Source organism: Bacillus sp. RAR_M1_44, assembly GCF_020165935.1.
GTDB lineage: Bacteria > Bacillota > Bacilli > Bacillales > Bacillaceae > Bacillus > Bacillus altitudinis.
In genome coordinates this window covers 57,672-115,342 of record NZ_JAIUKX010000003.1, presented here as the reverse complement: position 1 = coordinate 115,342, position 57,671 = coordinate 57,672, and the positions used below count along the sequence as shown (strand labels likewise).

Genomic DNA, 57,671 nt, shown 5'->3' with positions numbered 1-57,671 from the left:
TAACAGCATTTGTGGTCGATTCGTTTATCGGTCAGCAAGAGGTTGTATTGAAATCACTTGGAGATTACCTACCAAACGTATTTGCGATATCAGGCGCAACAATCTTAGGTGACGGTCAGGTTGCACTCATCGTTGACTGTAATGCACTGATTAAGTAAAAAACAATAGAGGAGCGGTCTGAAATGAGTACAGATATCAAAACTGGCGAAAAGATGATTGTGTTTATCGTAAACAAAAAAGAATACGCCATTTCAGTATCAGAAGTAAAGTCCATTGAAAAATGGCAGCAGCCGACAAGAGTTCCTGGCGTTGCCCCTTATATATGCGGTGTCATTAATCTACGTGGTGTCGTGACACCTGTCATTGACCTTAGAGTGAGACTTGGATCAACTGACAACGAGATTACAGACGAAACAAGAATGATTATTGTACAAGTTGGTGACATTGAAGTCGGCTGGATTGTTGATGAAGCAAATGATGTCATTACTGTTCATCAGGAAGAGGTAGAATCTTCTACTGATACAGCTGAAAAAGAAGGACTGTCATGGGTGACAGGTATTATTAAGCATGATCAGCGTCTATTCAATATCATTCATGCTGGTGCGGTCCTCGACAAGAGCGTGCAAGATGCACCTGTTCATTAAGGGGGATGTGAAATGAGCATTTTCAATGAAATTAAAGATGAACAGCTAGATATATTAAGTGAGGTTGGGAATATCGGAGCAGGCCATGCAGCGTCTGCTCTTGCCAGCCTATTGAATCGCAAAATTGATATGGCTGTTCCTTTTGTCAAAGTTCTCTCGTTTGAAGATTTAATGGATTTCTTTGGTGGAGCAGACCTTCCAGTTGCCAGTATCTTTTTGCGAATGGAGGGTGATCTTACCGGTTCAATCTTTTTCATTATGCCGTTTGAACAAGCTGAACAATTTGTAAGAGAGCTTGTTCAGGACCCAGCATTTGATATTGATACGATTCATGAACACATGCTAGGAACATCAGCGCTTCATGAGTTAGGAAATATTTTAGCAGGCTCTTATTTATCAGCACTTGCCGATTTAACAAAACTGCAGCTTCACCCAAGTGTTCCAGATGTCACGCTCGACATGTTTGGGGCTGTCATTAGTGAAGGATTAATGCAGTTTAGCCCTCTCGGCGATCAGGCGATTGTGATTGATACATCGATTTTCGATGATCAAAATCAGCAAGAGCTGAAAGGAAATATGTTTCTATTACCAGACTTTGAATCGTTTGAAAAACTGTTCAAAGCATTAGGTAACCTATAATGAACGTGCAGATTCCGGCAGTTGTAAAGGTTGGTATAGCGGATGTTCAGCTTGTGAAAACACCGGACCGTATTCGGACATCCGGTCTCGGTTCTTGCGTAGGACTTGTCCTTTTTGACCAAGAAAAAAAATTGGCAGGACTTGTCCATGTCATGCTTCCAGACTCCTCTCTTTCAAAAGGAGCGGTAGAGAACTTGGCTAAGTATGCAGATACAGGTGTCAAGCATACAATTGATCTGCTCTTAAAAGAAGGAGCACGCAAACATGCGCTAAAAGCGAAGCTTGCTGGCGGCGCAGAAATGTTTAAATTTAAGTCAACCAATGATCTGATGAGAATTGGACCTAGAAATGTATCAGCTGTGAAAGAACATCTGTCTCTTCATCATATCCCGATCATTAGTGAGGACACGGGCGGAAACAATGGACGCACGATTGAATTCGATCCGCTTACAACAGAACTTGAGATCCGCACTGTGAAACAAGGCATTATGAAGATATAACTAAGGAAGTATAGGGGGAGAAAGATGCAATCCTTAAATTACGAAGATCAGGCGCTATGGGCTAGATGGAAAGAGTGGAAGGACCCAGCTGCTGGAGATGATCTTATGCGCCGCTATATGCCGCTCGTCACATATCATGTTGGAAGAATTTCCATCGGTCTCCCGAAGTCAGTGCACAAAGAAGACTTGATCAGTCTAGGGATGCTCGGTTTATATGATGCCCTTGAAAAATTTGACCCCGGAAGAGATCTGAAGTTTGATACATATGCATCCTTCAGAATTCGCGGGGCCATCATCGACGGTCTTCGTAAAGAGGACTGGCTGCCTCGTACATCAAGAGAAAAAACAAAAAAAGTAGAAGCGGCAATTGAAAAGCTTGAACAGCGATATTTACGAAATGTGACACCAACAGAGGTTGCTGAAGAACTCGGCATGAGTGAACAAGATGTGGTCACAACGATGAATGAAGGGTTCTTTGCGAATTTGCTCTCGATTGATGAGAAGCTGCATGATCAAGAAGACGGAGAAAACGTTCAAGTCATGATTCGCGACGAAAAGACTGTGACACCTGAAGAAAAAATGCTGAAAGATGAATTAATTGAACAGCTTGCCGAAAAAATGACAGAGCTTTCGGAAAAAGAAAAGCTTGTGATTAGTCTTTTCTATAAAGAGGAATTGACGTTAACGGAAATTGGTCAAGTGCTTAATTTATCGACCTCCCGCATTTCGCAAATTCATTCAAAGGCATTGTTCAAGCTTAAGCATCTGCTTGATAAAGCCATTCAATCTTAAAGAGTTAGTGAGTGAAAAAATATGCTATGGCTGATTAGCTTTATGCTTCATGCTGCACTTATTTATTTTGTGATCATTTTATACACGAGAATGAATTCGCTGAAGGCAACAGAACAAAAGCAGCGAGAGCTTTTAGAAGAAACGGAAAATACCCTGGCTGCATTTTTGATGGAAGTCAAAGAAGAGAATGAAAAACTATCAAAAGCTGCAGCCACTTCCCCTGATTTTTCTGCTGAAGAGCTGAAATCGGATCTTCAGACACCAAAGCAGCCACAACCACCAATTGAATCCCAGCAATCGGTAGAAAGTGAAGATCCAGTTCCAGAGCACCTGTCGGCTCTCCTTAGCGAAGTTGAGGTGCAGGAAGAGAAGGTAAACGAACCCGTTTCAAGTCTCGAAACAGAAGCTTCTGCGCCTTCTGAAAGTGAAATAGAAGAAACATTCGAGGATCAAGTAAAGGCCTTATATGATCAAGGGCTATCATTAGAAGAAATAGCGAAAGAATTAAAAACGGGCAAGACAGAAATCGAGCTTTTATTAAAATTTAGCGGAAAGCTGTAAAGGATTCTTGATTGTCAGTCCATCATGTGTTATATTATTTCTTGGTGTTAAATACACACGCTTAATGATTCGTATGAAGGTGCTGCCGTGGCGCAGTTTTATGTGAACATGACTTAAGCGGAGGAAAAAAAACCATTATATTAGGAGGCAACAACATGTCAGTTATTTCTATGAAACAATTGCTAGAAGCTGGTGTTCACTTCGGTCACCAAACACGCCGTTGGAACCCAAAAATGAAGCGTTACATCTTTACAGAGCGTAACGGTATCTACATCATCGATCTTCAAAAAACGGTGAAAAAAGTAGAGGAAGCTTACAACTTCACGAAAAACCTTGCTGCTGACGGAGGAAAAATCCTTTTCGTTGGTACGAAAAAGCAAGCACAAGATTCAGTGAAAGAAGAAGCAATCCGTTCTGGTATGTTCTATGTAAACCAACGCTGGCTTGGTGGAACTTTAACAAACTTTGAAACAATCCAAAAACGTATCAAGCGTTTAAAAGATATCGAAAAAATGCAAGAAAACGGTACGTTCGAAGTTCTTCCTAAGAAAGAAGTCGTTCAACTGAAAAAAGAATTAGAACGTCTTGAAAAATTCCTAGGCGGAATCAAAGACATGAAGGGTCTTCCAGATGCACTTTTCATTATCGACCCTCGTAAAGAGCGTATTGCAGTTGCAGAAGCTCGTAAATTGAATATCCCAATTATCGGTATCGTTGACACAAACTGTGATCCAGACGAAATTGATGTTGTGATCCCTGCAAACGATGATGCAATCCGTGCTGTAAAACTTCTAACTGCTAAAATGGCAGATGCGATTCTTGAGTCTAAACAAGGCGAAGAAGAAGCTGTTGTAGAAGAAACGACAGAAACTGAAACAACAACTGCGTAACCTATTCAAAAGGTGATAAGAGGGAACTGCCTTTTATCACCTTTTTTTCACCTAGTAATCCGTGTTTTAACATAGAAGGAGGAAATGTAAAATGGCAATTACTGCTCAATTAGTAAAAGAACTGCGTCAAAAAACTGGTGCAGGTATGATGGACTGTAAAAAAGCGTTAACAGAAACTGATGGTGACATCGACAAAGCAATCGATCTTCTAAGAGAAAAAGGGATCGCAAAAGCTGCGAAAAAAGCAGACCGTATTGCGGCAGAAGGATTAACTCTTATTAAAACTGACGGCAACACTGGCGTTATCCTAGAAGTGAACTCTGAGACTGATTTCGTTGCGAAAAACGAAGGATTCCAAAATCTTCTTAACGAACTTGCTGATCATTTACTTGCTGCGAAACCTGCAACAATTGAAGAAGCACATGCTTCTAAAATGGAAAATGGTTCAACAGTTGAAGAACATATTACTTCTGCAATTGCGAAAATCGGAGAAAAAATTACGCTGCGCCGTTTCTCAGTCATCACAAAAGAAGATAACGCTGCATTCGGTTCTTACTTACACATGGGCGGACGCATCGGTGTATTAGCGGTTCTTAACGGAACAACTGATGAAGAGCTTGCGAGAGACATCGCAATGCACGTTGCTGCTGTAAACCCTAAATACATTTCTCGTGACCAAGTGTCTGAAGAAGAAGCAAACCGTGAGCGTGAAGTATTAACACAACAAGCGCTTCAAGAAGGAAAGCCTGAAAATATCGTTGCTAAAATGGTAGAAGGCCGTCTAAACAAATTCTTCGAAGAAATTTGCTTACTTGACCAAGCATTCGTTAAAAACCCAGATGAAAAAGTGAAACAAGTTGTAGGTGCGAAAAACGCAACTGTTCAAACTTATGTTCGCTATGAAGTGGGCGAAGGTATCGAAAAGCGTCAAGACAACTTTGCTGAAGAAGTTATGAGCCAAGTGAAAAAATAATGTTTGAAAAGCTCTCTGGGGCTTTTTTAGGGAGCACAAGCACTGTGTTCCCTATTTTTTAGAGGATATTGATTTACAAAAGACGGTTTCTTACGCATAATAAGAGACGGTATAGTTTACACTTGGAGGTTATCATGAGCAAACCGAAATATAATCGCATTGTACTGAAGCTAAGTGGAGAAGCACTAGCTGGTGATGCTGGAAATGGAATTAACCCAACTGTCATTCAATCAATTGCAAAGCAAGTAAAAGAAATTGCAGAACTTGATGTTGAAGTTGCAGTCGTTGTAGGCGGAGGAAACCTTTGGCGTGGTAAGACAGGCAGTGACTTAGGAATGGACCGGGCAACAGCAGACTATATGGGGATGCTTGCAACAGTGATGAATTCATTGGCATTACAAGACAGCCTAGAAACGCTTGGCATTCAGTCTAGAGTACAAACCTCTATCGAAATGAGACAGGTTGCAGAGCCATACATAAGAAGAAAAGCGATCCGTCACCTTGAGAAGAAACGTGTCGTGATTTTTGCTGCAGGTACTGGTAACCCTTATTTCTCTACTGATACAACAGCAGCACTTCGTGCAGCTGAAATTGAAGCAGATGTCATTTTAATGGCGAAAAACAATGTAGACGGTGTCTACAGTGCTGATCCTCGTACAGATGCGGATGCAGTAAAATATGATAAGCTTTCATATCTTGATGTACTAAAAGAAGGGCTTGCTGTAATGGATTCTACTGCGTCCTCATTATGTATGGACAATGACATTCCATTAATCGTCTTCTCTATTATGGAAGAAGGAAATATTAAACGTGCCGTCAATGGCGAATCAATCGGAACGATCGTGAGGGGGAAATAACGTGTCAAAAGAAGTGTTGAACCAAACAAAAGAAAAAATGGAAAAAGCCGTTCAAGCATACGGACGTGAACTAGCAACTGTCCGTGCGGGCAGAGCTAATGCTTCCCTTTTAGACAAAGTAACAGTGGATTACTATGGTGCGCAAACACCACTAAACCAAATTGCGTCAATTACAGTGCCAGAAGCACGTATGCTGATTATCACACCTTACGATAAAACAGCGATCGGTGATATCGAAAAGGCGATCCAAAAGTCTGATCTTGGTATCACACCAACAAGTGACGGAAACGTGATCCGTATTGCGATCCCAGCACTAACAGAAGAAAGACGTAAAGAACTTGTAAAAGTTGTGAGAAAATACTCAGAAGAAGCAAAAGTAGCTGTTCGTAACGTTCGTCGTGATGCAAACGATGAATTGAAAAAGCTAGAGAAAAATGGGGAGATCACTGAAGATGAATTAAGATCATCTACAGAGGATGTTCAAAAATTGACAGATGAATATGTCGCTAAAATTGATGAAGTGACAAAAGATAAAGAAAAAGAAATCATGGAAGTTTAAGAAAAAACTATGTACAATAGATAATAGTGAAAAGACCCTCTTCATGTTTACAGGGGGTTTTTTTGTTAATACTGTTGAGGACTATATTATTAGCGGGAACGCAACCTTTTTGGGTGATGGAGGAATCTCATGCTCAATATACTCAAAAATTGGAAGAATCAGCAAACAGCAGCTTCCAACTTAGAAAGCCTGACAAAAGAAGACATATTAAATGGAGAAATTCCTGAACATATCGCCATTATCATGGATGGGAATGGAAGATGGGCGAAGAAACGTGCGCTTCCACGGGTAGCAGGACATCATGAAGGAATGAAAGTTGTCAAGCGCATGACCAAGCTTGCAAATGAGCTGAATGTCAAAGTGCTGACTTTGTATGCTTTCTCTACAGAAAATTGGAAACGTCCAAAACTAGAAGTAGACTTTTTAATGAAGCTTCCTGAAGAGTTTCTAAACATCTATCTGCCTGAACTCATCGAGGAAAATGTCCGTGTACGTTTAACAGGTGATCCAGACGGCCTCCCGCAGCATACGAAAAAAGCGGTAGAGAACGCAGTGAAGAGTACGGCGAATAATGACGGACTCATTTTAAATTTTGCGCTCAATTATGGAGGAAGGACAGAAATTATTTCTGCATGCAGACAAATTTCTGAAAAAGTCAAAGAAGGCAAGCTTCGAGCAGAAGACATCACAGAAGAGATGTTTTCAGCTTATTTAATGACAGAATCTCTTCAAGATCCGGATTTGCTTATTCGCACGAGTGGAGAAATTAGATTAAGCAACTTTATGCTTTGGCAAATTGCATACAGCGAGTTTGTCTTTACGGATGTGCTTTGGCCTGACTTTTCTGATGAGCATCTCATAGGCGCTATCGGAGAGTACCAGCGCCGCGGCCGGAGGTTCGGTGGAATTTAGAGGGTGGTGCAGATGAAACAAAGAATTTTGACGGGTGTTCTGGCAGCTGCAGTGTTTTTACTTGCAGTGATTTATGGACAAATGCCATTTACCCTGCTGATTTATTTAATGGGAAGTGTCGCTCTCTTTGAGCTTCTTAGAATGAAAAAGATTTCGATTTTCAGCTTTCCTGGCATTGTCAGCTTAATATTGCTTTGGCTTTTAATGGGCGGAGAAAATAGCTTCTTCCCGAACGTAGACGCATCAAAAATGCAGATTGCTTTATTTGCAGTCTTAATCCTTTTAACTTATACAGTTCTGAGCAAAAACTCTTTCACATTCGATGAGGTTGCTTTTGTTATATTAGCCACATTATATATTGGCGTTAGTTTCTATTATTTTATTCAAATTAGAGGCTTGTATGGCATGAGTGCGATCTTCTTCGCAGCGGTGATTATTTGGTCCACTGACTCAGGTGCCTATTTTATTGGGAAATCTATGGGGAAACGAAAGCTTTGGCCAGAGATCAGCCCAAACAAAACAGTAGAAGGATTTATCGGCGGAATCGTCACAGCGGTCGTGCTGTCACTTGTGTTCCAGGCGGTTACAGGATTTTTGCCATCATATCTGCTTGTTATGTTTATTACTCTTTTGCTCAGTATTTTTGGACAGCTTGGCGACCTTGTGGAATCTGCTTTAAAGCGTCATTACCATGTGAAGGATTCAGGGACAATACTCCCAGGTCATGGCGGAATTTTGGACAGGTTTGACAGCTTTTTATTCGTTCTGCCGTTTTTATATCTATTGCTGGCCACGTTTGCTAGCTAACCTCATAGAAACTAATTGAACGAGAGAAGGAGTGGCAATTTGAAATATATTTCGCTATTAGGCGCAACAGGATCAATTGGAGAACAAACATTAGATGTGATCAGGCAGCATCCAGACAAATTCAAGTTGAAAGCGATGACGTTTGGCAGAAATATAGACAAGGCCATCCCTATCATTGAACAATTTCAGCCTGAATTTGTTGGATGTGTAGACGAAGAGACCTATCGCACGTTAAAAGGTCATTCATTTCAATACGATGTCAAAATGGCTGCGGGTGATGAAGCGAACATCGAAGCAGCGACCTATGATGCAGTGGATGTTGTGGTCAATGCACTGGTAGGAAGTGTCGGACTTGTGCCGACATTAAAAGCCATTGAACAAAAAAAGACGATCGCACTTGCAAATAAGGAAACACTTGTGACAGCTGGTCATATAGTAAAAGAGTACGCCAAAAAGTATGACGTGCCTTTACTTCCTGTCGATAGTGAACACTCCGCTATTTTTCAATCCCTGCAAGGTGAACAAGCTAAAAACATTGAACGCTTAATCGTCACAGCTTCAGGCGGCAGTTTCCGAGATAAAAAACGCACGGAGCTTGAAGGTGTCACGGTTGAAGAAGCGCTGAATCATCCAAACTGGTCCATGGGCGCAAAAATCACGATTGATTCAGCGACCATGATGAATAAGGGGCTTGAGGTGATTGAGGCGCATTGGCTGTTTGATATCCCATACGATCAAATTGATGTGCTGTTACATAAAGAGAGCATCATCCATTCCATGGTGGAATTCCATGACAAAAGTGTCATGGCTCAGTTAGGTACACCTGACATGAGGGTTCCGATTCAATACGCGCTCACTTACCCTGATAGAGCGCCATTAAAAGAAGCGAAATCATTAAACCTTTGGGAGATTGGACAATTAAATTTCCAAAAAGCGGATTTTGACAGGTATCGCTGCTTACATTTTGCTTATGAATCAGGTAAAATAGGAGGGACAATGCCTACTGTGCTTAATGCAGCCAATGAAATTGCTGTTGATGCATTTCTAAAAGGCAAAGTAACGTTCCTGCAAATTGAAGAATTGATTGAAAAGGCACTGAACAGACATCATGTGATTTCAACGCCTAGTTTGCAAGATATCCATGAAGTGGACAAAGATACACGAGACTTTGTTCAATCAATCCTCGCATAAGGTGGTATGTTCGTGAATACAGTGATTGCGTTTATTATTATTTTTGGAACGCTCGTTTTTTTCCACGAGCTTGGCCATTTAATTATGGCGCAGCGCGCAGGCATTTTATGCCGCGAGTTCGCAATTGGTTTTGGACCGAAGATTTTCTCCTTTAAACGAAAAGAAACCGTCTATACCATCAGACTTCTGCCAATCGGCGGATTTGTTAAAATGGCTGGAGAAGATCCTGAAGTCATTGAAATTAAACCGGGTCATACAGTGGGGCTCTTATTCAATGAGCAAAATGAAGTAGAAAAAATCATTTTAAATGATAAAGAGAAATATCCTGATGCACTTGTCATTGAAGTTGAACAAATTGATTTAGATCATGCGATGAGAATTTCAGGATATGAGGCTGGAAATGAAGACATCCTTACTGGCTACAATGTAAGCCAAACAAGCTTCTATATTGCAGATGGTGAAGAAATTCAAATTGCACCATACAACCGTCAGTTTGGTTCAAAAACAGTATGGCAGCGCATTAAAGCCATTGCAGCTGGACCGATTATGAACTTTATCTTGGCATATGTGATTCTTGTGGCTTTAGGATTTATTCAAGGTGTAACCGTGGATGATCCTGTACTTGGTAAGCTGACAAAAGACGGCCGGGCAGCGCAAGCTGGGCTTATGCAGGGAGATCATATCGTTTCAATTAACGGGGATAAAATGAATTCTTGGACAGACGTTGTTCAAACGGTTCAAAAAAACCCAGATAAAAAAATGAATGTCGTCATTGACCGAGATGGCAAAGAAAGCACCATTCAAGTTGTACCGGAAGCTGTGAAGGCCGAAGGAAAAACCATTGGCCGTTTTGGCTCTTATCCGCCAACGGAAAATGGCTTTCTCAAAGTCATTTCATCCTCAGGCACTACAGTGATATCTACAGCAGGTCTCATCTTAACGAACTTGCAAAAGATTGTCACAGGACAATTTTCGTTAGATATGCTTGCAGGTCCTGTTGGAATATATGACATGACAGGAGAAGTAGCGAAACAAGGTGTGTTAACATTAATGCAGTTTGCTGCGTTTCTTAGTATCAACTTAGGGATCGTGAATTTATTACCGATTCCTGCATTAGACGGAGGAAGATTACTTTTCCTATTCGTTGAAGCCATTCGCGGCAAACCAATTAATCGTGAGAAAGAGGCACTTGTTGTCTTCATTGGTGTTGCGTTCCTCATGCTATTAATGCTAGTAGTGACATGGAATGACATCCAGCGATTATTTTTATAAAAACCATTCTCTCTTGTTTCTCATTCTGGGAAACAAGAGTTTTTGTGAGAAGTCCTATTTCTTAAATGAGGTGTAACGACATGAGACAATCCCTGACTTTCATTCCAACTCTTCGAGAGGTGCCGGCAGATGCTGAGGCAAAAAGTCATCAGCTGTTAGTAAGAGCTGGATTTATTAGACAAAACACGAGCGGTATCTATCATTATCTGCCGCTAGCACATAAAGTGATTCAGCACATTCAATCCATTGTTCGCAAGGAAATGGAAAAGGCGGGAGCAGCTGAGCTGTTAATGCCAGTGCTGCAGCAAGCAGAAATGTGGCAAGAGTCAGGAAGATGGTATACATACGGTCCAGAACTCATGCGTATGAAAGATCGCCACGGCCGCGAGTTTGCACTTGGCCCAACACACGAAGAAGTGATCACATCACTCGTACGCAGTGAAGTAAAATCGTATAAAAAGCTTCCTTTGACACTATATCAAATCCAATCTAAATTCCGTGATGAACAAAGACCTCGCTTTGGGTTATTGCGCGGACGTGAATTTATTATGAAGGACGCCTATTCATTCCACTCTTCACCAGAGAGCCTTGATGACACATACAACAAAATGTTTACAGCTTACTCGAATGTCTTTTCAAAAGTAGGTCTTAACTTTAGACCCGTCATTGCCGATTCTGGGGCAATGGGAGGAAAAGATACACATGAGTTTATGGCGCTGTCAGAAGTAGGAGAAGATACAATCGCATACTCTGACACATCATCCTACGCTGCGAACATTGAAATGGCTGAGGCTGTGTATCACGGAGAAGAAGCAAACCCTGCGGACTTCAAAGAACTTGAGAAAGTACACACGCCGCAGGTAAAGACGATACAAGATGTTGCGGCATTCTTAGAAGTCGCTCCTTCTACATGTATCAAATCTGTCTTGTTTAAAGCGGACGATGCGTATGTACTTGTCCTGACAAGAGGCGATCATGAAGTAAATGATGTGAAAGTGAAAAACTTAGTTGGAGCACAGCTTGTTGAGCTTGCTTCACGTGAGGAAGTTCTAGACGTGATCGGAACAGAACCAGGATTTGTTGGACCAGTGAAGCTTGAAGCGGAAGTAACGATTTATGCAGACCACGCTGTAAAAGGAATGACAAACGCAGTTGCAGGTGCAAATGAATCGGATTATCACTATTTCAATGTTAATCCTGCTCGTGATCTGTCAGTGAAGGAATATACAGATCTTCGCTTGATTCAAGAAGGAGACGTTTCTCCAGATGGTGAAGGCACAATCCAGTTCGCAAAAGGAATTGAAGTAGGACAAGTCTTTAAGCTAGGCACGCGTTATTCAGAGGCAATGGATGCAACATACCTCGATGAAAATGGACGTGCGCAGCCAATGATCATGGGCTGCTATGGCATCGGAATTTCTAGAACCCTTTCTGCGATTGTTGAACAGCATCATGATGACAAGGGGATTATTTGGCCAGAAACAGTTGCGCCATATGATCTTCATCTACTTGCCTTAAATATGAAAAACGATGCACAAAAGGAACTGGCTGAAACGCTGTATGAGCGTTTACAGGAAGAGGGCTATGATGTCCTTTTCGATGACCGTCAAGAGCGTGCAGGCGTCAAATTTGCCGACAGTGACTTAATTGGACTGCCAATTCGCATTAGCTGCGGGAAACGTTCAGAAGAAGGTATTGTCGAAGTGAAATTCAGAAAATCAGGTGAATCACACGAAGTATCTGTTGATGAACTGATTTCATTTATACGCCAAGCATAAAAAACGAACAAAAAAATGAAGGTACCTCCTGCAAAAAAGAGGTACCTTTCTGATTTGCAAAAGGAGGGTCCTGTCTTGGATGAACAATTACCGATTACCCGGCGGCAATTTCATATATTACTCAATCAGATTCAAATGACAGATGATGACCTCAGTCGTTACTTTGAAGAAGGCGAGATCGTCAAATTGACGGTGCATAAGGCGGCAAAAACGTGGCATTTCCATTTTAAATTTAAGGCGCTTTTGCCTTACCAAGTATATGCAATGTTTTTAAGCAGGCTGACAAATGCATTTTCTCATATTGCACAAGTTACTTGTACGATTGAAGTCAATGATCCGCACATATCTGAAGAGCTCGTTCAATCGTATTGGTCCCATTGTGTGGAAGAGCTTCAAGGGATTTCTCCCCCAATCATCAGCTTGCTTCAACAGCAAAAACCAGCCCTGTCTGGACATAAGATCATCATCAAAACAAAAAGCGAAACTGAGGCTCTAGCCATCAAGAAGAAATATAGCCCAATGCTTCAGGCTGCATTTAAACAAGTTGGTTTTCCAGAACTTCAATTTGATACAGAAATTTTTGTATCAGATCAAGAGATTCAGAAGTTCAGAGAACAAAAACTTGCTGAAGATCAAGAAAGAGCCATGCAAGCCCTTGTTGAGATGGAGAAGAAGGAAAGTGAGGATCAAGAGGAAGCTCCTTCTGGCCCTCTGATGATTGGCTATCAAATCAAAGACAATGAAGAAATACGTACGCTTGATAGTATTATGGACGAAGAAAGACGAATCACCGTCCAAGGGTACGTGTTCGATGCAGAAACGCGCGAACTAAAAAGCGGCAGAACCCTTTGTATCTTTAAAATTACCGATTATACGAATAGTATTTTGATCAAAATGTTTGCGAGAGAAAAAGAAGATGCTCAGCTCATGAAATCCTTGAAAAAAGGGATGTGGGTCAAAGCAAGAGGAAGCATTCAAAACGATACGTTTGTGAGAGATCTTGTCATGATCGCAAATGACGTCAATGAAATGAAACCTCAGCTGAAAGAAGATACTGCACCTGAGGGAGAAAAGCGTGTTGAGCTTCATTTGCATTCGCCGATGAGCCAGATGGATGCTGTCACTGGCATCGGTAGACTTGTTGAACAAGCAAAAAAATGGGGGCATGAGGCCATTGCCCTGACAGATCACGCCGTTGTACAATCCTTTCCAGATGCGTATGCAGCAAGTAAAAAGCATGGCATCAAAATGATGTACGGGGTGGAAATCAATTTAGTCGACGATGGGGTACCGATTGCGTATAATCCAGAGCACCGCTTATTAGAAGATGCGACGTTTGTCGTATTTGATGTTGAGACAACAGGACTCTCTGCTGTGTATGATACGATCATTGAGCTTGCAGCCGTGAAAATCAAAGGCGGGGAAATCATTGACCGCTTTGAGGCATTTGCAAACCCTCATCATCCGTTATCAGCAACAACCATTGAACTAACCGGTATCACGGATGACATGGTGAGAGATGCACCAGATGTGGTCGATGTTGTTCGGGATTTCAAAGAGTGGATTGGCCAAGATATCCTTGTTGCTCACAATGCAAGCTTTGATATGGGCTTTTTAAATGCAGCATATAAGCGTCTGCTAAAAACAGATAAAGCATCAAACCCTGTCATTGATACACTAGAACTTGGCCGATTCCTTTATCCAGAATTTAAAAATCACCGGCTGAACACGCTGTGTAAAAAGTTCGATATTGAACTCACGCAGCATCACCGGGCGATTTATGATGCAGAAGCAACTGGGTACCTCATGCTGAAGATGCTAAAGGATGCGGCTGAAAAAGAGATTGCCTACCACGATCAATTGAATGAAAACATGGGGCAGTCCAATGCGTATCAGCGCTCACGTCCTTACCATGCAACCGTGATTGCACAAAATGAGACGGGTCTAAAGAATTTATTTAAGCTTGTTTCACTTTCTCATATTCATTATTTCTACCGCGTGCCGCGTATCCCTCGCTCACAGCTTGAGAAGTATCGAGAAGGTTTAATTGTTGGGTCTGCTTGTGATAAGGGTGAAGTGTTTGAAGGGATGATGCAGAAGTCACCTGATGAGGTAGAAGACATTGCCGCATTTTACGACTATTTAGAAGTTCATCCGCCAGAAGTGTATCAGCATTTACTCCAGCTGGAGCTTGTTCGGGATGAACGTGCATTAAAAGAGATCATCACAAACATTGTAAAACTTGGTGAAAAACTGAATAAACCAGTCGTGGCGACTGGAAATGTGCACTACCTGCATCCAGAAGACAAAATTTATCGCAAAATCTTAATTTCATCACAAGGCGGGGCGAATCCGCTTAATCGTCATGAACTGCCAAAAGTTCATTTTAGAACAACTGATGAAATGCTAGAAGCCTTCTCTTTCCTAGGGGACGAAAAGGCGAAAGAGATTGTCGTGACGAATACGCAAAAAGTATCTGAGATGGTCGAAAGTATCAAACCAATCAAAGACGATCTTTATACACCAAAAATCGAAGGTGCAGATGAAGAAATTCGGGAAATGAGCTACAACATGGCTCGCAGCATCTACGGTGACGATTTACCGAAAATTGTAGAAGACCGGATTGAGAAAGAATTAAAGAGTATTATTGGTCATGGTTTCGCTGTTATTTATTTAATTTCTCATAAGCTTGTTAAGAAATCACTTGATGATGGATATCTAGTTGGTTCAAGGGGGTCAGTTGGTTCATCCCTCGTTGCGACATTAACAGAGATTACAGAAGTGAACCCGCTTGCGCCGCACTATGTATGTCCAAGTTGCAAGCACTCTGAGTTCTTTAATGACGGATCGGTTGGCTCAGGATTTGACCTTCCTGATAAAGACTGCCCTGAATGCGGGACGCCGTATAAAAAAGACGGACACGATATTCCGTTTGAAACGTTCTTAGGTTTTAAAGGAGATAAAGTGCCTGATATCGACTTGAACTTCTCAGGAGAATATCAGCCGATTGCCCATAACTATACGAAAGAGCTGTTTGGTGAAGAGTATGTATACCGCGCAGGTACAATCGGTACCGTTGCAGAAAAAACGGCATATGGTTATGTGAAAGGCTACGCAGGAGATCATAACCTTCATATGAGAGGTGCTGAAATTGACCGGCTTGTACAGGGCTGTACGGGGGTCAAACGGACAACGGGCCAACATCCAGGCGGTATTATCGTAGTGCCGGATTATATGGACATTTACGATTTCTCACCAATTCAATATCCAGCAGATGCGACAGGTTCTGATTGGAAAACGACACATTTTGATTTCCATTCAATCCATGATAACTTGCTGAAACTAGATATTCTTGGACACGATGATCCAACGGTCATTCGGATGCTTCAGGACTTGAGCGGAATTGATCCAAAAACGATTCCGACAGATGATCCTGAGGTCATGAAAATCTTCCAAGGAACGGAACCTCTCGGTGTCACAGAAGAACAAATTGGATGTAAAACGGGAACACTTGGGATCCCAGAGTTTGGCACAAGGTTTGTTCGTCAGATGCTTGAGGATACAAAACCGACCACCTTCTCGGAGCTTGTTCAGATCTCTGGTCTATCTCACGGTACAGATGTATGGCTCGGCAACGCTCAAGAGCTGATTCATAATAAAACGTGTGAACTAAGTGAAGTGATTGGCTGTCGTGATGATATTATGGTATATCTGATTTATCAAGGTTTAGAGCCGTCACTTGCCTTTAAAATTATGGAATCTGTTCGTAAAGGGAAGGGACTTCCTCCTGAATGGGAAGAAGAAATGAAGAATAATAACGTACCGAACTGGTACATTGATTCTTGTAAAAAGATTAAATACATGTTCCCTAAAGCCCACGCGGCTGCTTATGTATTAATGGCTGTTCGGATTGCTTATTTCAAAGTGCACCATGCACTTCTGTACTATGCGGCTTATTTTACCGTTCGTGCTGATGATTTTGATATCGAAACGATGACAAAAGGATCAAATGCGATTCGAGCGGTCATGGACGATATTAACTCAAAAGGTCTTGATGCATCACCGAAAGAGAAGAACCTATTAACTGTACTAGAGCTTGCACTTGAAATGTGTGAAAGAGGCTATCACTTTAAAAAAGTAGACCTATACCGATCAAGTGCCACTGAGTTTATCATTGATGGAGACGGGTTAATCCCGCCATTCAACTCCATCCCTGGACTAGGAACAAACGTTGCGTTAAATATTGTACGCGCACGCCAAGATGGTGAATTCCTTTCAAAAGAAGATTTACAAAAACGAGGAAAAGTGTCTAAGACCATCCTTGAGTATTTGGATCGTCAAGGCTGCTTAGAAGCACTTCCTGATCAAAACCAGCTTTCTTTGTTCTAATGTGAAAAATGAAGAGCGCCCTTAAAGGGCGCTCTTTTTTGTATATACAATAATATTATTATGTTAACTAAATATTTTAACTGGAATTATTTTCTTGTTGGTTCATATATCTTGATTTAACGTCGTGTTTTGAGAGAAGAGATTGTATGTCATTCTTTCTACCCAAATAGAGCAAAAAAGAGAATTTAGCCGTCTGAAATGTTCTCATACGACATATGATCATTTTGGGTACAGTCACATGAAGAATCAGGAGAAAACCCTCGGTGAGCGTCAAGCTGATGGCTGTTTACTATGCACATTTTTGAAACACGCTTGATTCTTTTCAACACTGTACAAAACACGAACGGAATGACAAGGAGGTGGTCATTTCTTGTTCAATGTTTCACGTTTAAGAAAACAGAAGGGGTGAGAAGTAGGTACATGTCAGATTACAACTATGTAGAGGTGCTTCAAAAATCAATTTTGTTTTACGAAGCCCAGCGTTCCGGAAAGCTTCCTGAAAGCAATCGTCTTAACTGGCGAGGGGATTCTGGACTAGAGGATGGGAAAGATGTTGGTCATGATTTAACAGGCGGCTGGTACGATGCTGGTGATCATGTGAAGTTCGGGCTTCCGATGGCTTACTCTGCAGCCGTGCTTGCATGGACAGTCTATGAGTACCGAGAAGCTTACGAAGAGGCAGAACTGCTTGATGATATGTTAGATCAAATCAAGTGGGCAACCGATTATTTTTTGAAAGCCCATACAGGTCCAAATGAATTTTGGGCACAAGTAGGCGATGGGAACGCAGATCATGGCTGGTGGGGTCCAGCAGAAGTGATGCCGATGAACCGGCCAGCATTTAAAATTGATGAACATTGTCCAGGAACAGAAGTAGCCGCCCAAACCGCAGCCGCTTTAGCAGCAGGTTCAATTATTTTTAAAGAAACAGACGCGCCATATGCCGCAAAACTTCTCACCCATGCAAAGCAGCTTTATGCATTTGCTGATCAATATCGCGGTGAGTATACAGATTGTGTCACCAATGCTCAGCCATTTTATAACTCCTGGAGCGGCTATATTGATGAGCTCATTTGGGGTGGAATATGGCTGTACTTGGCGACAAATGACCAGACCTATTTAAACAAAGCACTAAAAGCAGTAGAAGAATGGCCGAAGGATTGGGATTATACGTTTACGATGTCGTGGGACAATACCTTTTTTGCTTCGCAAATTTTACTTGCGAGAATCACAAAGGAGAAAAGGTTTATCGAATCGACGGAGCGTAATCTCGATTACTGGTCGACGGGTTTTGTTCAAAATGGAAAAGTAGAAAGAATCACTTATACGCCTGGCGGACTAGCGTGGTTAGATCAATGGGGTTCACTTCGTTATACAGCAAATGCTGCATTTTTAGCGTTTGTGTACGCAGATTGGGTCTCTGATCAAGAAAAAAAGAATCGATACCAAACGTTTGCGATCAGGCAAACACACTATATGTTAGGGGATAATCCGCAAAATAGAAGCTATGTCGTTGGGTTTGGCAAAAATCCGCCAATGCATCCACACCATCGAACTGCACATGGCTCATGGTCTAATCAGCTGACAACTCCTTCTTCTCATCGGCACACGCTTTATGGAGCGCTTGTTGGGGGGCCTAATGCACAGGATCAGTATACCGATGACATCTCTGACTATGTATCCAACGAGGTAGCAACAGACTATAATGCCGCCTTTACTGGAAATGTAGCCAAAATGGTGCAGCTGTTTGGTCAGGGGCAGTCAAAGCTGCCGAATTTTCCGCCTAAAGAAAAAGTGGAAGATGAGTTTTTTGTAGAGGCAGCTGTCATGAGTAACGATACAACATCTACTCAGATCAAAGCCATTCTATACAATCGATCAGGCTGGCCGGCAAGAAGTAGTCAATCACTTTCTTTTAGATATTATGTCAATCTAAGTGAGATATTTGCGAAGGGATTCACTGATAAAGATATTCAAGTGACAGCTGTTTACAATGAAGGCGCTTCCTTAACTCCGTTAACGGTGTATGACGCATCATCCCATATCTATTTTACAGAAATCGATTTTACTGGCGTAGCTATTTTTCCAGGAGGCGAATCGCTTCATAAGAAGGAAATACAGTTCCGGTTATCTGCGCCAAATGGTGCGAATATATGGGATGCCTCAAATGATTATTCCTTTCAAGGATTAACATCCAATATGCAGAAAACAGCGAGAATTCCTGTTTTTGATCAAGGTATTTTAGCATTTGGTACGCTTCCGAATAAATAAATATAAAGGGTGAGGACATGACAAATAAAGAACGGTTTTTAGCGCTTTATCATCAAATGAAAAACGATGCGAATGGATATTTTTCAAAAGAAGGCATTCCGTATCATTCCGTTGAGACACTCATTTGCGAGGCGCCTGATTACGGGCATATGACCACTTCAGAAGCTTACAGCTACTGGTTATGGCTTGAAGCATTGTATGGTCACTACACAGGCGATTGGAGCAAACTAGAAGCGGCTTGGGATAATATGGAGAAGTTTATCATTCCAGTAAACGAAGATGGACATGACGAACAGCCACATATGAGTTCTTACAATCCATCCAGCCCAGCCACATACGCTTCAGAAAAACCATATCCAGATCAATATCCGAGCCAGTTGACGGGTGCTCGCCCTGCTGGTCAAGATCCAATTGATCAAGAACTGAGGTCAACTTACGGAACGAATGAAACGTATTTAATGCACTGGCTTCTTGATGTAGACAACTGGTATGAATATGGGAATTTGCTCAACCCATCACATACAGCCGCATATGTAAACACATTCCAGCGGGGTCCGCAAGAATCCGTATGGGAGGCCATCCCTCATCCATCACAAGATGATAAAACGGCCGGAAAGCCCAATGAAGGTTTCATGAGCTTGTTCACAAAAGAAAATCAAGCGCCAGCCGCCCAGTGGCGCTACACAAATGCGACGGACGCTGATGCGCGTGCAATACAGGCGATGTATTGGGCAAAGGAACTTGGCTATAATGGGTCAGTCTATCTTGATAAAGCGAAAAAGATGGGTGATTTCCTTCGTTACGGAATGTACGATAAATATTTTCAAACAATTGGAAGCGGCAAGCAAGGTAATCCGTATCCTGGAAATGGAAAAAGTGCATGTCATCACTTAATGGCATGGTATACCTCTTGGGGCGGGGGACTTGGAGAATATGCGAATTGGTCATGGCGTATCGGTGCGAGCCATTGTCATCAAGGGTATCAAAACCCAGTCGCTGCCTACGCTTTATCCTCAGATAAGGGAGGCTTAAAGCCATCGTCACCGACTGCTGCAAGTGATTGGGAAAAGACGTTAAAGAGACAGCTTGAATTTTACGTCTGGCTTCAATCAAAAGAGGGAGCGATTGCAGGAGGTGCTACCAACAGCTGGAATGGAGACTATAGCGCTTATCCAGCAGGAAGAAGTACATTTTATGATATGGCTTATGAAGATGCGCCTGTTTACCATGATCCTCCGTCCAATAATTGGTTTGGAATGCAAGCATGGCCGATTGAGCGTGTAGCAGAGCTTTATTATATCTTTGCAAAAGATGGCGACAAAACATCTGAAAATTTCCAAATGGCCAAATCTGTCATCACAAAATGGGTCAACTATTCACTAGATTATATTTTTATTGGCACTCGTCCTGTGTCGGATCAAGATGGGTATTTTTTAGATGGTCAGGGTCAAAGGATTCTAGGGGGGACAAATGTTGCTGTTGCTACGACGAGTGCACCTGGAGAGTTTTGGATTCCTGGGAATATAGAATGGAGCGGCCAGCCTGACACTTGGAGCGGGTTCCAATCTGCAACAGGTAATCCAAATTTAACGGCAGTTACAAAAGATCCTACTCAAGATACTGGTGTACTGGGCAGTCTCATCAAAGCACTCACATTCTTTGCTGCTGCAACACAGAAAGAGACAGGAAACTACACAGCACTTGGCATAAGAGCAAAAGAGACAGCGGCACAGCTCCTTGAGGTCGCTTGGAATTACAATGATGGTGTAGGGATTGTGACAGAGGAAGACAGAGAAGACTACCACCGTTTCTTTAAAAAAGAAGTGTACTTCCCAAATGGCTGGAACGGAACATTTGGTCAAGGAAATCAGATTCCTGGTTCCAGCACCATTCCTTCTGACCCGCAGCGAGGAGGTAACGGAGTGTATACGAGCTTTGCAGATCTTCGTCCGAAAATCAAGCAAGACCCAGCTTGGTCAGCCCTGGAGAGTAAATATCAATCATCTTTTAATGAAGCAACAGGCAAATGGGAAAACGGAGCGCCAAGTTTCACCTATCACCGTTTCTGGTCGCAAGTTGATATGGCTACGGCTTATGCAGAATACCATCGTCTCATAAACGAATAGAACGTAGTACAGCTGCCGGCTTTTTTAGTCGGCGGTTTCCTAATAAGATAAATGAAATGAAAGCAAAGGTGATGTCATCATGGTTAATAAGAAAGAATTTATGAATCATTCATCGAATGGCGGATCACAGGAACAAGAAAATCAAAGCTGGAGAAAAGAAGCAAATAATCGAATCTTACAACATAGACAAAGAGAGCTTGTCATAAACGTCATCAATAAGGAACAAAAGCCAGTTGCCGGAATAGAGGTGGAAATAAAACAAATCAGACATGAATTTGCATTTGGTTCAGCAATGAATGACCAAGTTCTATTCAATCAAACGTATGCTGATTTTTTTGTTCAACATTTTAATTGGGCTGTGTTTGAAAATGAGGCAAAATGGTATGCAAATGAGCCTGAAAGAGGGAAAATAACCTACGAAAAAGCAGATGCCATGCTGAATTTTGCCAATAGACACCAAATTCCAGTGAGGGGGCACGCCTTATTTTGGGAGGTAGAGGATGCCAATCCAAACTGGCTGAAATCATTACCGAATCATGAAGTATATGAAGCCATGAAATGGCGGCTTGAGCATGCAGGCAATCATTTCAAAGGGAAATTCCGTCATTGGGATGTAAACAACGAAATGATGCATGGTTCATTTTTTAAAGACCGGTTTGGGAAACAGATTTGGAAATGGATGTATGAAGAAACGAAAAAAATTGATCCTCAAGCCTTGCTGTTTGTCAATGATTATAATGTAATCTCATACGGCGAACATCACGCATATAAAGCACATATCAATGAACTTCGTCAGTTGGGGGCACCAGTTGAGGCCATTGGAGTTCAAGGTCACTTTGAAGATCGAGTGGATCCAGTTGTTGTAAAACAAAGACTAGATGTGCTTGCTGAGCTTGGTCTACCGATATGGGTGACAGAGTATGACTCTGTTCATCCGGATGCCAATAGACGAGCGGATAACTTAGAAGCTTTATATCGGGTTGCCTTTAGTCATCCAGCCGTAAAAGGTGTGCTGATGTGGGGATTTTGGGCGGGTGCTCATTGGAGAGGTGAGCACGCAGCCATCGTGAATCATGATTGGTCGTTAAATGAAGCAGGCAGGCGTTATGAAAAGCTTCTACAGGAGTGGACGACACAAAGAGTGGAAAAAACAGATGCGAATGGCCAAGTGACATGTCCAGCGTTTCACGGGACGTATGAGGTTCGAATTGGTGAAGTAAGTAAAATGTTGCAGCAGCAGACGATTGAACTTGATTCAACTAAACAAACACCGCTTCAACTAGATATCATCGTACCAGTAGAATAAGAGATTGTGAGGAGAATGGAATGAAAAAATGGGTTCAACGGGTGGCTTGTTTTATGCTGCTGATCACTTTATGGGCGGGTTGGTTCACTCTGACCGTAAAGGCCTCCTCCTATGTGCAAACATCTGGTACACATTTTGTATTGAACAACCACCCATTTTACTTTGCTGGCACAAATAATTATTATTTCCATTACAAATCAAAAAAGATGGTAGATGCTGTTTTTGACGATATGAAGGCAATGGATTTAAAGGTTATTCGTATTTGGGGATTTCACGATGGTACCCCTCAAGAAAATTCAGTCTTACAATCTCGTCCAGGTGTTTATGAAGAATCCGGTTTTCAAAAACTAGACTATGCGATTTATAAAGCAGGGCAGGAAGGAATCAAGCTGGTCATACCGCTCGTGAACAATTGGGATGACTTTGGCGGGATGAATCAATATGTGAAGTGGTTTCAGGCAGGATCACATGATCACTTTTATACAGATTCTCGGATTAAAACAGCTTACAAAAACTATGTGCGCTATGTATTAGAGAGAACCAATACGTACTCAGGTGTTCAATATAAAGATGACCCTGCTATTATGACATGGGAGCTCGCCAATGAGCCGCGCGCTCAGTCAGACCCTTCGGGAGATATACTAGTAAACTGGGCAGATGAAATGAGTGCATGGATCAAATCAATTGACTCGAATCACCTTGTTGCAGTAGGAGACGAAGGGTTCTTTCGCATGACAGGTCATGACGATTGGTTTTACAGTGGGGGAGAAGGTGTTGATTGGGATCGTTTGACTGCTCTCCCTCATATTGATTATGGAACCTATCATTTATACCCGGATCACTGGAATCAGTCTGCTGCATGGGGAGTGAAATGGATCAAAGATCATATCACCCGAGGAAACGCAATCGGAAAACCTGTTGTATTAGAAGAGTTTGGCTATCAAAATCAAACAGCCCGTCCTGATGTATATGATAGCTGGCTGAAGACAATTGAACAGCTCGGAGGCGCAGGCAGCCAATTTTGGATTTTAACAAGCATTCAAGACGATGATTCCCTCTACCCGGATTATGACGGTTTTCGAGTTTTAAAGGAGAGCCGGGAGGCAGAAATTATTCGTGAACACGCCAAAAGAATGAATGAAAAGAACTGATGAAGAATGCCTGTTTATAAGGAACTTCATTTGCATAAAAAAATTGGATATGGTATAGTTTTTATGGAAATGCTAACGATTACCGAGACAAGAGTGGGGAAACCCGCTCTTTTGTATTGAACAGGCAATTTTTGTCTCGACATTATTCATCCGTTTTCTGCTCCCCCTGCTCACAATAAAGCAGGGTTTTTATGCAGAATGATTGATAAGAGCGTTTATCGAAAGCACAAGGAGGAAGAGAATGAGCAAAAAAGTAGTGGATATCGTAAGCGACATGGTGCAGCCAATTTTAGATGGCTTACAGCTTGAACTCGTTGATGTTGAATTTGTCAAAGAGGGTCAAAACTGGTTCCTTCGCGTATTTATTGACTCTGACAAAGGCGTCGATATCGAGGAGTGTGCCAAAGTGAGCGAAGCCTTGAGCGAAAAGCTTGATGAGGCAGATCCAATTAGCCAAAACTACTTTCTTGAAGTGTCCTCTCCTGGAGCGGAGCGCCCATTAAAGAAAAAAGCTGATTTTGAAAAAGCACTTGGAAAAAATGTTTTCATGAAAACATACGAACCAATTGATGGTGAAAAGGCATTTGAAGGTGAGCTTACAAGCTTTGATGGTGAGATTGCAACAGTGACAGTGAAGATCAAGACAAGAAAGAAAGAGATCAATATTCCATACGAAAAAATTGCTAACGCAAGATTAGCAGTTTCGTTCAATTAACCTTTTCATTGATATAAGGGGGAACCATAAAAATGAGTAGTGAGTTGTTAGATGCCCTGACTGTTCTTGAGAAAGAGAAGGGCATTAGTAAAGAAATTATTATTGAAGCGATAGAAGCTGCACTCATTTCTGCATACAAGCGTAATTTTAATCAAGCACAAAATGTGCGTGTTGATTTAAACCGTGAAACGGGAACGATTCGCGTATTCGCAAGAAAAGATGTTGTAGATGAAGTGTATGATTCTCGCCTTGAAATCTCTGTAGATGATGCAGCAAATATCAACCCGAATTACATGGTTGGTGACGTCGTTGAAATCGAAGTCACACCAAAAGATTTCGGACGCATTGCAGCTCAGACAGCGAAACAAGTCGTGACGCAGCGAGTGAGAGAAGCAGAGCGAGGTGTGATTTACACTGAGTTTATCGATCGTGAGGAAGACATCATGACGGGAATCGTTCAGCGAATTGACAGTAAATTCATTTACGTGTCACTTGGCAAAATCGAAGCCCTTCTTCCGGTAAACGAACAAATGCCAAATGAGGACTACAAACCACATGACCGCATTAAAGTGTTCATTACGAAAGTAGAAAAAACAACAAAAGGACCACAAATTTATGTATCAAGAACACACCCAGGTCTTTTAAAGCGTTTATTTGAAATCGAAGTGCCAGAAATTTATGATGGTACTGTAGAGCTTAAATCTGTCGCTAGAGAAGCTGGGGACCGTTCTAAAATATCTGTTCGTACAGATGATCCTGATGTTGATCCAGTTGGTTCTTGTGTTGGACCTAAAGGTCAGCGTGTACAAGCAATTGTCAATGAGCTGAAAGGCGAAAAAATTGACATTGTTCATTGGTCTAATGACCCTGTTGAATTTGTTGCCAATGCGTTAAGTCCATCAAAAGTTCTTGATGTCATTGTAAATGAAGAAGATAAGGCGACAACTGTCATTGTCCCTGATTATCAGCTGTCATTAGCCATTGGTAAAAGAGGTCAAAATGCGCGTCTTGCAGCGAAATTAACGAGCTGGAAGATTGACATTAAAAGCGAAACAGATGCAAGAGAACTCGGTATTTTCCCAAGAACTGAAGACTCTGAATCTCTTTTCTTAGAGGCTGAACCAGTAGCTGAGGAATCTGACGAATAAGAGGTGATATAAAAGGTGAAAAGCCGAAAAAAAATCCCGCTTAGAAAATGCGTCGTGACGGGAGAAATGAAACCAAAGAAAGAACTGATTCGCGTTGTTCGTTCAAAAGAAGGTGAAGTGTCTGTTGACGCAACCGGAAAAATGAACGGGCGCGGCGCTTACCTTTCTCTCGATAAAGAAACCATTCTTGCGGCGAAGAACAAACGTAGTTTACAGCAGCAATTTCAGACACAGATTGACGAACACATTTTTGAAGAATTACTAGAACTAGCTGAAAAGGTGAAAAAACCGAATGACTGAATCTGAATGGTATCCTTTGCTTGGTCTAGCAAATCGAGCTCGTAAAGTCGTGTCAGGAGAAGATCTGGTGATCAAAGAAATTAGACATGCGCGTGCTAAGCTGGTTCTTCTTGCAGCAGATGCCTCATCCAACACAGAGAAAAAGGTATCTGACAAATGCAAATTTTACAATGTTCCGGTTAGAAAAGTTGAAGACCGTTCCGTTCTCGGACGTTCTATAGGGAAGGAAGCTCGCGTAGTTGTCGCTGTCACTGACCAAGGCTTCGCTAAGAAGCTCATAAGCTTGCTCGATTAATTTATTTGGGGGTGAACGAATGGCTAAAGTGAGAGTATATGAATACGCAAAAGCCATAGATGTTTCAAGTAAAGATATTATAGCAGCGCTTAAGGATATGAACGTGGAAGTGAACAACCACATGGCGACGCTTGAAGACGACACTGTGAAAAAGCTAGACGCTATCTATAAAAAAGCCAAAGCAAAAGAGACAGCTAACGAGAAACCCGCAGAACAAAAAAAACAATCATCTAACAAAAACAATGATAGAAAGAAGAATGACGTGCAGAATAATCAATTTAATAAAAACAAAAAAAACAACAACCAAAACAAAAACAAAAATAAACGCGGCGGCAACAACAAGGCGCAGCATCAGCAAGCAAGACCTGTGAAGCCGAAAAAAGAGCTTCCTGAAAAAATTGAATTTACAAATTCAATGACAGTCGGCCAGCTTGCTGACGAGCTTGGCAAAGAAACTGCTGAAATCATCAAAAAACTGATGATGCTTGGTGTTATGGCTACGATCAACCAAGAGCTCGACAAAGATACAGTCGAATTAATTGCTTCTGAATATGGTGTTCCAGTAGAAGAAGTGATCATTTTAGAAGAAACTGAACTTGAAAAGTATGAAGTTGAAGATAAAGAAGAAGATATGCAAGTACGCCCTCCAGTAGTAACGATCATGGGACACGTTGACCACGGGAAAACAACGCTTCTTGACAGCATTCGTAAAACGAAAGTTGTTGAAGGCGAAGCGGGTGGAATTACGCAGCATATTGGTGCATACCAAATTGAAGAAAACGGTAAGAAAATCACGTTCCTTGATACACCAGGACACGCAGCTTTCACTACGATGCGAGCACGCGGTGCTGAAGTAACAGATACGACGATCTTGGTCGTTGCAGCAGATGACGGTGTCATGCCGCAAACGATTGAAGCGATCAACCACGCAAAAGCGGCAGAGGTGCCAATCATTGTGGCTGTCAATAAAATTGACAAACCAACAGCGAACCCTGACCGCGTGATGCAGGAATTAACTGAGCATGGTCTTGTACCTGAGGCTTGGGGCGGCGAAACCATTTTCGTTCCTTTATCTGCAAAAACAGGTGAAGGCATTGACGAATTGATCGAAATGATCCTTCTTGTCAGCGAAGTAGCAGAACTAAAAGCCAACCCAAATCGTGCGGCAAAAGGAACTGTGATCGAGGCTGAGCTTGATAAAGGAAGAGGTTCTGTTGCAACCCTTCTCGTTCAAACTGGTACACTTCAAGTAGGTGACCCAATCGTTGTCGGAAATACATTTGGCCGTGTACGTGCAATGGTCAATGACATCGGACGCCGCGTGAAAACTGCAGGACCATCTACACCTGTTGAAATCACTGGTTTAAATGATGTACCGCATGCAGGGGATCAGTTCCTCGTATTCAAAGATGAAAAAACAGCTCGTCAAGTCGGTGAGGCGCGTGCGTCTAAACAACTTGATGAACAGCGTTCAGACAAAGCGAAATTATCTCTCGATGACCTATTTGAGCAAATCAAACAAGGTGATGTGAAAGATATCAACTTAATCGTAAAAGCAGACGTACAAGGTTCTGCTGAAGCACTGACGGCAGCTCTTCAAAAAATTGAAGTAGAAGGCGTAAAAGTGAAAATCATCCATACGGGTGTTGGAGCCATTACAGAATCTGATATCATTTTAGCAAGTGCTTCTAATGCGATCGTGATTGGATTTAACGTACGTCCTGATGGCAATGCGAAGAGCACAGCTGAAACAGAAAACGTAGATATCCGCTTACACCGCATCATCTACAAAGTTATCGATGAAATTGAAGCTGCGATGAAAGGAATGCTTGACCCTGAATATGAAGAAAAAGTCATCGGTCAAGTTGAAGTTCGTCAAACGTTCAAAGTATCAAAAATCGGTACAATTGCTGGTGGCTATGTCACTGAAGGTACCATTACTAGAGACAGTGGTATCCGCTTAATTCGTGATGGCGTCGTCATCTTTGAAGGCGAAGTCGACGTATTAAAACGATTCAAAGACGATGTGAAAGAAGTTTCACAAGGCTATGAATGTGGTATTACCATTAAGAAATACAATGATATCCGTGAAGGTGATGTCATGGAATCATTCGTTATGCAAGAAATCGAAAGAAAATGATCGGTTATACCGAGTGTGAGTGTATGATCTATGATGCATCCTCACTGAAGGAAAAACGTGCGGTTCTGCAGCGTATCATGACAAGAACGCGCCATAAATTCAATGTGACCATTGCTGAAATGGACTATCAGGATACATGGCAGCGTACTTCGATCGGAATCGCCGTCATTTCCTCCTCCCGGGTTCAAGTGGAAAAGGAACTTCAGCGTGTGTTAAGCTTTATTGATTCTTTTCCGGAAATTGAACGAACGATCACGAAAACTGAGTGGTTTTAATTAGAGGTGATAAGATCATGAGTATGAGAGCAACCCGTGTGGGTGAGCAAATGAAAAAAGAATTAGGTGACATCCTTGGCAGAAAGCTAAAAGATCCAAGAATCGGCTTTTTGACTGTAACGGATGTTGAAGTATCCGGTGATTTGCAAATTGCTAAAGTCTATATTTCTGTTCTTGGCGACGAGAAGAAAAGAGAGGAAACCTTAAAAGGCCTTGCAAAGGCGAAAGGGTATATCCGCTCTGAAATTGGCAATCGAATCAGACTTCGCAAAACACCAGAGCTTCACTTTGAATTCGATGAGTCTGTAGATTACGGTAACCGAATTGAAAGCCTGATTGCTGAACTAAACACAAAAGATCACGAATAAGACGTTGAAATAAGGATAGGCGATGATCGTCTGTCCTTTTTCATCGTTTATGAAAGGAGAGAACGCAGGTGCAAAACGGTGTTCTTTTATTACATAAAGAAAGAGGCATGACCTCTCACGACTGTGTGTTTAAAGTGAGAAAGATTTTACACACAAAAAAAGTGGGACATACAGGGACACTCGATCCAGAGGTTTCAGGTGTTCTGCCTATTTGTATTGGACGAGCGACAAAAATTGTGGAGTACTTAACAGATAAATCGAAAACGTATGATGCGGAAATCACCATTGGATTTTCTACAACGACAGAAGACCAAACAGGTGAAGTAGTAGAAGAAAAAAAGGTACCGGTACCGATGTCAGAAGATGACATTGATGCTGCGTTGAAACAATTTGAAGGAACCATTGAACAGATCCCTCCGATGTTTTCTGCTGTGAAAATTGGCGGAAAAAAGCTCTATGAATATGCAAGGCAAGGCATTGAAATTGAACGTCCAAGCCGTGAAATTACCATTCATCGCATCGAGCGGACAACACCTGTCACATTTGAAAATGGTAAGGTATCATTTAGATTCACCGTACTGTGTTCAAAAGGCACATATGTGAGAACGTTAGCCGTCGATATCGGAAAAAAACTTGGGTTTCCAGCCCACATGTCTCACCTCATTCGCATAGGATCTGGTGACTTTACGTTAGATGAATGTATCACTCTTGATGTGTTGAGGGAGATCAGTGAGAAAGGAACGGTTGAGGAACATCTTGTGCCGATCGAGCGTGCGCTCAATCATTTGCCGAAATGGGAGATAAATGATACATTAGCAAGTAAAGTGGAAAACGGTGCAGTCCTACCTATGCCTGATGAATTTGCTCATTTTGCAGAGGAAGATCGTGTCGCTGTCTTTGCTCCTTCAGGCCGTTGTATGGCAATTTATATGAAGCACCCGACCAAACAGAACCTGATGAAGCCGGCGAAGATTTTATCACAGGACAAGCAATCTTAAAGAAAAGGTGACCATCTCGTGAAGACTATACATATTTCACACCCACATACATTGAATCAAAAGGATCAAGTCCCGTCTGTGATGGCTTTAGGGTATTTTGACGGTGTTCACCTCGGACACCAAAAAGTGATTGATGCAGCGAAAAACATTGCGGAAAAAGAGGGTTTAGCTCTAGCTGTCATGACTTTTCATCCGCATCCATCACATGTTCTGCAAAAAGCACGTGAACCAAAAGACTTAATCACACCGCTTGAGGATAAGATTGATTTTATCGAACAATTAGGTGCTGACTACTTATACATTGTGCAATTCAGCGAAAGCTTTGCAGCACTGTCTCCTCAAGAGTTTGTCGATCAGTATTTGGACGAACTGAATGTGAAGCATGCAGTCGCTGGTTTCGATTTTACATTCGGCCGGTTTGGCGCAGGCACAATGGAAACGTTTGATGAATACGGGAAAGGGCGGATTGCTGCGACCATTGTACCTAAGCTTTCCAACCAAGACCGGAAAGTCAGCTCGACCCTTATACGTTCCGCATTGAAAAATGGAGACGTTGAATATGTGAGTGAGCTTTTAGGGAAACCGTATCAGCTGCGAGGCATTGTGATTCATGGAGATAAACGAGGACGCACGATTGGCTTCCCAACCGCCAATGTTGGTTTATCTGCTGAATACATCATCCCGCCAACAGGCGTATATGCAGTGAGAGCGGAAGTGAAAGGCAAGGTGTATGACGGTGTTTGTAACGTTGGCTACAAACCAACATTTTACGAAAAACGTCCTGATCAGCCTGCGATTGAAGTGAACCTTTTTGATTTTAACGAAGAAATTTATGGTGAACCGATTAAATTACAGTGGTACAAGCGGATTCGCAGTGAACAAAAGTTTAACGGTATCCAAGAATTAACGGCTCAAATTAGTCAAGATAAAGAAGAAGCGATTCAGTTTTTTCAAGATCATCTTCATTAAACAAAAAAATCGCAGAAAAACCGCTCTATCATTTGCAAAATCGGCATATTTTTAGTATGATAATTCCTGTAGCTTTAAAACCACTTACTTGGCAGGCCGACTTCACCGACGGTTGCGAGGTAGATGGGGCTAACATGATTTGGAGGTGAAACAGGATGGCTATTACTCAAGAGCGTAAAACTCAATTAATTAATGAGTTCAAAACACACGAATCTGATACTGGATCTCCAGAAGTTCAGATCGCTGTCCTAACAGAATCAATTAACAACTTGAACGAGCATTTACGTACTCATAAGAAAGATCACCACTCACGTCGCGGTCTTTTGAAAATGGTAGGTAGACGTCGTAATCTTCTTACGTATCTACGTAATAAAGACGTAACTCGTTACCGTGAGTTAATTAACAAACTAGGCTTACGTCGATAATCGTAAAAAGCGGGAGGATTCCCGCTTTTTTATCGTATAATCACTAATATTTTATGGTTAAAATGTTGAAAGAATGGCAAAAACCCTTCTACATACAGCTTTCACATTGATATGTGAAAATCATTTTGTTCATAATAAGAAATAACCTAAAAACTTTACGACAAGAGAGGAGTTTATCTCAGAATGGGACAAGAGAAACAAGTCTTCACCATAGACTGGGCTGGACGTCAACTGACAGTTGAAACTGGCCAGCTTGCAAAGCAAGCAAACGGAGCGGTTCTCGTACGCTACGGAGATACGGCTGTGCTTAGCTCAGCAACAGCTTCTAAAGAACCAAAACCACTTGATTTTTTCCCGCTCACTGTAAACTACGAAGAAAGATTATATGCAGTTGGTAAAATTCCTGGTGGTTTCATTAAAAGAGAAGGCCGCCCAAGTGAAAAAGCAATCCTTGCGAGCCGCTTAATTGACAGACCGATCCGTCCACTATTTGCAGACGGATTTAGAAATGAAGTACAAGTCATTAGTATTGTCATGAGTGTGGATCAAGATTGTTCATCTGAAATGGCTGCAATGTTTGGCTCATCTTTAGCTTTATGTGTGTCTGACATTCCATTTGAGGGACCAATCGCTGGCGTGACAGTAGGACGAGTAGATGGAAAGCTCATCATCAACCCAAATGTTGAGCAGCTTGAACAAAGCGATATCAACCTTGTTGTAGCTGGAACAAAAGATGCAATCAACATGGTAGAAGCTGGTGCTGATGAAGTACCAGAAGAAACAATGCTTGAAGCCATCATGTACGGCCATCAAGAGATCAAACGCTTAATCGAATTCCAAGAAGAAATTGTAAAAGCTGTCGGTAAAGAAAAAATCGATATTCCTTTATATGAAGTCGATCAAGCATTAGCAGAGGAAGTAAAACAACTTGCTGAAGCGGATCTACTGAAAGCGATTCAAGTACATGAGAAGCATGCTCGTGAAGATGCCATCAGTGCTGTGAAAAAAGCTGTCGTTCAAAAATTTGAAGAAGAAGAGCGTGACGAAGCAACGATTAAACAAGCGAAGGATGTCTTAAACAAGCTTGTGAAAAACGAAGTTCGCCGCCTTATTACTGAAGAGAAGGTACGTCCAGATGGACGCGGCGTCGATCAAATCCGTCCACTTTCTTCAGAAGTAGGACTTCTTCCAAGAACGCACGGTTCAGGATTGTTTACAAGAGGCCAAACACAGGCACTCAGTATTTGTACATTAGGTGCACTTGGTGATGTACAGATTCTTGATGGTCTTGGTGTTGAAGAGTCTAAGCGATTCATGCACCATTATAACTTCCCACAATTCAGTGTTGGTGAGACCGGCCCAATGCGTGGTCCAGGCCGTCGTGAGATTGGACATGGTGCGCTAGGCGAACGTGCATTAGAGCCAGTCATTCCATCTGAAAAAGATTTCCCTTATACGGTTCGCCTTGTGTCTGAGGTGTTAGAATCAAACGGTTCTACTTCACAAGCAAGTATTTGTGCGAGCACACTTGCGATGATGGATGCAGGTGTTCCAATTAAAGCACCAGTTGCAGGGATTGCAATGGGACTTGTTAAATCTGGTGAATACTACACAGTGCTGACAGACATTCAAGGAATGGAAGATGCACTTGGAGATATGGACTTTAAAGTAGCAGGTACATCTAAAGGTGTAACAGCGCTTCAAATGGACATCAAAATCGATGGTCTATCAAAAGACATTTTAGAAGAAGCACTTCAACAAGCGAAAAAAGGAAGAATGGAAATTTTAGATAGCATGCTGTCAACGATTCCAGCTTCTAGAGGAGAATTGTCACGTTATGCACCAAAAATCTTAACGATGACAATCAATCCAGATAAAATTCGCGATGTCATTGGACCAAGCGGTAAACAAATCAATAAAATCATTGAAGATACCGGTGTGAAAATTGATATTGAACAAGACGGTACAATCTTTATCTCTTCTACTGAAGAAGACATGAACCAAAAAGCGAAGAAAATCATTGAAGATCTTGTCAGAGAAGTTGAAGTTGGCCAACTTTACCTAGGTAAAGTAAAACGAATTGAAAAATTCGGTGCCTTCCTTGAAATCTTCAGCGGCAAAGATGGACTTGTTCATATTTCTGAGCTTGCACTTGAACGTGTTGGCAAAGTAGAAGATGTCGTGAAGATTGGTGACGAACTACTCGTCAAAGTCACTGAGATCGATAAACAAGGTCGTGTGAACCTTTCTCGTAAAGCTGTTTTACGTGAAGAAAAGGAAAAAGAAGAAAAGCAGTCTTAATGAGAACAAATAAAATGTGTTAGAAGCCAGGTATCCGTGCCAGGCTTCTTTCTTTTCTTGCGCGTAACAATAGTTCTAGCTTGTTTCTCCCCATCATAATTTGTGGTAAAGGGGAGGGACAACCATTGAAAAAAACGATACCATTCTTTGTGTTTGTATTTTTACTGCTCGTGTCATATCAAACGATGAAGCAGCCGGCTGCTGTTACATATATGAATTCAATGAAAGAGCACGCCGAGGTAGCATCTGTTTCAAAAGATATTCTGTATCAAGAGATCAAATCGAAGTCTTCTGACTATGAAGAGAAGCCGCAAAATGCTAAGATTGATAAAGTGTGGAAAAAGATGCCTGGTTTAAATGGACAGACAGTCGATATCGATGCTTCTTACGAAAAAATGAAAAAACACGGCTCTTTCGATGAAAAGCTGCTTGTTTTTAAAGAAACAAAACCATCTGTCCATTTACATGAACTTGGTGCTGAACCTATCTATAAGGGACATCCAGACAAAAAGATGAATGCATTCCTGATCAATGTAGCTTGGGGCGACGAGCATTTAACAAAGATGTTGAATACACTAGAAAAGCATCAAGTGAAGGCAACCTTTTTCTTAGAAGGCAAATGGGTGAAAAACAGTCCAGACCTTGCTAAAAAAATCGTGGCAGATGGTCATGAAATTGGAAATCATTCATACAATCACCCGGATATGCGCACACTGACAAGAGAACGAGCATTAGAGCAGATGATTAAAACAAATCGCCAAATTGAAGAATCCCTTGGGAAAAAACCGATATGGTTTGCGCCTCCAAGTGGCAGCTTTAAAGAAGAAACAGTAAAGCTTGCGAAACAAGAAGGAATGGAAACCATTATGTGGACAGTAGACACGATCGACTGGCAAAAACCATCACCAGCTGTATTACAAAAACGAGTGCTTGGGAAAATTCACAATGGGGCGATGATATTAATGCATCCAACAGACGCAACAGCGAGAAGTCTTGACGCACTTATCACTCAAATCAAAGAAAGAGGATATGAATTAGGAACGGTTTCTGACCTCCTAAGTGAAAAAAGACACCCGTGATGCGATCTGTTTGTTGAATAGGAGGAGCAAAACTTGGTCAAAACGTATACATGCCAAAACGGAGTAAGAATTGTACTTGAAAACAATCCCACTGTAAGGTCTGTCGCAATTGGCGTCTGGATTGGAACAGGTTCTAGACATGAGACACCAGAAGTAAATGGGATCTCACACTTTTTAGAGCATATGTTCTTTAAAGGAACAAAGACGAGATCTGCACGTGATATCGCAGAATCCTTTGACCGCATTGGTGGTCAAGTGAATGCCTTTACGTCAAAAGAATATACTTGCTATTATGCAAAGGTACTTGATTCACATGCTGGGTATGCCCTCGATGTGTTGAGTGACATGTTTTTCAACTCTGCTTTTGACGAAGAAGAGCTGAAGAAAGAAAAAAATGTGGTCTATGAAGAAATTAAAATGTATGAAGATACTCCTGATGACATCGTTCATGATTTGTTAAGTAAAGCCATTTACGGTGATCATTCATTAGGTTATCCGATTTTAGGGACAGAGGAAACACTCTCTACTTTTAACGGTGATTCCCTTAGAAAATATATGGATGAATTCTACACGCCGGATCGCGTCGTCATCTCTGTTGCAGGGAACGTCGATGACACCTTCATTCGTGAGGTCGAAACATTATTTGGCTCGTATGAAGGAAAGGGGAAAAAGCAGCCTGTCGAAGCCCCGCAATTCCACTATGACAAACTGACACGCAAAAAGGAAACAGAACAGGCGCATCTTTGCATGGGCTTTAACGGACTTCCTGCTGGAGATCAGGGCATCTATGACTTAATCGTCTTAAATAATGTTCTAGGCGGTAGCATGAGCAGCCGGTTGTTCCAAGACGTAAGAGAAGATAAAGGACTTGCGTATTCTGTATTCAGCTATCATAGTTCATTTGCAGATAATGGAATGCTGACGATCTATGGTGGAACTGGAGCGAAGCAGCTGAACCTGCTATCTGAAACCATCTTACAAACATTAGACGTCTTAAAACGTGAGGGAATTACGCAGAAAGAACTTGAAAACTCTAAGGAGCAAATGAAAGGCAACCTCATGCTTAGTCTTGAAAGCACAAACAGCAAGATGAGCCGAAATGGTAAAAATGAATTACTCCTTGGCAAACATCGTACGCTTGATGAAATTATTGATGAAATCAATCGCGTCTCATTAGACGGCGTGAACAATTTATCGAAAAGAATCTTTACAGAAGATTATGCTCTCTCGCTTATTAGTCCAACGGGTGATCAGCCATCATAATGTAAACAACACGGCAGACTTCTCAAGAGGTCTGCCGTTTATTGTATACCAAGAAGAAAGGGGCCCTGCGTTCATGAAACACGAAAAACTGAAACAGCTATCTCCGCTTCTTAAACAAGCCATCTCTTTCCAGCCGATGACATCTGGATTTTCGGGAGACCGCACCTTTTTGGTCATAACGCCTAGTGAAAAGCTAGTACTCAAGCTATCAGACATTCAGAAATATTCCAGTTTGAAAAAGAAAGCGTCCATTCAGCAGAAGTTAAAAAATCGAGGCGTTATTTGTTCTGAAGTGATGGAGGTCGGAGTGAGTGCTGAACAAAACTGTACCTTTCGTATTTTTCCATTTATCGAAGGAGAGATTGCTAGAGCATCCATTCATCTGCTCACAGAAGAAGAGCAGTATGAAATCGGAAGGCGGGCAGGCAGAGACTTGAGTATCATGCATACATGCGATGCCCCTTTTTATGCAGCCCCCTGGGATAAGAAGGTATTAGCGAAACATGAACGGTATGTACATGCCTATCAATCAAGCGGAGTGACCTTTTCCCATGATCAGTTCGTATTAGATTTTATTCAGTCACATGCTGATGCGGTAAAAGGGAGGCCAAACCAGTTCCAGCATGATGATTTTCATTTAGGGAATATCATTATACAGCGTCATCAATATGCTGGGGCGATCGACTTTGATCAATCCGACTGGGGCGATCCGATTCATGACTTTTATAAACTGTCTTTATTTAGTCGAGAAAGAAGCATTCCATTTTCAGCCGGGCAATTGGATGCCTATTTAAGTACGCAGACAACACATGATTTTTGGCTTCTTTTTTCCATCTATACAGCCATGAGCTGTTTTTCTTCTATTGTTTGGACGTTATCCTATGACCCGGGGCATGTAAAAGACATGGTGAATCGAGTGGAGAGAATGCTGACAGACCATAAGCGTTTTACTCAACTGACGCCAGTTTGGTATACAGATTGGCTTCATTCGTGACGTGTAGAACGGGACGGTCTATTCCCCCTCTGTGCTGCATATATGATATGGAAGGGGAGTGATGCGATTTTGAGGCTGAGTGAGCTGTCAGGAAAAGAGATCGTCGATATTAAAAGAGCGGAGCGGCTTGGCGTGCTTGGACAAACCGACCTTGAAATAAATGAACAGGACGGTCAAATTACAGCACTCATCATACCTTCCGTCAAATGGTTTGGCTTTCGAAAACAAGGAAATGACATCCGCGTTCCGTGGAATCACATTCAAAAAATAGGATCAGATATGATCATTCTCGATGTGCCTGAAGAACTTCAGCCGCACGGAGAAAAAGAGCACCCATCATAAAAGGGTGCTCTTTTTCTTTTCTCTCCCCGATTTGTTCACAGGCTGAATCCTCTCCTCATATGCTGAAAGGGAGATTCGGAAAATATTACAGACTTTTTTAAATAAAGAAGGTGAACGGTCAGTATGTTGAGCGGTTTAACGGTTGCGGTGATCGGGGGAGATGCTAGGCAGCTTGAAATCATTCGCAAGCTGTCACAGCAGCATGCCAAAGTGTTTTTGGTCGGATTTGATCAGCTGGATCATGGATTTATTGGTGCTGAAAAGCTGAAAATGTCAGAGCTTCCATTTGAACAAGTGGATAGTATGATCCTTCCGGTATCAGGTGCTACAGACGAAGGGGTCGTTGCCACCGTTTTTTCAAATGAGAAGGTCGTGCTAGAAGCTAAATATTTAGAAAGAACCCCTGCACATTGTACCTTGTACTCAGGTATTTCTAATATGTACTTAGACAATATGGCAAAGCAGGTGAACCGGAAGCTTGTGAAGCTGTTTGAGCGAGATGATATTGCCATATATAACTCTATTCCAACAGTTGAAGGGATTATCATGATGGCTATTCAGCAAACGGACTATACGATTCATGGGTCACATGTCGCTGTTCTCGGGCTTGGTCGAACAGGGCTCACCATTGCCCGCACATTTCGGGCGCTAGGTGCGGAAGTGAAAGTTGGTGCTGCGGATACAGCCCATTTAGCGCGAGCCTTTGAGATGGGACTTGATCCATTTTCAATGGACCGTTTAAAAGATGAAGTAACGGATGTCGACATCATCATCAATACGATTCCAAGCTTAGTATTAGATTCTTCTGTTATCGTCAGCATGACACCAAAGACACTCATTTTGGATATCGCCTCCCGCCCAGGTGGAACAGACTTTGACTTTGCACAAAAGCATGGAGTGAAGGCGCTTCTTGCACCAGGACTTCCAGGAATTGTGGCACCAAAGACAGCCGGGCAGATCATTGCAAAAGTGCTTTCTGGGCTCTTATGTGAACTTGCGGAGGAAAAAAGGGGGATGGAATCATGACAACACTAAAAGGGAAAAGAATCGGCTTTGGTTTAACAGGTTCCCACTGCACGTACGAAGCCGTTTTTCCGCAAATCGAATCACTCGTGAAAGAAGGGGCAGAAGTGCGTCCTGTCGTGTCATATACGGTGCAAAATACGAATACGAGATTCGGAGAAGGAGCGGACTGGATTGAGCGGATTGAGAAGCTGACAGGATTTCAAGCGATTGACTCAATCGTCAAAGCAGAGCCACTCGGACCAAAACTTCCACTTGATTGTATGGTCATTGCACCTTTAACAGGCAATTCAATGGCGAAATTTGCAAATGCACTGACAGACAGTCCAGTCTTAATGGCTGCTAAGGCGACCATTCGTAATCATCGCCCTGTCGTTTTAGGCATTTCCACCAATGATGCATTAGGTTTAAATGGTACAAATCTCATGAGACTCATGTCGACAAAGAACATTTTCTTTATTCCATTCGGCCAAGATGATCCATTCAAAAAACCGACTTCCATGGTAGCGCATATGGATCTACTGACGAAAACGGTAGAAGAGGCGCTCGAGCATAGACAAATTCAGCCCATTTTAATTGGATCAAACGAATAATAGATTCACTAGAAAATCATGAAAGATTCAAAAAAGGTACTTCAAGCCTTGCTTTTCTATGGTAAAATAAAATGTAAAAAGTCATAGGATGGCCATCCGAAAGAAAAGAATCATGGATGGGTCGGAAGGAGTTTTACTGATGGGAAGAGGATTGCATGTAGCTGTAGTTGGAGCGACTGGAGCTGTCGGTCAACAAATGTTAAAAACACTAGCTGACAGAGATTTTGAAATGGATACACTTACCCTACTATCCTCAAAACGTTCTGCTGGAACAAAAGTGACATTCAGAGGTCAAGAGTATACCGTTCAAGAAGCAACACCTGAAAGCTTTGAAGGGGTCAATATTGCACTATTCAGTGCGGGAGGAAATGTTTCCAAAGCGCTAGCTCCTGAAGCAGTCAAACGAGGTGCAATTGTTGTCGATAATACAAGTGCTTTTCGTATGGACGAAAATACCCCTCTTGTCGTACCAGAGGTAAACGAAAAAGATTTGCATGACCATCAAGGGATCATTGCAAACCCTAACTGTTCAACGATTCAAATGGTGGCGGCGCTAGAGCCGCTTCGTCAAGCGTATGGCATGAAAAAAGTCATTGTGTCTACTTACCAAGCAGTATCAGGTGCAGGACATGAAGCCATTGACGAACTGTACAGCCAGTCGCAAGCCATTTTAAATAAAGAAGATGTGAAACCAGAAGTCATGCCTTATCAAATTGCCTTTAATGCAATTCCGCAAATTGATAAATTCCAAGATAATGGCTATACATTTGAAGAAATGAAAATGATCAATGAAACGAAAAAAATCATGCATTTGCCAGAGCTGGAAGTAGCGGCAACATGTGTGAGACTACCAATTGAAACGGGTCATTCAGAATCGGTTTACGTTGAACTTGAATCAAATGACGCAACGGTTGATGACATCAAGTCCATCCTAAAAGATGCACCAGGCATCACATTACAAGATGATCCGTCTCAGCAAATTTATCCAATGCCTGCAGATGCTGTTGGTAAAAACGACGTATTTGTCGGCCGCATTCGGAAGGATTTGGATCGTCCAAATGGCTTCCATATGTGGATTGTATCTGATAACCTGCTAAAAGGCGCTGCATGGAACTCCGTTCAAATTGCAGAAAGCTTACGAGCATTAAAATTAGTTTAACATTCAATGGATGATGAGGACGAATAGAAGAGAGTTAGGCATCTTTCGCCTGCTCTCTTCTGTTACGTCAGAATGAACTTGGAGTGAAAACAGTGAAAATAATTGTCCAAAAATTTGGCGGTACATCTGTCAAAGATGATCAAGGAAGAAAAAGGGCACTTGCACATATCTTATCTGCAAAAGAGAAAGGCTATAAATCGGTCGTTGTCGTGTCTGCGATGGGACGAAAAGGCGATCCTTATGCGACAGATACGCTGCTTGGTCTGCTTTACGGCAATGCGCAGCATATGACAAACCGAGAAAAAGATTTACTCGTGTCTTGCGGAGAAAATATTTCAGCTGTTGTTTTTTCAAGTATGCTGAATGAAAACGGGCTAAAGGCTTTAGCGATGACTGGATCACAGGCAGGCTTTGTGACAGATAAAGAACATACAAATGCGAAAATTATTGACATGAAGTGTGAACGTCTTGAGGCGGCACTTTCAGAGCATGATGTGGTTGTCGTAGCTGGATTCCAAGGCGCAGCAAAAAATGGAGACGTGACAACAATCGGACGAGGCGGCAGTGATACGTCAGCTGCTGCGTTAGGCGCTGCATTGCAGGCAGATTTTATCGATATTTTTACAGATGTAGAAGGGGTCATGACAGCAGATCCCCGTATCGTAGAAAATGCAAAACCACTGAGAGTCGTGACATACACAGAAATTTGTAACCTCGCATACCAAGGGGCAAAAGTCATTCACCCGAGAGCTGTTGAAATTGCCATGCAAGCAAAAGTACCAATGAGGGTCCGTTCAACATACTCTGATGATGAGGGCACACTCGTGACATCACACTACTCAGATAAAATGAGTCATGATGTGTACGACCGCCTGATTACGGGTATTGCACATGTCAATGATGTCACACAAATCAAAGTCCCAGCTAAAGAGGGACAGTACAGCGTACAAACAGAAGTCTTTAAAGCAATGGCAAATGCCCAAATCAGTGTCGATTTCTTCAACATTACACCGAGCGAAATCGTCTATACGGTGACAGGTGCAATGACTGAAAAAGCAACGGCGATCCTAAAAGATCTAGGCTATACGCCGATTGTCACGACAAACTGTGCAAAGGTATCAGCTGTTGGAGCAGGCATTATGGGTGTACCAGGTGTAACATCTAAAATTGTATCTGCACTATCTGAGCAAAATATTCCGATCTTACAGTCCGCTGACAGTCATACGACGATTTGGGTGTTAGTGAACGAAGAAAACATGAGAGCGGCTGTCAATGCCCTTCATGAAGTGTTTGAACTTTCAAGATAAATGTGATTGAATCATGATGAGGTGAAAAAAATGAATTTCGGAAATATCGCAACAGCTATGATTACACCTTTTGATAAAAAGGGCAACATTGATTTCCAAAAGCTATCAATTCTCATTGATTACTTGTTAAAAAACGGCAGTGACTCTTTAGTCGTTGCAGGGACAACAGGCGAATCGCCAACTTTATCGACTGAAGAAAAAGTCGCTCTTTTTCAGCAATCGGTGAAATTAGCAAATGGTCGTTGTAAAATCATTGCAGGAACAGGCAGTAATAACACAAATGCGTCTATTAAACTAACGAAAAAAGCAGAAGAAGCGGGCGTTGATGCAGTGATGCTTGTCGTACCTTACTACAACAAGCCATCACAGGAAGGCATGTATGCACACTTTAAAGCAATTGCCGAGTCTACATCTCTTCCTGTCATGCTTTACAATGTACCAGGAAGAACGGTTGCTTCATTAGCACCAGAAACAACGATTAAGCTTGCGCAAATACCGAACATTGTCGCAATCAAAGAAGCAAGCGGTGATCTAGATGCCATGACAAAAATCATTGCAGAGACACCAGAAGATTTTGACGTTTACTCTGGTGACGACAGCCTAACGCTTCCTGCGGTTGCGATTGGTGCAAGAGGAGTCGTCTCTGTCGCTTCTCATATCGTAGGCCTTGATATGCAGCAAATGCTAAAAAGCTACGCTTCAGGACAAACAGCGAATGCGGCATTGATTCATCAAAAACTGGTGCCGATTATGAACCAGCTGTTCTCAGCGCCAAATCCAACGCCTGTCAAAACAGCTCTTCAGCTGAAAGGATTAGATGTCGGATCCGTTCGACTCCCGCTTTTACCTTTATCAGAAGAAGAAAGACTGAATTTAAGCAGCGTATTAAACAGCTGATCAAAACAAAAAAATTCGTAAGCGGTCATTCTCAGATGTCCCTGAGTATGACCGTTTTTTATACATAAACACTTTCTTAAAATGTGACTTCATCTTGTTTTCTAAAATTAGATTCAGTTATAATAGCATTAAGCGATGATGGACGGGCTTGAGACTAGGAGGATAAGAATTTTGAAAAAGAAAAATACAGAGAACGTAAGAATTATTGCACTGGGAGGCGTTGGAGAAATCGGGAAAAACTTATATGTCATTGAGATTGATTCCGACATATATGTTGTAGATGCAGGACTCATGCATCCAGAAAACGAAATGCTAGGCATTGACGTGGTCATTCCTGATATCTCTTATTTAACAGAACGAGCTGATCGGGTGAAAGCAATTTTTCTTACCCACGGACATGATGAAGCAATCGGAGGCGTATTCCATTGCTTAAGCAAATTGTCTGTACCAGTTTACGGCACGAAGCTGACCCTTGCGTTACTTCGAGAAAAGTTAAAGCAATACGGCTTCAATCAAAAAGCTGATTTGCGAGAGGTTCATGCAAAGTCAGTCATTACATTTGAAACAACAAAGGTATCATTCTTTAGAACGAATCACAGTATTCCTGATTCAGTCGGAATCAGCTTCAAAACATCTCTTGGTTCAATCGTATGCACAGGTGATTTTAAATTTGATCAAACCCCAGCGCTTAACCAAGCCTGTGACATCGGAGAGATTGCGAAAATTGGAAACAATGGCGTTCTAGCACTTCTTTCAGACAGTGCAAATGCGGAAAAACCAGGCTATACACCTTCTGAGGCGCTCGTTCAAGACGAAATCTCAAATGCGATGTACAATGCTGAAAATCGTGTGATTGTCGCTGTATCTTCATCAAATATTAACCGTGTACAGCAGATCATTAATGCCACAAACCAAAATGGCCGTAAGCTTGCAGTAGCAGGGAAAAATATGATGACAACTCTTCAGCTTGCGATCAAACTTGGTTATGTGACAGCGGACGAAGAATTATTTGTTCCAGTCCAAGAAGTGAAAAAAATGGCGAAAAACAGTGTGGTCATTCTCACAGCAGGAAGCCACGGTGAGCCTCTCGCTGCTTTAACAAAAATGGCGAAACAAAATCACAAACAGCTTCATATTGAAAAAGATGACACGGTTGTGATTGCGTCTACACCTCTTCCAGGACAAGAACTCACCTATTCAAAAACGGTGGATTTCCTTACAAGAAGCGGAGCACAAGTGATTTTTGCTCAAAAACGTGTGCATGTATCTGGACATGGCTGTCAAGAAGAGTTAAAGCTCATGCTGAACTTACTGAAGCCAAAGTATTTAATTCCAGTAAACGGCGAATATCGCATGCAAAAAGCACATTCTCGTATTGCTGAAGAAGTAGGAATGAAACGAAGCGACATTTTCTTAATTGATAAAGGCGATGTTGTGGAATTTAGAGGACAAAACGTCAAAATCGGTGAAAAAGTACATCAAGGGAACATTTTGATCGATGGTCTTGGTGTTGGTGACATCGGGAATATTGTCTTACGTGATAGACGCCTATTGTCTCAAGATGGCATCTTAATTGTGGTCATTACGCTCGATAAACAAAAGAAACAATTAATTTCTGGACCTGAGATCATCACAAGAGGATTTGTTTATGTAAGAGAATCCGAAGAGCTGATTGTGAAAGCAACAGAAATGGTCAAAGGGATTGTGAAAGAGCAAACGGAAAACTCAATTGTTGAATGGTCAACACTGAAACAATCCATGCGCGATGTACTAAATCAATTCCTATATGAAAAAACAAAACGCAAGCCAATGATCATTCCAATTATTATGGAAGTGTGATGAGAAAAGCCCAAAGAGCACAAGCTCTTTGGGCTTTTTTGATGTGACATGATGAATGCGGATGGAATGTGACGATCTTGTTCATAATAGGAGGAGAGTTTTTAGGAAAGGATGGAGACAAATGGACGAACAGAATGAACAGCAGCCTGAGCGAAAACCAGAAGAAAAAGATAGCATTATGAGCAAAATACAACAGCTTGGTGAAACAGCCGTCCCGCAGTTGTCACAAGATACAAACATACATTGCCTGACTATTATTGGACAAATTGAAGGGCACATGCAGCTGCCGCCACAAAATAAAACAACCAAATACGAACATGTCATTCCACAAATCGTAGCAGTTGAACAAAACCCAAAAATTGAAGGACTTCTAATCATTTTAAATACAGTGGGCGGCGATGTAGAAGCAGGACTAGCCATTGCGGAAATGCTCGCTTCTTTATCCAAACCGACTGTATCCATTGTGCTTGGCGGCGGCCACTCTATTGGGGTCCCAATCGCCGTATCGTGTGATTATTCATACATTGCCGAAACAGCAACGATGACCATTCACCCTGTACGCTTAACCGGTCTAGTCATCGGTGTTCCGCAAACCTTTGAATACTTAGATAAAATGCAGGAAAGAGTCATTAATTTTGTCACGAGTCACTCAAACATTACAGAAGAGAAATTTAAAGAGCTTATGTTCTCTAAAGGCAATCTAACAAGAGACATCGGGACAAATGTCGTTGGCCATGAGGCGGCTGAATACGGACTGATGCATGAAGTCGGCGGCGTTGGACAAGCGATTAAAAAGCTGAACGAGCTTATTGGCGAACGGGCTGCACAAAACGAGGGGCTGATCCAATGATTTTATATACACCTATGCCTTATGAAGCCATTTACGCTGAGGAACAAGGAGAACGCAAACTTCAGCAGGTAAACATTCAGGGTGTGCCAGTGATGGTTGAAATGAAAGAAGATGAAGCGGAAATCGTTCAAGTAATGAGTACGAATCCAATGGACTTTTTGAATCAGGAGCTTGCACCAGGTAAGCGATTGAAGTTACATTTAGGCACCAATCAAACCGACTCATATGAATGATTCTATGCTATAATAAAGGGAAAACTTACAACAAGATGCAGCCAAAATCAGGCTGCTTTCTTTCTGATCTTTTCGTAGGTTATATTTTCTTTTGTAGTAAGGTGATGAGTATGGCGAAAAAGAGAAAACGTAAAACAAGAAAAAAACAAAATAAACAGCTAAAACTGAAATATGAACTAAATGGGTTAGTCTGTATTGCCATAGCGATCATTGCCATTTTACAGCTAGGTGTAGTTGGACAAACCTTTGTACATCTATTCCGATTCTTTGCAGGTGAATGGTTTATTCTCTGCCTTATCGGATTATTTCTTTTTGGTGTGACGATCTTTTGGAAAAAACAAATTCCTGATTTACTGACAAGAAGAAAAGCAGGTTTATACTGCATCATTGCGAGTATCTTGCTTTTGTCCCATGTGAAGCTTTTTCAGCATCTTTCAGCTGCAGGCGTGATAGGTTCTCAAAGTGTAATCAGAAATACGTTTGAGTTATTCTTAATGGATATGAAAGGTGAGACAGGCTCGCCTGATTTAGGAGGCGGTATGATCGGTGCCGTATTATTTGCGGCCGCCTATTTCTTGTTTGCACAAGCAGGATCTCAAATCATGGCCATTGTGCTAATGCTGATTGGCATTGTGCTGATCACAAACCGGTCACTGCAAGAAATGGTCAAAAAAGTGACGCTGCCTGTATCACAATTTTTGGTGAAGCAGTGGAAAGCATTTATTGAAGATATGAAAGGCATAAGGCAGGCGAAAAAGAATGCACCTGCGCAGAAAACAAGTGAAAAGAAAAAACGTTCACGCTTGCAAGAAGAGACAGAAGAAGATCATGATCATATCTTGATCGAGGAAGAAGAGCAGGCTTCTGACAATCGTCAGCCGATTATCTCAAGTTTTGCTGATCGAGATGACATGCTCACACCGCAAGTTCAAAAAGATCAGCCGGTCAAAGAGCCAGATCCTCTTCAAGCAACTGTACAAGGAACTCCGTCTCATGATACAGGGGATGAACCGAAAGAAGCTCCGCCTATGACGTTTACGGAGCTTGAAAATAAGGATTATGAGCTGCCATCTCTTGATATTTTAGCTGAGCCGCAGCATTCAGGTCAGCAAACAGATAAGAAGAATATTTATGAAAATGCAAGAAAACTTGAAAAGACCTTCCAAAGCTTCGGTGTAAAAGCAAAAGTGACACAAGTTCATTTAGGGCCGGCCGTCACAAAATATGAAGTATACCCTGATGTCGGCGTGAAGGTAAGTAAGATCGTCAACTTGAGTGATGATTTAGCCCTTGCATTAGCAGCAAAAGACATTCGAATTGAAGCGCCGATTCCTGGTAAATCCGCCATCGGAATTGAAGTTCCCAACGCAGAAATTGCAATGGTTTCTTTAAAAGAGGTTTTAGAATCGAAACAAAATGACCGCCCAAATGCCAAGCTGCTCATCGGACTGGGCCGAAATATTTCTGGTGAAGCTGTGCTGGCTGAAATGAACAAAATGCCGCATTTACTTGTGGCTGGCTCGACAGGAAGCGGAAAGAGCGTATGTATCAATGGCATTATCACAAGCATTCTCATGAGAGCAAAACCTCATGAAGTAAAGATGATGATGATTGACCCGAAAATGGTTGAATTAAATGTTTATAACGGCATCCCGCATCTGTTAGCCCCAGTTGTGACCGATCCTAAGAAAGCCTCACAGGCACTTAAAAAAGTGGTTAGTGAAATGGAGCGCCGTTATGAATTGTTTTCTCATACGGGCACAAGAAATATTGAAGGGTACAATGATTACATTAAACGAATGAATCAATCACAAGAGGCGAAGCAGCCAGAACTCCCTTATATTGTCGTCATTGTAGACGAGCTTGCTGATTTAATGATGGTTGCTTCCTCTGATGTAGAAGATTCCATTACAAGGCTTTCTCAAATGGCACGTGCTGCGGGGATTCATTTAATTATTGCTACACAAAGGCCTTCTGTTGATGTCATTACAGGTGTCATTAAAGCAAATATCCCTTCCCGCATTGCATTTAGCGTATCGTCACAAACCGATTCAAGGACCATTCTTGATATGGGAGGCGCAGAAAAATTGCTAGGCAGAGGGGATATGTTGTTCTTACCTGTCGGTGCGAACAAACCAGTTCGTGTACAAGGCGCCTTTTTATCAGATGAAGAAGTGGAACATGTCGTTGATCATGTCATCACACAGCAAAAAGCACAATATCAAGAAGAAATGATCCCGAGTGAAGAAACGCAAGATCAGCTTGGGGCTGTGGACGACGACTTATATGATGAAGCAGTTGAACTGATCATTGGCATGCAGACGGCCTCTGTTTCTATGCTGCAAAGGAGGTTCCGCATCGGTTATACTCGTGCTGCACGTCTTATTGACGCAATGGAAGAGCGCGGGGTTGTCGGACCATATGAAGGAAGTAAACCGAGAGAAGTCCTCCTCTCAAAAGAACAACATGACGAGCTCTCTTCATAATTCGAAGAGAGCTTTCCTAACATGAAGTTAACGATATATTGATTATGTTAACTGGATGTCAGACTATTTATTTATTTGCAAAAACATGATATAGTTATGTTCATCTTATCTCGGAATAGAGATTTCTCATCTTATCATTTGCATTGATTAGACGGAGGGAAAACATGTCGACCAAAACAGACAATCGCCATTTATATTTGAAAGTGATTGACCGTATTAAAGAAGATATTCAAACAGGCGTATATGCCGAAAAGGAAAAGCTGCCTTCTGAATTTGAGCTCTCAAAGCTTTTAGGCGTGAGCAGAGCGACCCTTCGTGAAGCCCTTCGTATATTAGAAGAAGAGAAGTATTTAATTAGAAGGCATGGTGTGGGAACTTTCGTCAACTCAAGACCGCTTTTTTCTACTGGCATTGAACAGCTGACAAGTGTTACAAAAATGATTGAACAGGTCAATATGACGCCAGGTACCATCTTTTTGTCCTCACAAGAAGGGGAGCCGACAGAGAATGATGTCATTCGTTTTCAGTGTGATGAATCCGAGAAGGTTTTTTCAATGGAACGCGTTCGAACAGCAGATGGACAGCCAGTCGTCTATTGTTTAGATAAAATTCCGGTTAAACATCTTCCCGCTTCTTTTACTCATGAGGAAGAATCGCTTTTTGAGCTGTTTGGCAGAGAACCGCACAGCGGAATTAAATATGCAGTGGCAGACATCGAACCGATTGGTTATCACGATCAGGTTTCACCGATACTAGAATGTGACCCAGAAACAGCGTTACTATTACTGAAACAAATGCACTATGATCAAGATGATCAGCCGGTCTTATACTCGCTCAATTATTTTCGAGCGGATAAATTCAGCTTCCATGTCATACGTAAACGATTTTAACAAAGCAGTCGCTTCCATAGGCGGTTGCTTTTTGTTTGCCCATACATAAAACCCGTGAAACATGCCACACTAATACGTAACAGTATATAGAATTGGGTGAATGATGTTGGGCGAGAAAACTGTCAGTAAAAAGAATATTATTGCATTATCATCAGTGCCTCTAATCATGACACTTGGGAACTCGATGCTAATCCCCGTATTACCAGAGATCGAAAAGAAACTCTCAATCACTTCCTTTCAAGTGTCACTCATTATTACGGTATACTCCGTTGTGGCGATTTTGTGTATTCCGATTGCCGGTTATTTATCTGACCGAATTGGGCGAAAAAAGGTGCTTTTGCCGTGTCTTTTAATCGCAGGACTTGGAGGAGCTGTGGCAGCTGTTGCCTCAACCATCATGAAAGAACCCTATATGTGGATTCTATTTGGAAGGGTCCTTCAAGGAGTTGGCTCAGCCGGGGCAGCACCTGTCGTCATGCCGTTTATTGGCGATTTGTTTCACGATGATGAAGAGGTAAGTGCGGGACTTGGAGCCATTGAAACTTCTAATACAGCTGGAAAGGTACTAAGTCCTATTATTGGGGCACTTCTCGCTTCTTGGTTTTGGTTTGTACCGTTTTGGTTCATTCCATTCTTTTCAATCATCAGCTTTGTGATGGTACTGTTTATGGTTGAATCCGCAAAGAAAGAGGAAGATCCGCCTACATTTAAGGAGTTTTTAAAATCAACAAAGACGATTTTTAAGCATGAAGGACGCTGGCTTTATGCCATTTTTGCTATTGGTGGTTTTATTATGTTTCTTCTTTTTGGCGTGCTCTTTTATTTGTCAGATAACCTAGAAGCAGCGTATCAAATAACGGGTGTCAAAAAAGGCTTGCTGCTAAGCATCCCGCTCCTTTTCTTATCAATCAGCTCGTACATTGCGGGGAAAACAATCGGAAAAGAAAAGGGGAAAATGAGGATATTTCTCATCGTAGGTATGGCTCTTTTATCACTTTCGTATATATTTTTATGGTGGAATCACAGTTTTTACGTGTTGTTTGTCTGCTTAAGTATTGGAGGCGTAGGGATTGGCATTGTGCTTCCAGCACTTGATGCGTTGATAACAGAAGGGATTGAAAAAGAGCAGTGCGGAACCATTACGTCATTTTATAGCAGCATGCGGTTTATCGGTGTTGCTTTAGGACCTCCAATTTACGCATTTCTGATGGATAAAGGAGACTCCATCGTTTTTATTCTATCGACCATATGTAGTCTCATTTCATTATTTTTGGTCCTCTTTTTCATCCAGCCAGATGAAAAGGATGAAAGTGAACAATTGAAAACGGTTTAAACATAGAAAAAAGACGGTATTTTGCCATCTTTTTTCTTTTTTATAAATTGACATGTAAAATTTTGATAGTTAAACTAATGTATAGTAATATCTTTTAAATTATCCCAAATAGGAGGTGTTCAAAAACATTCATTTTCTGTCTTTATTTTAAGGCAGAAATTGAGCTCGTGGCTGATGATGGATATGCGTTTCTTCAACACGAAAGGACAATTGAATAGGTCATCCTGCCATTAGCACGTTGAAGGAGACGAAGTCAGCACTTCAGACACGCTCAAAAACAGCAAATTGATTGATGAACTAGAAGGAGCTTGAAGCAGCTATGTTGCAAATAATTAAAGCAAGATGGATTGTATTACTGGTGTGGATGATAACAGCTGTGATTCTGTTTATTACTGCGCCCAATTTAGAGGAATTAACAAGAGAAAAAGGGCAGTTAAAGGTTCCAGAGGGGACACCAACAGCTGAGGCACTTCATTTATTGGATAAGCTTTCAGATCATAATGGGAAAAAAGATACTGGTGTGATTGTATTCTCCGAACAACATTTGTTCCCTGCCAAAGAGCAGGAATTAAAAAAGGCTTTAGCTGCACTCATGACACATGCCCCAGAACTCCACATTGACGGAATTACTTCGTATTTTCATGTAGAACGTGACATTCAAAAACAACTTTTATCAAAGGATAAAAGTACACTTCTTGTTCCATTCAAATTCGACCACTACGAAACAAAAGCTGTGAAGGTTAAAGAACGAATTGAGGAAGTTTTAAAGCCCTACAACGTCTCATATGAAATGACAGGTCAAAAATTTGTGGACTCAGATGTCATTAAAAGCTCTCAACAAGGTCTGAAGAAAACTGAACTTATTACGATGATTTTTATTTTCTTTATTTTAATAATTGTATTCAGATCGATACTGGCACCTGTTGTTCCGCTTATTACGATTGGCATTTCTTATGCTGTCAGCCGGTGTATTGTGGCTTTTCTCGTAGAATATACACCATTTCCTCTGTCTAATTTCACTCAGATTTTTATGGTAGCTATTATGTTCGGTATAGGAACGGATTATTGTATATTACTTTTAAGCCGTTTTAAAGAGGAGATTGGTCAGGGGCGTGATGTCAAAGAATCAATTATCATCACGTATCAATGTGCAGGGAAAACGGTCTTTTTCAGCGGCTTAGCTGTGTTAGTCGGCTTCTCAAGTATTGGTTTCGCAAAATTCCAATTGTACCAATCAGCCGTCAGCGTTGCCGTAGGCGTTGGCATTCTGCTCATTGCACTTGTCACAATCGTTCCCTTTTTTATGTCGGTTTTCGGAAAATCCCTTTTTTGGCCGTCTAAAAGAGAAAACATTCGTCATCCACAAAGTAAGATTTGGGAATGGGCTGGGCGCTTTTCATTTAAAAGACCGCTCATCAGCTTAGGGGTAGTTGCACTCATCACTGTTCCTCCAATTCTGATGTATGACGGCACTCTTTCTTATAATAGTTTAAATGAGATTGGGACAAAGTATGAGTCAGTGTCTGCATTTAATACGATATCTGAGCAATTTGGCTTTGGTGAAGCGCTGCCGCTGAATGTGCTTGTCGAAAGTGACAATGAGCTCGATAATCAAGAAAAGATCGTCATGATTGAAAAACTGACCCGTAAGTTAAGTGACATTGAGGAAGTAAAAGCGGTTCGCAGTGTCACTCGCCCAGTTGGAGACGGATTAAGTCAGCTCTACGTTACCTCTCAAGCGAAAGAGCTGGGAGGAGAGCTTGGGAAAGGTCATGAGGGCATCGGGAAAATTACAGATGGCTTGACCGAAACAAACTTAGCACTTCTCAAACAAAAACCAAAAATTGAAGAATCCGCTAAAGGGATTGATCAATTGATTGATGGGACAAAAGCCATCAAAGGCGGGATCGGAGAAGTGAGGAAATCACTCATTTCTTTAGAGGATGGTGTGAGGCGCAGTAAAGAGGGCGTAGGAACCATTCGCACTGAAATCAAACAAGCGAAAAAAGAATTAGAGCAAGAATACCGCAGAAGTGAAACCATGATTCAAGACCTTGAACGAGTCGTAAGCACACTCGAAGGTCACGCAACATCAAATGAGCAACTGATGACAACGATTAAGAAAGTGAAACAATCCTATGAAAACGTATCATTTGAAGGACTTGAAAACCGGCTTCCAGAAATCAAAGATATGAATGAATATAAAGAAATCAAAAAAGTATTCAAAGACACAAAAGGAATGCTCGATCAAGCTGGAGAGCAAATGAGCGTCTATGAAGAGGAAGCATCTGCCTTTAAACAAAAGATCAAGAAAGCAGATCAAGTCATTCAAACGTTCTCAAGCAAGCAAAAAGAAATCAAACAACAAGTAAAGGCGCTGATGACAGGTCTAGATCAAATTTATGATGGTCTTGATGAAACGAATAAAGGACAAAAACAGCTCATCAAAGAAATGCCTAAAATTGAAGATGGTGCAGATCAACTGACTGATGGCCAAAAAGCCGTGAAAAAAGGGTTTAACCAGCTATCATCTAAACTCTCACTATTAACAGATGGATTAGATGAAAGTATTTCCGGACTTGAGCAAGTAAAAAGTGGCTTTACCGAGGCGGACAGCTACTTAAAACAGCTTCAGGAAGCACCAGATGAAGAAGTAACGGGCTGGTTTATACCAGAAGAAGTACTGAAACGCCATGAATTTAAGAAAATATTTAATACGTATATGTCCCCAGATCGTAAATTAACAACCTTTGAAGTGATTTTAAATGTAAATCCATACAGCAATGAAGCAATGAAAGGTGTAGCAAAAATTGAAGAAACCCTTGATCAATATTTACCTGTAAGTGGTTTGAAAAACGCCAACTACGGTGTATCTGGTATCTCCAGTTTAAATGTTGACTTAAAAGAAACGTCAGACGGTGACTTTATTAGAACGGTTATTTTCATGTTAATTGGTATCTTTATTATTTTAGTTATATTATTAAGGTCAATCGTCATGCCGATATACTTAACACTGTCACTCATATTAACGTATTTTACATCCATTGGCTTAACAGAATGGATTTTCAAAACATTCTTTGGCTACGATGGTGTCAGCTGGGCTGTTCCATTTTTCAGCTTTGTGATCCTTGTGACCCTCGGCATTGATTATTCGATCTTCCTCATGGATCGTTTTAATGAATGGAAGGGAGAGCATGTTCAAGCATCCATGATATCAGCGATGAGAAATATGGGGTCGGTCATTATTTCAGCAGTTGCTATTTTAGCGGGTACTTTTGCTGCGATGCTGCCCTCGGGTGTATTATCATTAGTTGAAATTGCAACGGTCGTACTCATTGGACTTTTATTATATGCTTTTGTTGTTCTACCACTCTTTATCCCGGTCATGGTTCGCATCTTTGGAAAATGGAATTGGTGGCCGTTTAGAATGAAATAACAACCTGCGTCTCTGCTTTTAGCAGAGGCGTTTTTATTTCCTATCCTTTCCTCTGATTGATATAATGACTATTAAATGGCTGTTTCACGTATATATCAGCTATGTTCTAATACATAATAAATAGGATGAACAAAGGAGGTTTCTCATGACGTACTTACAAGAGAAGACATTTGATACACCTGGTCTTCATACTCATATTGTCAAAACAGAAAAATTTAAAACCGTGACGATCCTTTTTAAAATGCTTGCGCCTTTATCCAAAGATGACGTCACCATGCGTTCTCTTTTCCCGCATGTACTTTTAAGAGGAACAGAAAAAATGCCGAAAACGGGAGAGCTTCGTGCTTATTTCGACGAGCTCTATGGGGCGACCGTTTCCGCAGACATGGCGAAAAAAGGTGAAAATCACATCATTACCTTTCGTCTAGAAATGGCGAATGAAAAATATTTAAAGGATCAAACCCCTTTACTAGAAAAAGGGATTGCCTTACTTTCTGAACTATTATTCCACCCGTACGTGGAAAACGGGGTATTTCATGAATTGTACGTTGAGCAAGAAAAACGAACATTGAAACAGCGCATTCAAGCCGTTTATGATGACAAAATGCGCTATTCAAACTTAAGACTTGTGCAGGAAATGTGTAAAGGTGAGCCATATGCACTGCACGTCAATGGTGAAATGGAAGACGTCGAAGCGATTACGTCAGAAGCGCTCTTTAAAGCATACGAGCATGCACTTCAGTCAAACCAGCTGGATCTCTATGTTGTGGGAGACGTTGATGAACAAGACATCAATCGAATGGTCTCGCAATACTTTAAAACAAGTGAAAGAGAGCCGGTCAAACAAAATACCGAATCATCAAGATTACAAATAGAGCCAAAAGAAGTCATTGATGAAGAGGACGTAAAACAAGGAAAGCTAAACATTGGTTTTCGCACACATACAACGATAGCGGATAAAGATTATCCGGCGCTGCATTTGTTTAATGGCATATTCGGCGGCTTCTCTCATTCAAAGCTATTTATCAATGTGCGGGAAAAAGCAAGTCTTGCGTACTATGCTGTTTCTAGACTTGAGAGCTTTAAAGGTTTGATGATGGTCATGTCAGGAATTGAAGTCGGCAACTATCAGCAGGCAGTAGACATCATCAAAGAACAATTTGATGCCATGCAAAAAGGCGATTTTTCTGATGAAGCAATTGAACAGACAAAGGCTGTCGTCAAAAACCAGTTGCTCGAAACAATTGATACGTCTTATGGAACAGCGGAATACTTATATCAGCATGCCGTCGTGCCAACAGGGGAGAGCCTCGATTCCTTTTTAGATGCGTTAGACAGAGTGACAAAAGAGGACATCATCAAAGTGGGTCAAAAAATCGAATGGGATACGACCTATTTTCTTAAAGGAACGGAGGGTGCTTCATGACAGTGAAAACAATTCAATTCGATCAGCTGCAAGAGACGGTGTATCACGAAAAAATGGACAGCGGACTAGACGTCTATGTGCTGCCAAAGCAAGGGTTTAACAAAACATATGCAACCTTCACAACAAAATATGGCTCTGTTGACAATGAATTTGTGCCGCTTGGCAAAGAAGACATGATCCGAGTGCCTGATGGAATTGCCCATTTCTTAGAGCATAAGCTGTTTGAAAAAGAAGATGGTGATGTGTTTCATACATTTAGTAAACAGGGAGCAGCCGCAAACGCATTTACGACGTTTACGAGAACGGCATACTTATTTTCAAGCACGGCCAATGTCGAACAGAATCTTGAAACACTCATTGATTTTGTGCAAGAGCCTTATTTTACTGAAAAAACGGTCGAAAAAGAAAAAGGCATCATTGGTCAAGAAATCAACATGTATGATGACAATCCAGATTGGCGTTTATTCTTTGGTCTGATCGAAAACCTCTATCAAGAGCACCCAGTGAGAATTGATATTGCTGGAACCGTTGAAAGCATTGCGCCAATTACGAAAGACCATTTATATGAATGCTACGAAACGTTCTATCACCCAAGCAATATGCTTCTTTTTGTAGTGGGTCCTGTTGATCCGGCGCAAATTTTAGACCAAGTAAGAGCGAATCAGGCAAAAAAACCATTTACCGATCAGCCGGATATTCAGCGGAAAGAGATCAATGAACCTGATCGTGTATACCGAAAAGAATACGAACTGAAAATGAATGTACAAGGTTCTAAATGTATGTTTGGTTTGAAAACGAAAAACCCGCATAAAAAAGGAAAACAGCTCCTCAAACATGAGCTTGGCATGAATCTTATTTTAGAGACATTGTTTGGTAAAAGTTCTCTGCAATATGAGCGTATGTATGAAAAAGGCTTGATTGATGAGACATTCAGTTACGATTATACGGAAGAAGGCGGTTTTGGCTTCACTTCAGTTGGCGGAGACACAAATGACCCTGATCAACTCGCACATGAATTAAAAGAAACGCTTCTTCAAGCAAAAAGCCTGATCACAGAAGAAAAGATTGAACTTGCTCGCAAGAAAAAAATTGGCAGCTTTTTAAAAGCGATGAACTCCCCAGAGTACATCGCCAATCAATTCACTCGATACGCATTCTTAGAAATGAGCTTATTTGATGTCGTGCCAGTACTGGAGCAAATCCAATTAACAGATATTCAGGCAATCTTAGACGAAGAAATTGATGAAGAAAGAATGTCAGTTTTCAAAGTCGTGCCGAAAGCAAAATAAATGAAAAAAAGACAAACTCAACGTATAAGAGTTTGTCTTTTTTGTGTCCAGATAAAGAAAGCGCTTTATATGCGAAGATATTGATTGACAATTGTTTCGGTAATTAGTTAAACTCTTTAATAGTTAAACAATCAAACTAAAGGAGCAGCATATGGTACAAAATAAAATTGCCCAACTCATCCAGAGATATGCGGACGTCTATCTCATGATGGAGAAAAAAGTATCGAGTATGATCACGGAAAAGCTCGATAAAGAACTGACACTTGATCAATATTACTCGCTTCGATACATCAATTTACACCCAGGATGTACATCAACAGACCTTGCCATCGAATGTAATGTCAACAAAAGTGCTGTGACATCCATGACCAATCGTCTTTTTAATAAAGATTATATTTATCGTGAGCATGATCAAGCTGATCGAAGAAATGTTCATCTCTATGTGACGCCCGAAGGAAAAGACGTGGTCAGCCGAATGGAAAAGCAGCTTCAGGATCTTGTTCGGTCATATTTAGAAAAGTTTGATGAAAAAGAAATCGAATCATTTATTCAAACATATGAAAAGATTTATCAAATTATCATCGAAGAGGAGGCACAACATAGTAATGAGAGCAATCATAAAGGGTAGATGGCTGATTACGATCCTTTGGGTCGTACTAGCGGCTGTATTATTAATCACCGCTCCTAATATGGCGCAATTAACAAAAGAAAAAGGGCAGATTTCTGTTCCAGATGGTTATCCTTCTTCCTACGCCGATCAATTATTAAAGAACATGTCTGAAAATGGGGATACGGAAAAATCGATCGTCATTGTCTTTCAAGGAAAGGATATCGTCAAAGAAAGAGAAGCCTCTTTAAAGAAAGCGATGGAGATTTTAGAAAAGGATCAAGATCTCCATGTGGAAGACATCACTTCTTATTTTGATGCAAACAAAGATATTAAAAAACAGATGCTCTCTAAAGATCAAACAACACTTCTTGTTCCAGTTACATACGACTCGAACAAAATCAAAGCATCCGATTTTAAAGAAAGAGTCAATGAAAAGCTTAAGAGCCTGAACCTGAAATTTGAAATGACAGGGCAGCCGCTAATCGACGATGATGTCATCACAAGCTCACAAGAAGGTCTGAAAAAAACAGAATTCATTACAATTGGGTTTATTTTAATTGTTCTTGTGCTTGTCTTTAGATCCGCAGTGGCACCGTTCGTTCCTTTAGTGGCCGTAGCGCTTTCCTATTTGGTCAGCCAATCCATTGTGGCTTACCTAGTAAAGTATGTTGATTTTCCGCTCTCGACCTTTACCCAAATTTTTATGGTCGCCATCATGTTTGGGATTGGAACCGACTACTGCATCCTGTTGCTAAGCCGATTTAAAGAAGAACTATCTCACGGAAAAGATAAGATTGAGGCGATTATTACAACATATAAGACGGCAGGTAAAACCGTTTTATTCAGCGGAATTGCTGTCCTCATTGGTTTTACGTGTATCGGTTTAGCCGAATTCCAACTGTATAAATCAGCTGTCGCCGTGGCGGTTGGTGTTGCCGTGTTAATTGTGGCATTGCTCACTGTCGTTCCATTCTTTATGGCGGTTTTAGGAAAAGTGTTATTTTGGCCGATCAAAGGCGATATTGCCCACCCGCAATCGAAAATGTGGGAAACAGCCGGTCGTTTTTCAT

51 protein-coding genes (2 of these 51 cut by a window edge) are annotated in these 57,671 nt (G+C 41.5%); all 51 read left to right on the top strand.

What is annotated here, in order from left to right; all coding sequences use genetic code 11:
* Positions 1-158: the final stretch of a chemotaxis protein CheA gene (locus LCD34_RS16455; protein WP_224559760.1), read on the top strand. Its footprint begins 1,870 nt before the window's first position; the window shows 158 of its 2,028 coding nt (coding positions 1,871-2,028); its start codon lies off the left edge, out of view; it ends in the stop codon at positions 156-158.
* Positions 159-182: 24 nt separating this feature from the next.
* Positions 183-644, top strand: coding sequence for a chemotaxis protein CheW (locus tag LCD34_RS16450; protein ID WP_007499568.1), 462 nt, complete (start codon positions 183-185; stop codon positions 642-644).
* Between the two features lie 12 nt (positions 645-656).
* A complete protein-coding gene (locus LCD34_RS16445) occupies positions 657-1,283 on the top strand; it encodes a chemotaxis protein CheC (protein ID WP_007499567.1) in 627 nt (208 codons plus the stop codon).
* A complete protein-coding gene (locus tag LCD34_RS16440; RefSeq protein WP_007499566.1) occupies positions 1,283-1,783 on the top strand; it encodes a chemotaxis protein CheD in 501 nt (166 codons plus the stop codon). Before LCD34_RS16445 ends, LCD34_RS16440 begins: the two co-directional genes overlap by 1 nt.
* Before the next feature lie 24 nt (positions 1,784-1,807).
* Positions 1,808-2,575, top strand: a complete 768-nt coding sequence (locus tag LCD34_RS16435; protein ID WP_007499565.1) for a FliA/WhiG family RNA polymerase sigma factor — start codon at positions 1,808-1,810, stop codon at positions 2,573-2,575.
* Positions 2,576-2,596: 21 nt separating this feature from the next.
* Positions 2,597-3,136 (top strand): Swarming motility protein SwrB, encoded by a 540-nt coding sequence (locus tag LCD34_RS16430; protein WP_212356364.1) that lies wholly within the window; start codon positions 2,597-2,599, stop codon positions 3,134-3,136.
* A 155-nt stretch (positions 3,137-3,291) separates the two neighbouring features.
* The gene (gene rpsB, locus LCD34_RS16425; protein ID WP_007499561.1) at positions 3,292-4,026 is read left to right on the top strand and encodes a 30S ribosomal protein S2; all 735 of its coding nucleotides are present in this window, start codon (positions 3,292-3,294) and stop codon (positions 4,024-4,026) included.
* 91 nt (positions 4,027-4,117) lie between these two features.
* Positions 4,118-4,999, top strand: coding sequence for a translation elongation factor Ts (tsf, locus tag LCD34_RS16420; RefSeq protein WP_007499558.1), 882 nt, complete (start codon positions 4,118-4,120; stop codon positions 4,997-4,999).
* 134 nt (positions 5,000-5,133) lie between these two features.
* The gene (gene pyrH, locus LCD34_RS16415) at positions 5,134-5,856 is read left to right on the top strand and encodes a UMP kinase (RefSeq protein WP_008344767.1); all 723 of its coding nucleotides are present in this window, start codon (positions 5,134-5,136) and stop codon (positions 5,854-5,856) included.
* Position 5,857: 1 nt separating this feature from the next.
* Positions 5,858-6,415: a ribosome recycling factor gene (gene frr / locus LCD34_RS16410; protein WP_008344764.1), complete on the top strand. Its 558-nt coding sequence runs from the start codon at positions 5,858-5,860 to the stop codon at positions 6,413-6,415.
* A gap of 129 nt (positions 6,416-6,544) precedes the next feature.
* Positions 6,545-7,327: an isoprenyl transferase gene (locus LCD34_RS16405; RefSeq protein WP_007499552.1), complete on the top strand. Its 783-nt coding sequence runs from the start codon at positions 6,545-6,547 to the stop codon at positions 7,325-7,327.
* 12 nt (positions 7,328-7,339) lie between these two features.
* Positions 7,340-8,134: a phosphatidate cytidylyltransferase gene (locus LCD34_RS16400; RefSeq protein WP_007499550.1), complete on the top strand. Its 795-nt coding sequence runs from the start codon at positions 7,340-7,342 to the stop codon at positions 8,132-8,134.
* 39 nt (positions 8,135-8,173) lie between these two features.
* Complete coding sequence (gene dxr / locus LCD34_RS16395; protein ID WP_019744167.1) at positions 8,174-9,325, top strand: 1-deoxy-D-xylulose-5-phosphate reductoisomerase; 1,152 nt, start codon at positions 8,174-8,176, stop codon at positions 9,323-9,325.
* 6 nt (positions 9,326-9,331) lie between these two features.
* The gene (gene rseP, locus LCD34_RS16390; protein ID WP_007499546.1) at positions 9,332-10,597 is read left to right on the top strand and encodes an RIP metalloprotease RseP; all 1,266 of its coding nucleotides are present in this window, start codon (positions 9,332-9,334) and stop codon (positions 10,595-10,597) included.
* 80 nt (positions 10,598-10,677) lie between these two features.
* Complete coding sequence (locus LCD34_RS16385; RefSeq protein ID WP_224559759.1) at positions 10,678-12,375, top strand: proline--tRNA ligase; 1,698 nt, start codon at positions 10,678-10,680, stop codon at positions 12,373-12,375.
* A 75-nt stretch (positions 12,376-12,450) separates the two neighbouring features.
* Positions 12,451-16,764, top strand: coding sequence for a PolC-type DNA polymerase III (locus tag LCD34_RS16380; protein WP_035392051.1), 4,314 nt, complete (start codon positions 12,451-12,453; stop codon positions 16,762-16,764).
* A gap of 420 nt (positions 16,765-17,184) precedes the next feature.
* Positions 17,185-19,035, top strand: coding sequence for a glycoside hydrolase family 9 protein (locus LCD34_RS16375; RefSeq protein WP_060781061.1), 1,851 nt, complete (start codon positions 17,185-17,187; stop codon positions 19,033-19,035).
* A 17-nt stretch (positions 19,036-19,052) separates the two neighbouring features.
* On the top strand, positions 19,053-21,161 hold the full coding sequence (locus LCD34_RS16370) for a glycoside hydrolase family 48 protein (protein WP_224559758.1): 2,109 nt from the start codon (positions 19,053-19,055) through the stop codon (positions 21,159-21,161).
* Positions 21,162-21,240: 79 nt separating this feature from the next.
* On the top strand, positions 21,241-22,467 hold the full coding sequence (locus LCD34_RS16365; protein ID WP_224559757.1) for an endo-1,4-beta-xylanase: 1,227 nt from the start codon (positions 21,241-21,243) through the stop codon (positions 22,465-22,467).
* Positions 22,468-22,487: 20 nt separating this feature from the next.
* A complete protein-coding gene (locus LCD34_RS16360) occupies positions 22,488-23,618 on the top strand; it encodes a glycoside hydrolase 5 family protein (protein ID WP_025207341.1) in 1,131 nt (376 codons plus the stop codon).
* A gap of 241 nt (positions 23,619-23,859) precedes the next feature.
* A complete protein-coding gene (gene rimP / locus LCD34_RS16355; RefSeq protein ID WP_008344744.1) occupies positions 23,860-24,333 on the top strand; it encodes a ribosome maturation factor RimP in 474 nt (157 codons plus the stop codon).
* Between the two features lie 32 nt (positions 24,334-24,365).
* Complete coding sequence (gene nusA / locus LCD34_RS16350; RefSeq protein ID WP_007499530.1) at positions 24,366-25,481, top strand: transcription termination factor NusA; 1,116 nt, start codon at positions 24,366-24,368, stop codon at positions 25,479-25,481.
* A 15-nt stretch (positions 25,482-25,496) separates the two neighbouring features.
* Positions 25,497-25,781, top strand: coding sequence for an RNase P modulator RnpM (gene rnpM / locus LCD34_RS16345; protein WP_008344742.1), 285 nt, complete (start codon positions 25,497-25,499; stop codon positions 25,779-25,781).
* Complete coding sequence (locus LCD34_RS16340; protein ID WP_007499528.1) at positions 25,774-26,076, top strand: YlxQ family RNA-binding protein; 303 nt, start codon at positions 25,774-25,776, stop codon at positions 26,074-26,076. Before rnpM ends, LCD34_RS16340 begins: the two co-directional genes overlap by 8 nt.
* A 19-nt stretch (positions 26,077-26,095) precedes the next feature.
* Positions 26,096-28,216: a translation initiation factor IF-2 gene (infB, locus tag LCD34_RS16335; RefSeq protein ID WP_007499526.1), complete on the top strand. Its 2,121-nt coding sequence runs from the start codon at positions 26,096-26,098 to the stop codon at positions 28,214-28,216.
* Positions 28,213-28,491: a DUF503 domain-containing protein gene (locus LCD34_RS16330; protein ID WP_017359071.1), complete on the top strand. Its 279-nt coding sequence runs from the start codon at positions 28,213-28,215 to the stop codon at positions 28,489-28,491. Before infB ends, LCD34_RS16330 begins: the two co-directional genes overlap by 4 nt.
* A 17-nt stretch (positions 28,492-28,508) precedes the next feature.
* Positions 28,509-28,859 (top strand): 30S ribosome-binding factor RbfA, encoded by a 351-nt coding sequence (gene rbfA, locus LCD34_RS16325; protein ID WP_007499525.1) that lies wholly within the window; start codon positions 28,509-28,511, stop codon positions 28,857-28,859.
* 68 nt (positions 28,860-28,927) lie between these two features.
* The gene (truB, locus tag LCD34_RS16320) at positions 28,928-29,857 is read left to right on the top strand and encodes a tRNA pseudouridine(55) synthase TruB (protein WP_017359070.1); all 930 of its coding nucleotides are present in this window, start codon (positions 28,928-28,930) and stop codon (positions 29,855-29,857) included.
* A gap of 18 nt (positions 29,858-29,875) precedes the next feature.
* On the top strand, positions 29,876-30,826 hold the full coding sequence (gene ribF / locus LCD34_RS16315; protein WP_017359069.1) for a bifunctional riboflavin kinase/FAD synthetase: 951 nt from the start codon (positions 29,876-29,878) through the stop codon (positions 30,824-30,826).
* A gap of 155 nt (positions 30,827-30,981) precedes the next feature.
* Positions 30,982-31,251, top strand: coding sequence for a 30S ribosomal protein S15 (gene rpsO, locus LCD34_RS16310; RefSeq protein WP_008354438.1), 270 nt, complete (start codon positions 30,982-30,984; stop codon positions 31,249-31,251).
* 183 nt (positions 31,252-31,434) lie between these two features.
* Positions 31,435-33,552, top strand: a complete 2,118-nt coding sequence (gene pnp, locus LCD34_RS16305; protein WP_007499522.1) for a polyribonucleotide nucleotidyltransferase — start codon at positions 31,435-31,437, stop codon at positions 33,550-33,552.
* 125 nt (positions 33,553-33,677) lie between these two features.
* On the top strand, positions 33,678-34,631 hold the full coding sequence (locus tag LCD34_RS16300; protein WP_411910441.1) for a polysaccharide deacetylase family protein: 954 nt from the start codon (positions 33,678-33,680) through the stop codon (positions 34,629-34,631).
* 33 nt (positions 34,632-34,664) lie between these two features.
* Complete coding sequence (locus LCD34_RS16295) at positions 34,665-35,894, top strand: M16 family metallopeptidase (RefSeq protein WP_007499520.1); 1,230 nt, start codon at positions 34,665-34,667, stop codon at positions 35,892-35,894.
* A gap of 73 nt (positions 35,895-35,967) precedes the next feature.
* Positions 35,968-36,888 (top strand): aminoglycoside phosphotransferase family protein, encoded by a 921-nt coding sequence (locus LCD34_RS16290; protein ID WP_024720373.1) that lies wholly within the window; start codon positions 35,968-35,970, stop codon positions 36,886-36,888.
* 69 nt (positions 36,889-36,957) lie between these two features.
* Positions 36,958-37,230: a YlmC/YmxH family sporulation protein gene (locus LCD34_RS16285; RefSeq protein ID WP_008344726.1), complete on the top strand. Its 273-nt coding sequence runs from the start codon at positions 36,958-36,960 to the stop codon at positions 37,228-37,230.
* Between the two features lie 123 nt (positions 37,231-37,353).
* Entirely contained in the window at positions 37,354-38,256 is a 903-nt protein-coding gene (gene dpaA, locus LCD34_RS16280; RefSeq protein ID WP_017359065.1) for a dipicolinic acid synthetase subunit A, read from the top strand.
* The gene (gene dpaB, locus LCD34_RS16275) at positions 38,253-38,846 is read left to right on the top strand and encodes a dipicolinate synthase subunit B (protein WP_017367267.1); all 594 of its coding nucleotides are present in this window, start codon (positions 38,253-38,255) and stop codon (positions 38,844-38,846) included. The genes dpaA and dpaB overlap by 4 nt, the downstream gene beginning before the upstream one ends.
* 139 nt (positions 38,847-38,985) lie before the next feature.
* Positions 38,986-40,005, top strand: coding sequence for an aspartate-semialdehyde dehydrogenase (gene asd / locus LCD34_RS16270; protein ID WP_041090413.1), 1,020 nt, complete (start codon positions 38,986-38,988; stop codon positions 40,003-40,005).
* A gap of 92 nt (positions 40,006-40,097) precedes the next feature.
* The gene (gene dapG, locus LCD34_RS16265; RefSeq protein WP_224559756.1) at positions 40,098-41,312 is read left to right on the top strand and encodes an aspartate kinase; all 1,215 of its coding nucleotides are present in this window, start codon (positions 40,098-40,100) and stop codon (positions 41,310-41,312) included.
* Positions 41,313-41,342: 30 nt separating this feature from the next.
* A complete protein-coding gene (gene dapA / locus LCD34_RS16260; protein ID WP_019744174.1) occupies positions 41,343-42,209 on the top strand; it encodes a 4-hydroxy-tetrahydrodipicolinate synthase in 867 nt (288 codons plus the stop codon).
* 171 nt (positions 42,210-42,380) lie between these two features.
* Positions 42,381-44,048 (top strand): ribonuclease J2, encoded by a 1,668-nt coding sequence (gene rnjB / locus LCD34_RS16255; RefSeq protein ID WP_008344715.1) that lies wholly within the window; start codon positions 42,381-42,383, stop codon positions 44,046-44,048.
* A 121-nt stretch (positions 44,049-44,169) separates the two neighbouring features.
* The gene (locus LCD34_RS16250; RefSeq protein ID WP_008344713.1) at positions 44,170-44,898 is read left to right on the top strand and encodes a ClpP family protease; all 729 of its coding nucleotides are present in this window, start codon (positions 44,170-44,172) and stop codon (positions 44,896-44,898) included.
* Positions 44,895-45,131 (top strand): YlzJ-like family protein, encoded by a 237-nt coding sequence (locus tag LCD34_RS16245; RefSeq protein ID WP_008344712.1) that lies wholly within the window; start codon positions 44,895-44,897, stop codon positions 45,129-45,131. Before LCD34_RS16250 ends, LCD34_RS16245 begins: the two co-directional genes overlap by 4 nt.
* A gap of 110 nt (positions 45,132-45,241) precedes the next feature.
* Positions 45,242-47,617 carry an FtsK/SpoIIIE family DNA translocase gene (locus tag LCD34_RS16240; protein WP_206114331.1) on the top strand — a complete coding sequence of 792 codons (2,376 nt, stop codon included), beginning with the start codon at positions 45,242-45,244 and terminating at the stop codon, positions 47,615-47,617.
* A 164-nt stretch (positions 47,618-47,781) separates the two neighbouring features.
* Entirely contained in the window at positions 47,782-48,507 is a 726-nt protein-coding gene (locus LCD34_RS16235) for a GntR family transcriptional regulator (RefSeq protein ID WP_008344706.1), read from the top strand.
* A 103-nt stretch (positions 48,508-48,610) separates the two neighbouring features.
* Positions 48,611-49,840 carry an MFS transporter gene (locus LCD34_RS16230; protein ID WP_172793306.1) on the top strand — a complete coding sequence of 410 codons (1,230 nt, stop codon included), beginning with the start codon at positions 48,611-48,613 and terminating at the stop codon, positions 49,838-49,840.
* 319 nt (positions 49,841-50,159) lie between these two features.
* The gene (locus LCD34_RS16225) at positions 50,160-53,276 is read left to right on the top strand and encodes an MMPL family transporter (protein ID WP_156060427.1); all 3,117 of its coding nucleotides are present in this window, start codon (positions 50,160-50,162) and stop codon (positions 53,274-53,276) included.
* A gap of 145 nt (positions 53,277-53,421) precedes the next feature.
* Positions 53,422-54,702, top strand: coding sequence for an EF-P 5-aminopentanol modification-associated protein YfmF (gene yfmF, locus LCD34_RS16220; RefSeq protein ID WP_048002210.1), 1,281 nt, complete (start codon positions 53,422-53,424; stop codon positions 54,700-54,702).
* Positions 54,699-55,991: an EF-P 5-aminopentanol modification-associated protein YfmH gene (yfmH, locus tag LCD34_RS16215; protein WP_224559755.1), complete on the top strand. Its 1,293-nt coding sequence runs from the start codon at positions 54,699-54,701 to the stop codon at positions 55,989-55,991. Before yfmF ends, yfmH begins: the two co-directional genes overlap by 4 nt.
* 151 nt (positions 55,992-56,142) lie before the next feature.
* Positions 56,143-56,619: a MarR family winged helix-turn-helix transcriptional regulator gene (locus tag LCD34_RS16210; RefSeq protein ID WP_007499493.1), complete on the top strand. Its 477-nt coding sequence runs from the start codon at positions 56,143-56,145 to the stop codon at positions 56,617-56,619.
* Positions 56,597-57,671, top strand: partial view of an MMPL family transporter gene (locus LCD34_RS16205; protein WP_224559754.1) — the 5' portion only. It continues 2,045 nt past the right edge of the window; 1,075 of the gene's 3,120 nt are visible here — the first part of the coding sequence; its start codon is at positions 56,597-56,599; its stop codon lies off the right edge, out of view. The genes LCD34_RS16210 and LCD34_RS16205 overlap by 23 nt, the downstream gene beginning before the upstream one ends.

Excerpts from the sequence above, each read along its gene's own strand:
- LCD34_RS16450 (WP_007499568.1), top strand. The coding sequence starts at position 183 with ATGAGTACAGATATCAAAACTGGCGAAAAGATGATTGTGTTTATCGTA.
- LCD34_RS16445 (WP_007499567.1), top strand. The coding sequence starts at position 657 with ATGAGCATTTTCAATGAAATTAAAGATGAACAGCTAGATATATTAAGT.
- LCD34_RS16440 (WP_007499566.1), top strand. The coding sequence starts at position 1,283 with ATGAACGTGCAGATTCCGGCAGTTGTAAAGGTTGGTATAGCGGATGTT.
- LCD34_RS16435 (WP_007499565.1), top strand. The coding sequence starts at position 1,808 with ATGCAATCCTTAAATTACGAAGATCAGGCGCTATGGGCTAGATGGAAA.
- LCD34_RS16430 (WP_212356364.1), top strand. The coding sequence starts at position 2,597 with ATGCTATGGCTGATTAGCTTTATGCTTCATGCTGCACTTATTTATTTT.
- rpsB (WP_007499561.1), top strand. The coding sequence starts at position 3,292 with ATGTCAGTTATTTCTATGAAACAATTGCTAGAAGCTGGTGTTCACTTC.
- tsf (WP_007499558.1), top strand. The coding sequence starts at position 4,118 with ATGGCAATTACTGCTCAATTAGTAAAAGAACTGCGTCAAAAAACTGGT.
- pyrH (WP_008344767.1), top strand. The coding sequence starts at position 5,134 with ATGAGCAAACCGAAATATAATCGCATTGTACTGAAGCTAAGTGGAGAA.
- LCD34_RS16405 (WP_007499552.1), top strand. The coding sequence starts at position 6,545 with ATGCTCAATATACTCAAAAATTGGAAGAATCAGCAAACAGCAGCTTCC.
- LCD34_RS16400 (WP_007499550.1), top strand. The coding sequence starts at position 7,340 with ATGAAACAAAGAATTTTGACGGGTGTTCTGGCAGCTGCAGTGTTTTTA.
- rseP (WP_007499546.1), top strand. The coding sequence starts at position 9,332 with ATGTTCGTGAATACAGTGATTGCGTTTATTATTATTTTTGGAACGCTC.
- LCD34_RS16385 (WP_224559759.1), top strand. The coding sequence starts at position 10,678 with ATGAGACAATCCCTGACTTTCATTCCAACTCTTCGAGAGGTGCCGGCA.
- LCD34_RS16375 (WP_060781061.1), top strand. The coding sequence starts at position 17,185 with ATGTCAGATTACAACTATGTAGAGGTGCTTCAAAAATCAATTTTGTTT.
- LCD34_RS16370 (WP_224559758.1), top strand. The coding sequence starts at position 19,053 with ATGACAAATAAAGAACGGTTTTTAGCGCTTTATCATCAAATGAAAAAC.
- LCD34_RS16365 (WP_224559757.1), top strand. The coding sequence starts at position 21,241 with ATGGTTAATAAGAAAGAATTTATGAATCATTCATCGAATGGCGGATCA.
- LCD34_RS16360 (WP_025207341.1), top strand. The coding sequence starts at position 22,488 with ATGAAAAAATGGGTTCAACGGGTGGCTTGTTTTATGCTGCTGATCACT.
- rimP (WP_008344744.1), top strand. The coding sequence starts at position 23,860 with ATGAGCAAAAAAGTAGTGGATATCGTAAGCGACATGGTGCAGCCAATT.
- nusA (WP_007499530.1), top strand. The coding sequence starts at position 24,366 with ATGAGTAGTGAGTTGTTAGATGCCCTGACTGTTCTTGAGAAAGAGAAG.
- LCD34_RS16340 (WP_007499528.1), top strand. The coding sequence starts at position 25,774 with ATGACTGAATCTGAATGGTATCCTTTGCTTGGTCTAGCAAATCGAGCT.
- infB (WP_007499526.1), top strand. The coding sequence starts at position 26,096 with ATGGCTAAAGTGAGAGTATATGAATACGCAAAAGCCATAGATGTTTCA.
- LCD34_RS16330 (WP_017359071.1), top strand. The coding sequence starts at position 28,213 with ATGATCGGTTATACCGAGTGTGAGTGTATGATCTATGATGCATCCTCA.
- rbfA (WP_007499525.1), top strand. The coding sequence starts at position 28,509 with ATGAGTATGAGAGCAACCCGTGTGGGTGAGCAAATGAAAAAAGAATTA.
- rpsO (WP_008354438.1), top strand. The coding sequence starts at position 30,982 with ATGGCTATTACTCAAGAGCGTAAAACTCAATTAATTAATGAGTTCAAA.
- pnp (WP_007499522.1), top strand. The coding sequence starts at position 31,435 with ATGGGACAAGAGAAACAAGTCTTCACCATAGACTGGGCTGGACGTCAA.
- LCD34_RS16290 (WP_024720373.1), top strand. The coding sequence starts at position 35,968 with ATGAAACACGAAAAACTGAAACAGCTATCTCCGCTTCTTAAACAAGCC.
- dpaA (WP_017359065.1), top strand. The coding sequence starts at position 37,354 with ATGTTGAGCGGTTTAACGGTTGCGGTGATCGGGGGAGATGCTAGGCAG.
- dpaB (WP_017367267.1), top strand. The coding sequence starts at position 38,253 with ATGACAACACTAAAAGGGAAAAGAATCGGCTTTGGTTTAACAGGTTCC.
- asd (WP_041090413.1), top strand. The coding sequence starts at position 38,986 with ATGGGAAGAGGATTGCATGTAGCTGTAGTTGGAGCGACTGGAGCTGTC.
- dapA (WP_019744174.1), top strand. The coding sequence starts at position 41,343 with ATGAATTTCGGAAATATCGCAACAGCTATGATTACACCTTTTGATAAA.
- LCD34_RS16250 (WP_008344713.1), top strand. The coding sequence starts at position 44,170 with ATGGACGAACAGAATGAACAGCAGCCTGAGCGAAAACCAGAAGAAAAA.
- LCD34_RS16245 (WP_008344712.1), top strand. The coding sequence starts at position 44,895 with ATGATTTTATATACACCTATGCCTTATGAAGCCATTTACGCTGAGGAA.
- LCD34_RS16240 (WP_206114331.1), top strand. The coding sequence starts at position 45,242 with ATGGCGAAAAAGAGAAAACGTAAAACAAGAAAAAAACAAAATAAACAG.
- LCD34_RS16235 (WP_008344706.1), top strand. The coding sequence starts at position 47,782 with ATGTCGACCAAAACAGACAATCGCCATTTATATTTGAAAGTGATTGAC.
- LCD34_RS16230 (WP_172793306.1), top strand. The coding sequence starts at position 48,611 with ATGTTGGGCGAGAAAACTGTCAGTAAAAAGAATATTATTGCATTATCA.
- LCD34_RS16225 (WP_156060427.1), top strand. The coding sequence starts at position 50,160 with ATGTTGCAAATAATTAAAGCAAGATGGATTGTATTACTGGTGTGGATG.
- yfmF (WP_048002210.1), top strand. The coding sequence starts at position 53,422 with ATGACGTACTTACAAGAGAAGACATTTGATACACCTGGTCTTCATACT.
- yfmH (WP_224559755.1), top strand. The coding sequence starts at position 54,699 with ATGACAGTGAAAACAATTCAATTCGATCAGCTGCAAGAGACGGTGTAT.
- LCD34_RS16210 (WP_007499493.1), top strand. The coding sequence starts at position 56,143 with ATGGTACAAAATAAAATTGCCCAACTCATCCAGAGATATGCGGACGTC.